The sequence below is a fragment of the Arcobacter sp. CECT 8989 genome, from assembly GCF_004116715.1.
In the GTDB taxonomy this organism is placed as follows: Bacteria; Campylobacterota; Campylobacteria; order Campylobacterales; family Arcobacteraceae; genus Halarcobacter.
In genome coordinates this window covers 57,672-115,342 of the sequence record NZ_PDKE01000003.1, presented here as the reverse complement: position 1 = coordinate 115,342, position 57,671 = coordinate 57,672, and the positions used below count along the sequence as shown (strand labels likewise).

Genomic DNA, 57,671 nt, shown 5'->3' with positions numbered 1-57,671 from the left:
AAGAGCTGGAGTTATTATAGGCTCAGGAAGTACAAGTTTTGAGATAATAAGAAATTTAACTGAAAAACTTCCAATAATGACAACTCCAAAATGGGTAAATACAAAAGCTCAACCTATAGCAGTAGATGATGTCTTAAACTACTTAGAGCAATCTATTTATCTAAAAGAAAAGGAAAACTTAATAGTTGACATAGGAAGTGAGCAACTAACATATAAGCAGATGATGCTAGAAACAGCAAAAGCTTTAGGCTTAAAAAGAGTGTTAATACCTTTACCTTTTCTTTCTATTAATGTTTCATCATATTGGCTAAACCTGTTTACTCCTGTACAATTTAAAGTAGCTAAAGCTTTGATTGAAGGGCTAAAATCAGAAGTTGTTATTCAAAATGACAATGCAAAAAAATACTTTCCTAAAATAGACCCTATTTCATACATAGATGCGGTTAAAAGAGCTGTTAAAGAGATAGAAACTAATCAAGTAATAAGTCGTTGGTCAGATACTGACAACTCTGGTAAAATTTGGGATAGGAACCACGATAAAGAGATTGCTGATGCAATTTTTTTAGATAGAAAAGAGTTACTATTAAAAGACTTATCAAAAGAACAAGTCTTTAAAAGTTTTACGAGTATTGGTGGGAAAGATGGTTGGTTTGCTTTTGATTTTCTTTGGGAAACAAGAGGTTTAATTGATAAAATACTTGGTGGAGTTGGTTTAAAAAGAGGAAGAAAAAATCAATACAATCTTAGTGTAGGAGAGAGTTTAGACTTTTGGAAAGTTGTTGATATAAAAGAGAATGAAAGGCTACTACTTTATGCACAAATGAAAGTTCCAGGAACTGCTTGGCTTGAGTTTAAAATTGAAGATAATAAGCTTATTCAATCAGCTTACTTCTATCCAAAAGGATTATTTGGAAGAATCTATTGGTATAGTTTAATTCCTATTCACTATTTAGTTTTTAATAATATGATTAAATCAATCATAAAAAAAGCAGAAAAGTTTTAACTATTCTGCTTTTCTTAAATAAATAAGTCTATATACCATCGGAACATAGTATAAGTTTAGAACTGTTGCCCATAAAATACCAAACCCTAAAGCAACTGCCATAGGTTGTAAAATTAAAGCTTGTCCAGAAGCAAAAAACATTAAAGTCGCAAGTCCTAAGATTGTTGTAATTGATGTTAATAAAATTGGTCTTAATCTCATAAGTGCATAATCTTGCATCTCGTCTAAATTTTTAGCTTTTTTAATAAAATCCATCATAATAATTCCATCATTAACTATAACTCCAGCTAATCCTACAATACCAATTAAACTTGGCATTGTAATATTTAAATCTAAAACCAAATGACCTAGTAATACTCCAAATACAGATAAAGGAACAGTTGATATTATAATTAAAGGTTTAACTAAAGAATCAAACATCCATATTAAAGCAAGGAAGATTAAAATAATAGCTAATAAAGCAGCTTGTGCCATCTCTTTTTGTACCTTTTCATTCTCTTCTTGTTCCCCTTTAATATCTATATTTACAAACTGTTTTTGTTCTTCAAGAGTGGGGTTTAATTGTTCGAAAACTTCAGATGAAGTAACCTTATTGATACTTGCTGTTACAGAAACTATTCTTTTAGAGTTTTCTTTAAAAATTTGAGACTGAGCATTTTTTCTAACTATAGTAACAACATCTTTTAAAAGTACTTTTTGAGCTGTTCCAGGAATTAGAACTTCAAATCTATCTAAAGAAGATAATTCATCTTTATTTTTACTTTGGAAAACTACTTCAACAATACCTTTATCATCAAACATTTTTGAATAAGCACCTTTAAAATAAAAAGGTCTAACAGCAGAGATAATATAGTTTTCAGTGAAACCTAGTTTTTGTCCATATTCATTTACTTTGAATTTTAACTCTATATTTCCAACTAAAATATCATCAGCTACATTTGAAACACCATTTATCTCATTTAATTTATCTTTTATAACTTTAACTGAGTTATTTACATTTTTAGTATTTGCTCCTGAAATAGCTAACTCTAAATCATTTTTAACAATACCTGCACCTGGTATAGTTATTTTAAACTCTTCATATTTACCACTGTTAATTAAAGGCTGTAAAAGAGCTCTTAGTTCCTCTTCAACCTCTTGGGCTGATTTCTCTCTAATCATGTTTGTATCATCATATTTTGGAGACAAATAAGGGTTTATATATTTATCAAAAATATTTTGAGGTGCTCTTTCATAAAGATTTACAAATATTTGAAAATAGAACTCTTCATTTTGAGGCAAGTTTTTACCATCAAGTTTCATACCAGTAACAGAAGAGATAGAGTCAATATTATTTGCAAAATCATATTCATCAATAATCTTTCTTTCTATTTGCTCAACAAGTTTTTCTGTTTGCTCTATTTTTTTACCAACGCCAACAGAACCGTTTATATATAGTTGTGTAGAATCAAAATCTGGTAAAAACTGGAACCTTGACTGTGATGCTATAAATACAGTTGAGATAAGAATAGAAATAAGCATAACAATAACTGCTAAATATTTTCTTTTTAGTAGAAAACTAAGTATAGTTCTATAGATTTTTTTATTCACTTCCCAAATTCTATCTGATCTTTTCTCTTTTTTATGAACATCAAATATCTGTTTTGCATGTAAAGGAAGGAAAAAGAAAGCTTCAACTAAAGATGATAATAAAAGTATTGTAATCATAATCGGTAATACTTTCATAAACTTCCCTACTTCACCTGTCATAAGTAGAATTGGTAAAAAAGCAAAGATAGTAGTTGCAGTTGCAGTTAAAACAGCTGGATAAACTTCTAAAGCTCCATCTAAAGAAGCTTGGAGTCTATTTTTACCCATTTCCATATGTCTGTAAATATTTTCGCCAACAACAATTGCTTCATCAACAAGCATACCAAGAGCAATTAACGCCCCAAGCAGAGATAGCATATTTAAACTATAACCCATAGCTTCAGCGGATATAAGTCCTATCATAAATGAAGTTGGAATACCAATTGCAATAACAATTGCAATTCTTACATTAATAAAATAGAACAAGGCCATAAATAAAAGACAAAGTCCAAACAAAATATTTGAAACAACAGTATTAAGTCTATTTTTAATCCACACAGAAGTATCGGTATGAGTATCAAAAGATAAAGAAGGATAATCTCTTTTTGCTTCTTTTAAAATCTCTTTTATTTGTTTTACTAACTCAATTGCATCACCAGTATCACTTTTGTTTATACCAATAGAAACATCTCTATTTCCATTGAAATGGGAGATATTATTTACATCAGCAAGTTTAAACTCAACCTTTGCAATATCTTTTAATAAAACCCTTTGATTGTTTATTTTTATTATTGTATTTTTAATCTTGTTAATGTCTTTTTCACCATTAAAAGTACTTAAATAGTAGTGTCTTGTACTATCTTTTATAATACCTGCAGGAAAAATAGAGCTTATATTTTGAACAGAGTTAACTACATCTTGAAGATTTAAGCCATAAGCTAAGATTCTATTTTCATCAAATTTAACCAATAACTCTTTATCTGAATCTCCCCAAATAGAAATAGAACTTAAATCTTTAAGTGCAGAGATTCTTGATTTTACATCATCTGCTACATCAAGAAGTTTCTCTTTAGAATCTTCACCATAGATAACAACAGTAATTAAAGGAATCTCACCTATTACTTCTTTTACTATAGGTTCGTCCATATCACTTGGAAGATTTACTTTTGTTTTTGTAACTATATCTTTTACATCATCAAGTACATCAGTAGCTTCAAAGCCTCTTTTTAACTTTATATTTATAGAAAAAAATCCATTTTTAACTATAGATGTAATATCACTTGCTTCTTCTAAAGATACAAGCTCGTCCTCTAAATCCTCAACTGCCATTTTATCAAGTAAGTCAGAACTTGCTCCTGCGTAAGTTCCAGTAATAGCAACGGCATCAAGTGAAGCAGGAGGAAAAATCTCTTTTGGTATTTTAAAATATGCAAAAACAGAAAGTACTAATAAAAAGAAGAGTAAAAAGTGGTTTAATATAGGTTTTCTAAGTGCGAACTCAATTATTGTTTTTATCATAAGCTTCTTCTATTGAATATATTATTAAAGAGTCTTCAATTTGATTTTTAAACTTCATATCCTCTAATTGTTGAGCCAAAAATTTATTTTCCTCTTTTAAAGAGATATAATGGGCATAAAGTTTATTAATATCTTTACTAACATAATATATATTATTTGCTAAAAAAATCTTTGGAAAAAATAGTATAAGACCTAATGCTAAGGTACCTAATACTATTAAAAGAGAATTTTTAGGGTTAAGTTTAATCAAATTTGAAAATCCTTAATTTTGAACTTCTACTTCGAGGGTTTTGTTTTATTTCCTCTTTTGTAGGAATAACTGGTTTTCTTGTAATTATCTTACCTAAAGAGTGATTATTTCCACAAGTACATCTAAATGCATCATTTGGACAAATACAAGATTTACTCCACTTTTTAAAATAGTTTTTAACAATTCTATCTTCTAAAGAATGAAAAGAGATAATTGCAACAGTACAGTCTTTAAGGTTTGCACTCTCTATTGAATCAAAAAGTCTTTCAAGAACTCCAAGCTCATCATTTACTTCTATTCTAATACCTTGAAAAGGAAGTGTTGCAGGATGAATTTTTCCTTTGTGCATTTTTTTTGATAAAAGAGTTGATAACTCCTTTGCAGATGAAAACGGTCTGTTATTTACAATTAAAGAAGCAACCTTTTTATACTCTCTTACTTCTCCATACTCTTTTAGTACTCTTTCAAGTTCATGTTGAGAATAACTATTTACTACAACAGAGGCATCTAAAGATTGGTTTTGATTCATTCTCATATCTAAAACTGAACTTTCAAAACCAAAACCTCTATCTTCTTTATCTAATTGTAAAGAAGAAACACCAATATCAGCTAAAATACCTTTTATATTCTCATTTTTAAACTTTTCAATAACATGCTCAAAGTTTCCTTTATTAAAAGTAACTCTATCTTCAAACTCTTTTAATCTATTACTTGAAAATGCTAAAGCTTCATCATCTTGGTCATTACATATTAGCTTTATATTTGGATATTGTTTTAACAATCCTTCACTATGGCCACCATAACCAGTAGTACAATCAATAATATATCCATCATTTATATCTTCAAAAGCATCTAAAGTCTCTTGAAAAAGCACTGGAATATGGGGAATTTGCATTAAATTTGTCCTTAGTAGTTTTTATGTATAATAGCGAAAAAATTATTTAAGGTTTTTTAAAATGATAGACCCAAATACAGTTAAACTTTTAAGTGACTTATCTTTAACAATGTTTAGAAAAAATTTCTTTGGTATCTATCATGGTGCAATATCTTCAAAAGTAGACCATAATACATTTATAATTAATACCTCTGATGCAATCTTTGATGAAATGACAGAAAAATCATTATGTAAGCTTAATATGAATAAAAGAGATTATAGATGGAATGTTGCAAGTATTGAATCAGAAATTCATGCAACTATATACAATAATATACATGAAGCAAAATATATTGCATTTGGAATGCCAATTTATACGACTGCATATACCTTTGAACATGATGAGATTATTTTTGATGATTATTTTGGGAAAACAGAGTTTTCTAAAATAAAAGTATATGACCCCGGAGATTTTGATTCATGGTATGATAGAAATGCTTTAGAGATAACAAAATACTTAAAAGAATCACAAGAACATATAATTGTTATTAAGGGTGTTGGTACATACGTGTATGACAGGGATATCAATAATCTTGTAAAAAGAATTGCAATTCTAGAGAATTCTTGTCGACTTTTAAGTATAAAATCAACATATAAATAATAAATAGTTAAATTTTATAGCATTTTAACCCCAACATATCAGCTTTTTAGCTATTTTAAAGGTTAGTTACTATAAAGTTTATTAAATTTTTATCTTACACAAGGAGTTCGTCTATGAACAAAGCTGAATTTATTGATGCAGTTGCTGCAAAAGCTGGTCTTTCTAAGAAAGATGCGAAAGGTGCTGTTGATGCAGTATTAGAAACTGTTACAGAAACTTTAGTAAAAAGAGAATCTGTTAGTTTTATTGGATTTGGAACATTTACAACAGCTGATAGAGCTGAAAGAACTGCAAAAGTTCCTGGAACAGACAAAACTGTTAAAGTTCCTGCAACAACTGTAGCAAAATTCAAAGTTGGTAAAGCTTTAAAAGAAGCTGTAGCTAAGTAATTTTACTTTCTATTCAACTTATAAAGGGTCTATCTTCGGATGGACCCTTTTTTTATGCCTAAATTTTACTCTTACTAAAAAATTATTTTATTTATTCTATTTCTATTTTTTCTATTTTTTAATTTATCATTCCACACTTTTAAAATAACTTCTATTTTCATAAAAAATATCAATTTTTATAGTTGATATATAGTTTTATATAAGTTTAATAATAGTTGATATATAGTTTTATATAAGTTTTAATAAAAAAAGAAGTAAAAATGAATGATAAAGAAAAGATTTTTAATGACTTGATTTCATGTTTAGATACTGAACACACCCTATTTTCAAAAAAAGATAGATTCCTTCAAAACCTTAATTATGTAAAAAAACTATTATTTTCTGGATTATCAACTAAAAAACAAATAGAACTTTATTCAAAAGAGATTGAAGAGATTTCAAGAAGTGCTTATGAAAACTATTGTAAAAAATATCTAAAAGAAGAGTATGAAAAAGGTTTATTGAATACCCTACTTTTTAGAAATATAAAATCTATTGCTCATTATTTAACACAAGAAGAGAAACCAACTTCAACTAAACTTTATAATATATTATTAGAAAGTGGTTCTTTAAAACAAGCTAGAAATAAAAAAGACTCATCAATTGATTACAAAACATTTGAAGTATTATTAAAAGAGTTTTTAAAAAACAAAGGTTATGAAAACATAATAGAGTTTGATAAAGAAGAGAGTCAAATAAATATAGAAATTACAAATGAAAATACACCAGTTCAAAATACACAACAAGAAGAAGAAAAAGAAGTAAAAATTGAACTTGTAGATGGAACTTACAAATATTATGATAAAAATCTTTTAAAGACAGAGTTTATAGAGTTTGAAAATAGTTATATTGATAATAATATTAAAGAAACCAACGTTTACTATATTCAAGCAAGATATATAGATAAAGAGTATAGTTTTGAAAAGTTTAAAGAAGTTATAAAAACTAATAAGCTAATAGAAAACTATTCAATTATAGTACACAATAATTCAAGTGTTGATACAAGATTATATATTTATAGATTTATTGACAATAAACTTATTATGCTAAAAAGCCTTGATGCAGCTTCTTGTGTCTTTGAGCTAGATGAACTAATAAGAAGAGGAAGAACAAACTTTTTTGAAAAATTAGATGAGCATATTGACTACATTACAAGTTAATTTTAGATTAAATTTATAAGTTTATTATATTTTTTACTTATTTTAATGATATTTCTTGTTATTATATTTAACAAGGAGTTTATTATGGCTTATATTACTTCTATTAGAAAAAACACTTTCCTTTTTTTAATTACTATAGGTATTATTAATACTATTTTAGCATTTATTGTATTCATATATATCCAGAAAAAACAAAATGAATTGCTCTATTACTCAAAACTTGATATTGCAAAAACTGAATTTAAAGAAACAAATAAAAAAATAAATACTGAAATCAATCATTACAAGTTAGTATTAAACACTATCAAGGAGAATAAAGATTTAAAGAGATTTTTTGATGGTGAAAAAAATATTATAAAATATTTAAGAGAAGACCTAAGTGATTTTGTTAAAGCAAATGGAAATATCTTTCAATTAAGATTTATCAATAAAGATGGAAATGAAATAATTAGAATTGATAAAGTGAATGGGATTACAAAAATTGTTGAAAAATTACAGAACAAAGCTAAAAGATACTACTTTAAAAAAACTATGAATCTAAAAGAAGGAGAGTTTTATATCTCTAATTTTGATTTAAATATTGAACATGGAAAAATAGAGATTCCTTTTAAACCTACAATTAGAATTTCTACACCAATATATAGAAATAACTCTTTTGAAGGAATTATTATTATAAATTTTTTAGCAAATGATTTAATTGCTAGTATTAAAGATAAAGAATCCTTTGATGTTTACTTCATGGATAATGAAAACAATTTTCTACTGCACCCAGATGAAAACAAAAGTTGGAGTACACAAAGAGGAACAAATCATAAAGTAAAAAATGAAATACCAAATATATACAAACTAATAAAAAATGAAAATACTAAGGTTTCAGATAAAAAACTACTTTATTACATAAACTCTATTGATATAACAGATAATAAGTTTTATATAATTTATTCTATAAAAAAACAATTATATGATGCCTATATGGAAGAAGCTACTAGAAATATAATTCTTTTTTTTGTTGTAATCTTTTTATTTTCTATTCCTTTTGTTTTCATAGGAGCATATTTCCAAGCAATAAGAATGGAAATACTTGATAGACTAATTAATAATATCCCCTTTCCTATATGTTTAAAAGATAAAAATGGAGTATTTCTACTAGTAAATGAGTCATTAACTAAACTATATGGCTGTACTTCCAAAAAACAACTTATTGGAAAAAAATCTTATGAATTCACTCACAGAAATCTTCCTTATACATCAAAAGAGAAAGATAATGATGTTTTAAAAAAACAAAAAATAAAATTTCTAGATACAATAACACTTAAAAACAATAAAAAACTTTACTATGATACAAGAATTATAAAAATCTCTTTTTTTGGACTTTTTAATAAAACATATATTTTAGGTATAGCCATTGATATCACTGCAATGAAAACTCTAAATGAACAATTACAAAAGAAAGTAGATGAGGAATTAGAAAAAAGATTAGAAGCTGAAAGAATATTAGCACAAAAGGCTAAACTTGCAGAAATGGGAAATATGATTGATAATATAATTCATCAGTGGAAACAGCCACTTAGTATTATTAAAGTTACATCACAAGCCCTTGAAATGAACCTAGAGATGAAAAATCTATCAGAAGAACAAAGAGAGTACTATATTAAAACTATTATAGAAAATGTAGACTTCATGAGTGATACAGCGAATGATTTTAGATCTTTTTTATCTCCTGATAAAATTAAAAGTGAATTTACTATAAAAGACTGTACTAATAAGATTTTAAAAATCCTATTCTTACGCTTTAGAAAACAAAAAGTTGAAGTAATAAACAATGTTGAAGAAGATATTAAAATTTATGGATACAAAAGTGAATTATGCCAAGTGCTTTTAAATATTTTCAATAATGCCCTTGATGAATTTAATGGAAAAAATAACATAGAAGATAGTAGTATTACAATAAGTACTTATAAAAAAGAAGCTTCCATAGTTATAGAAATTGAAGATACTGCTGGTGGAATCAAAGAAGAATATATAAATAAAATATTTGAAGATAGATTTACAACAAAGGATAAAGAAGGTACAGGTATTGGATTGACAATATCAAAGAGAATTATTCAAGAAAGTTTCAATGGTTCAATCAAAGTAGAAAATAAAAATAAAGGAGCATGTTTCATCATAAAGCTTCCTCAAGAAGATAACACTCTAGAAAACTAAAGTTTTTTCCATTAAGAATGGATAAGAAATATCAGCTTTACTACTTTTTTTAAAACCAAACTTTTTATAAAAAGATATAAGTTTTTCTAGGTTTAAGCCATTTGAATCTAAAGGTAATGGATTTAAATAAATCTTTTTATATTTACTCTGTTTTGAAATATATTTTAAAATACCTTTTAGGGTTTCAGTTCCATACTTTAGGTTTCTAAAAGCAGGTAGAGTTTTTATTATTTCTAAAGTCAATGTATCATTTTCAATACTAACATTACCAAATGAGATATCATTATTATTAAACAACATTTTATCTTTCTTTTTTAACACTTTCATACTAAGTCCTTCAATTAGTACTGCAATAGTATCATTTCATAATATATTTTAACTAGATGTAGTTTTATTAAAGTTATTTTTTAATTTATATATCAGCTTATTATAAAATTATTTTTAGGAAACTAATTCTTAGGCTTAATTTTACTTTAAACAAAGGAGTAATACAATTTGTTATATACCGTAAGGAGGTAGTTATGCAAATCAATAATGTACAACTTGACCAATCGCCTTATTTAAATTTAAATCAATCACTAAATAAAATCTCTTCAGGAAAAGAGATTAATAGTGCAGCAGATGATGCTTCTTCTTTATCAATATCTGATAAACTAAGAACAGAAGCAAGTGGACTAACTCAATCTATTGATAATGTAAATAGTGGTTTAGCTTCACTTCAAATTGCTGATAAATCTATTAGTGAGCAATCTAATATTTTAGATACAGTAAAAGAGAAGCTATTACAAGCATCTACTGATACTACTTCTCAACAAGGAAGAGATCAAATATTAACAGAAATCAAAGACTTGTTACAAAACTTTGATAATATTGCTTCTAACACTAATTATAACGAGCAAACTTTGTTACAAAATGCTAGTGAAGACAAAGCAGCAAGTCAAAGTCAACAGTTTCAAGTAGGAACATCTTCTGAAGATATAATTGAAACAGACTCTATTCAATCAAATACAGTAGGAGTTGGCTTAGAAAGTTTAGTTAATCAAGAGCCTTCTTCTTTTGATGCAAGTACTGCAAGAGCTTACTTAGGGGATGTAGATGAAGCATTAACTAAATTAAATGATTATAGAGGAGATTTAGGTTCTGTTCAAAATCAGCTTCAAAGTTCAGGAAGAAACTTATTTACACAAGTTACATCTACAAGAGAAGCTGGTTCTACAATTGCTGATTTAGATTATTCTAAAGAGATAAGTGATTTTAACAAACAAAATATTTTAGCTCAGATAGGAGCTTATGGAGCAGCTCAATCAAGCAATATAAATCAAAATATTGTTACAAGACTACTTACTTAAAGCTAGGGATAAATCCTTAGCTTTAAAAACTTATTGAGTGAGTGATTCTAATTCTTTTCTTAGGTCTTTTTGTAACTTTATAATGTTCTACACCATTGTAAACAAAGTAGTTTTTGTATCCAGTTATAACTTTTCTTTCAACATTTTTATAAGTATCATAGCATTCTGTTCTTGTTACATATCTATAATCTGCATTAGATGAAGAGTTATAGTTATTTCTAATCTCATGGGCAACTTTACCACCTAGAAGACCACCAACTATTTGAGCTGCTACTCTACCATTACCTTTTCCAACTTGACTTCCTAAAACTGCCCCAGCTGCTACACCAACTAATGTATCAATTCCAAGACTATCATTTCTTACATGTGAACCCTGATCATAATGTCTAACTCTTTTTCTTACCTTATCACATTGTCTTTGAGGCTCTTGTTCATATACATACTCATAAACTGGTTCAGAATATCTTACTTTTGCAAAATCATGAAATCTATCACCACCTGCAAAAAGTGAACTTACTAAAAGTGTTGTTGCTAATACTAACTTTTTCATAATAAAACCTTTTAAGACCTAAAATAAACTTTAGGTCTCTATTTTAAGCTACTGATATGTTCAGCAACTGCTTTAATATCTGCATCTGAAAGTCTTGTAACTTGACCTTTCATTACACCTTTCATAGGTCCTCCATAAGAACCATCTTTATATCCTTTTAAAGCTGCGACAGTTTTTTCTACATCCCAACCTTTAATAACAGCAGATTTTCCTAAACCTGCTTTTTCAGCATTTGCACCATGACACCCTGCACATGAATTATAAATTTTAGCTCCATCACTTGCAAATAAAGATGTTCCTGCAATTACTGCTAAGCTCATTAAGATTTTTGTAGTTTTCATATCATACTCCTTAATTTTTATAGAAGAAGTATAAAAGTTAATCGTGAAGTGATTGTGAAGATTTTATTTTACTATTTTAGTTTTCCGAACACTTTATATTTATCCCAATAAATATCTAAAGCTTCAGCAAGTTGTTTTTCATCTAATTTTGTAGCTTTTTTTACTCCAAACCTCTTTATAAAGGCTTCTGGCATAATAGTAGTCTCTTTAGTCGGATTATTTAAGTAAGTAGTCATAGCCTCTTTTACACTACGTTCACTACTATATTTTAAAAGATATCTATAAAAGTATTTATCAATTGATACAGGCAAACTTTTATGACAAGATACACAATTGTTTTCGTAAATATCATTTGCATTTAAAAATAAGGCTAAAGAAAAAAGAGTAAAAACTATTTTTGCCATGTTACTTCCATTTTTGTTCCAATTTTTTCTTGAGATTGAACATTTATTTTAAGATTATACTCTTTTGCAATCATAGAAACAATATTTAAGCCTATTCCAAAGCCCCCTACACTCTTATCAAATCGTGTATACCTCTCAAATAGTTGCTCAACTTGAGTTTGGCTCATGCCTTTTCCACTATCTTCAATTATTAAGCTATTCTCTTGTAAAGAGACTTTTATTTGTCCTTTTACTTTATTGTATTTTATTGCATTTGAAAGAAGATTATCTATTAGTTTTGATATTTTTTTATTATCACAAAAAATAAATATATCTTCTTTTATAGAAGTTTTTATCTCTATTTTTTTAACATCAGCAAGGGTTTTAAAGTAATCAACCCTTTGTCTTACTATTTTTGAAAGATTTATATTCTCATCTTGAGAAATGATTTTATTATTTAATGTAAGGTAAGTTAAGTCTTCATAGATATTAGAAATAGTTTTAGCTCCTGTATCTATTCTTTTTATTTTTCTAGCTAACTTTTCATCTAAAGAATCAATATCTATCATCTCTACATTTGTAATTACAGCAGAAACAGGAGTATTAAGTTCATGGGTTGTATCTTTGATAAATCTATCAAGCAAGTGTAATGCATCTCTCATTGGTTTTAAAAATAGCTTTAATAAAAAATACCCAAAAAAGACCATAAAAGCAAAAGCTATTAAAATAAATAGTGCAATCTCTTTTTTTAAGTTCTCAAACCAAAGTAAATCATCTTTGATTTCTAAGACCACATACTTTGCACCTAAATAGTATGATTCAGGTTGCTCAACAAAGTGTATTTTAGAATCAGTTGTATAAACTTCACTATTAAAATCTACATTTTGAGACTCTAAAGTTGAGAAAATAAGTTTTCTATCACTATCATAAATGGCAGAATTGAAGTTTTCATCCCTTGGATAAAACTTATATTTATCAAAGTTGATATGTAAATCTTTTAATCTAAATATCAATTCACTAGAATAATCTTGCATTGAAGCTCTTTTTTGTTGAAGCATCAAATCTTTTTGAAACGAGTAATACAAAAATGAAATAAATAGCAATATAACTATTGTAAAAAAAGAGTATAAAGTTAAGAAGCCTAAAAGTGTCTTCTTCTCACTTTGAGTTAAATCTATATCCAAGCTTTTTAAGACTAACAATTTTATCTTTTCCTACTATTTTTCGTAAGTTTTTAATATATGTTCGAAGTGAGTTATCACTTGGTTCCTCATCATAATCCCAAACATTCTCAAGTATTCGTTCATGAATAAGTAGTTCATCACTATTTTGTAAAAAGAACTTTAATAGCCTAAGCTCTTTAAAGTTTAAAGGAACAATTTCATTATCTTTAATTAGTTCATTTGTTTGAGTATTAAACTTTACATTTTCAGTAATATCAACTAACTCTTGTTTTTGAGAATACTCTCTTTTTATAATTGTTTGAACTCTCAATAGCAATTCTTTTAATTCAAAAGGTTTTCTAATATAGTCATCACAACCACTTTCAAAACCTTCTTCTAAAGAGTCCATAGAGTTTAAAGATGTAATAAATATTGCTGGTGTTTTATTTCCTTCACTTCGAACTTGCTTTAAAAGTTCAAAGCCGTTCATTGAAGGAACATTTACATCAAGTAAGAAAAGATCAAAATTTTGCTCATAAATAAGCTCATTTGCTTCATCACCATCATAAGCAGGAACTACATTAAAACCTTGCTCTTCAAAATAATCAACTATAGTCTCGCTAAGTGTTAAGTCATCTTCAAGAAGTAATAGTCTAGTTTTCATTATCTTTTCATCTTTTTTAAGTTCTTTTGATACATAGTTTTTTCTTTTGGAGTCATAGTTGAAATTCTACTTCTTAATTCATTTTCAAATTTCTTTTTATTTTTATTATCAACATAACCCATAATTGAAATAAGTTCTTGAGTACTCATCTCTGAGAAGTTCTCTGCATGTGCAAATGTAGCGAAAAGTGCAATAATTAAAATACTTAAGTGTTTTCTCATATACTATTCTCTTAAATAATTTTTGATATGATAACATATTAATTGTAGAAAAATCGTAAACGAACTATTATAAAACATAAAAAAGAGAGATATATGAAAAAAACACTACTACTTTCTATTTTTGCATCAGTTATTTTGTCAGGATGCTTTGGTGGACAACAAAAAGAAGAGACATGGACGTCATTGATTTATCCAGATAAAGCAAATGAAAAAAGAAGTAAAAAACATGGAGTTTACAAAACTTTAGAACAATGCCAAGTTGAATCAAAAAAAGAGTTAGACAGACTAGAGTTAAGTACAAGAGGTACTTATCAATGTGGATTAAATTGTGAATACCACGAGGGAATGAAATTAGATATTTGCGAAAAACTTAGCAAATAAACTCTTAAATGCAAGAAATAAATCTAAAATACCTTTTTAAACTACTACTTGAAAACAAGAAAGCACTTATTCTTGGTCAAGTAGTGACAATCATTGCTATTGCTATTAGTGTTCCTATTCCATTAATGCTACCTGCGTTAGTAGATGAAGTACTTTTAAATAAGCCGGACTTTTTTTTAAATACAATCAACTCTAATATTGGAGCTGGAAATGCCTTTTATTATATAGCTATTGTAACTGTAGCCGTTATATTATTAAGGTTTTTACACTTTATTTTTAATGTCATCACAACAAAAATATTTACTAAAATCTCAAAGTATATAACTTTTGAAATAAGAAAAAAAGCAATTAAACATCTTGAAAAAGTATGCATGAATGAGTATGAAGGCTTAGGAAGTGGTTCTATTGCAGCAAACTTAGTAACTGATGTAAATACTTTAGATGACTTTATTATAAAAGGAGCTAGTAAATTTGTAGCTTCAGTTTTAACACTTATTGCTGTATCTATTGTAATGATAGCTATTCATCCGGTATTAGGATTGATGATTTTATTAATTCAACCAATCATAATGCTTATTTCAAAGAAAATAGCAAAAAAAGTTGGAGTTCTAAAAAAAGAAGAGAACCAAGCAATTGAAGAGTTTCAAAATGATATTGGAGAAACTTTAGAACTATTTGGACAAATAAAAGCAAGCAATAAAGAAAACTACTTTTTTGAGAACTCAATAACAAAAGCTAACAATATAAAAAATACTTCAAATGAATACAACTATAAAAGTGTTGCCTATGAAAGATTTTCATTTACTGTTTTTTTAGCCTCTTTTGAAATCCTTAGAGCCTCTGGATTACTTATGGTTGCATATAGTGACCTTAGTATTGGTATGATGTTTGCTATGTTTGGATACATTTGGTTTATTATGACTCCTGTACAAGATATTCTTTCTATGCAATACTCATATACAACTGCTAGTGCTGCTATGAAAAGAATAAATAAAATATTTACCCTAAAAAAAGAGCACACAGGAAAAGAAGTACTAAAAAAAGATACAAACATACATATAAAGATAGAGAATCTAAACTTTTCATATAATAAAGATAAGAAAACTTTACAGGATATCTCTTTTGAAATTAAACCTAAAGAGAAAATAGCCCTTATTGGAGCAAGTGGAAGTGGCAAGACTACACTAAGCCAACTAATTGCAGGGTTCTATGAAAAGAACTCTGGAGATATAAAATATAATGGTATTAGTAGTGATAACATTGACAAGAAATCATTACGAGAGTCTATATTCTTAGTTTTACAAATGCCCATACTATTTAATAACACCCTTAGATTTAATATAACAATGGGAAATGAAAACATTAGTGAAGAGATGATTTTCAAAGCTTTAGAAGTAGCTCAATTAAAACACACTGTTGAAAATATGCAAAATGGTTTAGATACTATTGTTGGAAGACATGGTATTAGACTTAGTGGAGGACAAAGACAAAGGCTATCTATTGCTAGAATGATTATTGCAAATCCTAGCATAGTTATTTTTGACGAATCTACCTCTGCACTTGATGTACATACAGAAGCAAAACTATTTAATGATTTAAAAGAGTTTTTAAAAGATAAAACTGTTATAACAATTGCCCATAGACTAAGTACTGTAAAAAATGCAAATAAAATCTATGTTTTAAATGATGGAGAACTAGTTCAAAGTGGAACCCATGATGAATTAGAAGAGGAAGAAGGTCATTATTTAGATTTTGTAAAAAAACAATTAATATAAAGGATAAGTTATTATTTACTATTTAACTTTAGAAGATTTACAAGATGAAGAAATATTAAATAAGCATATTTATCCTAACATGAAAGAGAACTACTACTGGAGTGATGACTTATCTTGTGAGTTCTATATTGAAGCCGCTAAAAAAGGATTCATTACTACTTCTATGTATCATAAAGAAGAGTTTGTTTTACTCCCTGAAATACAATTTGACTATGCTGTACTACATTTTGATGATATTAAAGTCCCTAGAAAAGTAAAAAAATTGATAAAGGAAAATAACTATATTCTTGATATAAGTCAAAATCTTGAAAAAGTTTTAGACAAAATAAATGCTTACCATCCCAATTCATGGTTAACACAAGAGTATATAAACATATTAAATAACATTAAAATTAATTCTAGCTTATATGAAAATTTTAATTTATTTAGTATAGAATTATACGAAAAAAATGACAAAAAACTCATTTCTGGAGAGATTGGCTACCAAATTGGCTCAATTTATACATCATTATCTGGATTTACTACAAAAAATAAAAAATATAACAATTGGGGAAAATTACAATTGGTTCTATTAAATGATTATTTGAAAAGTAATAATTATAAAATGTGGAATTTAGGGCATCCACAGCTACAATACAAGACTGATTTAGGTGCAAAAATTTATAATAGAAAAGAGTTTCTAGAGCTCTGGAATAAAAACAAATAAGACACTTTCTTATTATATTTGTCACATTTTTAAAAATTTGAAAAGAATTGTCTCACAATTGTCTCAATTTTAAGCTTTCCTATAATTATATGTGTTATAATTAAAATAAAAATATGAGGTGTTATTATGAGCAGCAATATTACAATAGATTTAACAAAAGAAATGGAAAGATTTCTAAAAAGTAAAGCAAGAGAGTTTAACTTACCTCTTGAAGAGACTTTAAAAGAGATTTTAAGCCAACAAGTTGATAGTAGAATTGATCTTGGAAAAGGTTTCTACTATGATAAAGTTCTTAAAAAAGTTTTTGATAGAAAAAATGTTGATGTGGGTCTTACTAAAACACAAATGAACATTTTCCATACTATCTTAAAAAGCCAAGGAACAATTGTTGATGTAGAAACAATTAAAAAGAATGCTTGGAAAGATAAAAATACTTCTATCTTTACATTAAGAAATATGATTAAACAAATAAGAGATAAAACTTATTATGGTTTAATTAAGAGTCATTCAAGTAGAGGTTACTCTGCAGGATTCTAATATTTAGACACTTTTGTGTCTAAATATTTTATTTTACAAAGGGATTCTTATTACCTTGATATTTAGAAATAAGATTATTTCTTTTTCTTTCCCAATTATCTACTGGGTCAAGTTTATCCCAAGCTATAAATAGTTTTTTATCTTTTTTAGAAATTTTCATTCCATACTGCTTTTCAAAATAAAAATATGTTCTAGCAATATTTCCTTTTATATTATCTGCTGGTTCTGCAACTCTTCTTTTAAAATCTACTTCAAAATCAATTGCCTCACCATAAAATCTTTTTTCTCCATCAATAAAGCCATATCTAAAGTTTGATCTATCTGCATTTAATTCCCCAATTACTGGAACTAAATTATGCATATCTGCTTGCATCAATCGATATTCTTTATTTACTTTTGTACAACATCTTCTTCCTTTGTACTCTTTACCACTCTTTTTAACACAAGCTTCATTTCCCTCTCTCCAGCAAGCAAATTGTCTTCCAAAGTTTTCAGCAGGAATTACATGCTCCCACTCTATTCTTCTTGCTCTTTGATTTTTTTTGCCCTTTTTTGTGTACTCATTTCTAGGTTTATATCCACAACTTTCTCTTAATATCATGTTTGATTTATCTTTATAGTTATAGTTACAATTTCCATAAAAGGTAGTTTGATTTGATTTATATACTTTTTTCATAAGCTTTTTTGTTTTTGAAAAAGATTCAATAGTTTCATTTGCATTAAGAGATATACTCACTAATAGATAAGATGTTAATAAAAAAACTTTTTTTGTAAAATTCATATTTTCTCCAAAATAATGTGACGATAATGTGACTGGAATTTTACAAAAGAAAGTTTAATTTAGTTCAACAGCTGTATTTATAGTAGTTTTAGAGATTGATTTTTTTGTTATTTTTGTTTATTTTAAAATTAGTAAGAAAAAAATAAGGCACAACGGTAAGCTGGATTTTGTTTTTGACAATAATTTATCTAGTTGCTAAATTACTTAAGCAATCTTGCGAAGAACATAAGCGTGAAGCTTATTACCAAGCTCTTCTTGCTGCTGGTTGGGTTTACATAGCCACTAAAATTACTTAAAGTGCTGGTAGGCTCTTACCCCACCCTTTCACCCTTACCAATAAAATTGGCGGTTTACTCTCTGTTGCACTGTCCCTTAGGTTACCCTAGCCATTCTTTAAATGGAACCATGCTTCACTGCAGCCCAGACTTTCCTCTTGAAAAGCTTTCAAGCTATTGTCTGTTGTACCTTGGGCGAAATAGTAGCTAAAAAATGTTTATTTTTTTATAATATCATAGTGACTTGGAGGAATAAATCTAAAAAAGTCTTCTGGAATCTCTTGATTTTGAACTACATTTGTAAATTTAATAACAATAGAATTATCTAATTCATCTTTATATGAAACTTGTTTTATTTTATTTTCATCTATTAAAATTTCATATTTTCTATTATAAAAGAAAGATTCATATTTGTTTTCTGATAACTTCTTTGAATCTTGCAGAATACTTAGAATATTCAACTCCTCTTTTAAACGTGTATAGATAACCTGCTCTAACTCAGGTTCATCAATAACAACAATATCATTTAATAAAAATACATTCTTCTCAATTGGAGAAAGATATTTCCATAATACTCTATCATTATTTTTTATAAATACTTTTCCCTCATAAGAGATAGCCTTACTTGATTCATTGGTAACTGTTTGAGTAAAATCTGCTTGAAAAGTTTTAATTTCTTTTAATTCATCTACCGCTAATAAATTTGAAAATGTAATTATCCCAAATAGTAAAAGTTTATAAACCATTTTTTAACCTTGTTTTTTATATAATCTTTCGATTATAACGAATACCAAATTAAACTAAATGTATGGCGAAGGATTTGGTAAAAAGGAATTTATTTTATGATTAATATGTTTTCAAAAATTTTTGGCACATCAAATGACAGAGAAGTAAAAAGATATAGAAAAAGAGCTAATCAAATCACTGCTTTAGAAACAACATATCAAGCTATGAGTGATGAAGAACTACAATCTGCTTTTAATGCTTTAAAACAAAAAGTTCAAAATGAAGAAGTAAAACTAGAAGAAGTTTTAAATGACTCTTTTGCAATTACAAGAGAGGCTAGTAGAAGAACTCTAAATATGAGACACCATGATGTTCAGCTAATTGGTGGAATGGTTCTAAACGATGGTAGAATTGCAGAGATGAAAACAGGTGAAGGTAAAACATTAGTTGCTTCTTTACCAGTTATTTTAAATGCAATGACAGGAAAAGGTGTTCATGTTGTTACAGTAAATGACTACCTAGCAAGTAGAGATGCAAAAGAGTTAGAACCTTTATACAACTTTTTAGGTTTCCAAGTTGGAGCTATTACTGGTGATTTAAAAGATGATGAAGCAAGAAAAGAACAATACAATGCTGATATAACTTATGGTACAAACAATGAGTTTGGTTTTGACTATCTAAGAGATAATATGCATTATGACTTAGAAGAAAAAGTTCAAAGACAACATCACTTTGTAATCGTTGATGAAGTTGACTCTATTTTAATTGATGAAGCAAGAACTCCTTTAATTATTTCTGGACCTACTAATCATAAAAGTGCCGATTATGTAAAATCACAACAAATTGCAATGCAATTAGAAAAAGGTGAATTAATTGAGCCTAAAGACCCAAGTGAAAAGCCATACTCAACTGGTGACTTTACAGTTGATGAAAAAAATAGATCAGTTTTATTAACAGAACAAGGTATTGAAAAAGCTGAAGGATTATATGAAGTAGATAACTTATACTCATTAGAGAATGCAATGTTATCTCACAACCTAGATCAAGCTTTAAAAGCAAACTATATTTTTGAAAAAGATGTTGATTATGTTGTAAAAGACAATGAAGTAATTATTGTTGATGAGTTTACAGGAAGACTTAGTGAAGGAAGAAGATTCTCGGAAGGTTTACACCAAGCTTTAGAAGCTAAAGAAGGTGTTACTATTCAAGAAGAGTCTCAAACTCTTGCAGATATCACATTCCAAAACTACTTTAGAATGTATGACAAGTTAGCAGGTATGACTGGAACTGCTCAAACTGAAGCAACAGAGTTTGCAGAGATTTATAACTTAGATGTTGTATCTATTCCTACAAATGTGGAAATTCAAAGAATTGATAGAAATGACTTAATTTTTAAAAGTGAAGTAGAAAAGTTTGATGCTGTTGCTAAAAAGATTAAAGAGTACCATGAAAAAGGACAACCTGTTCTTGTAGGTACTGCTTCAATTGAAAAATCTGAGCACTTAAATAAACTATTATCAAAATTAAAAATTCCTCATACAGTATTAAATGCTAAGCAACACGAAAAAGAAGGTAAGATTATTGCAGATGCTGGACAAAAAGGTGCAGTAACAATTGCTACTAATATGGCTGGTAGAGGTGTTGATATTAAACTAAATGAAGAGACTTTATCTTTAGGTGGTTTAGCAATTATTGGTACTGAAAGACATGAATCAAGAAGAATTGATAACCAACTAAGAGGAAGATCTGGTAGACAAGGTGACGTTGGTGAGTCTCAATTTTACCTTTCACTAGAAGATAACCTTCTTAGAATCTTTGGAAGTGATAAGATTAAAGGTATCATGGAAAGAATTGGTATTGAAGAAGGTGAACACATCGAATCAAAAATGGTTACAAGAGCCGTTGAAAATGCACAGAAAAAAGTAGAATCTATGCACTTTGAAAGTAGAAAACACCTACTTGAATATGATGATGTAGCAAATGAACAAAGAAAAGTAATCTACGCATTTAGAAATGACTTATTAAACCCTGATTATGATATCAACTCTAAACTTGATGAAAATAGAGCTGAATACATTCAAAACCTTCTTATGAATGCAGAAATTATTGATGGTATGCCATCAGAAGACTTCAATTATGAGTTTATTATTACTAAATTCAAAGAAGAGCTTAACTTATTAGTAGAGAAAGAGGATATTGTAGCTGAAGATTATCCTGCATTAGAAGAAAAACTAATCTCTATTATCAAAGAAGTATATGAGCAAAAGATGAGTGTTGCAGCTCCTGAGCAAAAAAGTGAAATAGAGAGAATTCTTTATTTACAAATTCTTGATAAAGCTTGGAGAGAGCACTTATACTCTATGGATACTCTTAAAACTGGTATTGGACTTAGAGGTTATAACCAAAAAGACCCATTAGTTGAGTATAAAAAAGAGTCTTATAATATGTTTATTGAGCTTATTTCAAATATTAAAAATGAGATTATCAAAGTATTATTTACTGTTCAACTACAAAGCCAAGATGATGCACAAAAAGAGAGAGAAGCTTTAGAAAAGATGAAAGCTGAAATGGAAGAAGCTAATGAAGGTGCAATTACAAACCTTGAAGAACAACAAATTCTTTCAAATGAGAAAAAAATAGCTAGAAATGAACCTTGTCCTTGTGGAAGTGGTAAAAAATATAAACAATGCCATGGAAAAAGTGGACCTAAAAGAGGTTTAGTGGCAGGAAACTAATTTGAATAAAGAATTAGTAAATTTTATTGTCAAAAAGTATCTAAAGTTTGACAAAAAAAATCCTTTTATATCAATAAGTGCCATTTTGGCATTTATTGGTGTTGCAATTGGTGTTATGGTTTTAATCATAACTATGGCAATAATGAATGGAACTGCTAAAGAGTTTGAAAACAAACTTTTTACAATGAACTATCCCCTATCTATCTATCCTAAATTTCAAAACAGTGTTGATAATGACCTTCTTAAATCTTTAGAAAAAGAGTTTCCTAATTTAAAATTTTCTCCATATTTAAGTTCGCAAGTTATACTTCAAAGTGGTGAATCTATGAATGGTGGTATGATTTTTGGAGTTGACCCAAAAAGAGAAGCTCCTATTAACTCTATTTATGAAAAAGCTGTAAAAAATCTAGAACTAGATAAATATGATATCGTAGTTGGTAATGGTATTAAAGAGAACTTGTATTTAGCACAAGGAGAGAAAGTTACTCTTTACTTTACTTCTTTAAGTCCTACTGGTCTTTCAATGATGCCAAAACTAAAAAGATTTACCTATGAAGGTTCATTTAAATCTGGTCTTCATGCCTATGATAAAACTTATGTTTATACATCTATAGAAGCCTTACAAACTCTTCTTAAAAAGCCTAAAACTATTTATGATGGGATTCATGTTTATTCTGATAATGCTATGAAAGATATTAAACCCTTAAAAGAGTTTTTAGCTTTAAATGGTGGAGCTGGAGTTGTTGGATGGTGGCAACAAAATGGAAACTTCTTTGCTGCAATGGAAATGGAGAAAAAAGCTTTATTTATTGTTTTAATGCTAATTATCCTTGTTGCATCACTTAACATCATCTCTTCTTTACTTATGACAGTTATGAGTAGAAGAAAAGAGATTGCCCTACTTTTATCTATGGGTGCAACTTCTAAAGAAATTAAAAAAATATTTTTAAAACTAGGAACTATTATTGGGTTTTCTGGGATTATAATTGGTATAGGTTTAGGTTTCCTAGGTATGTGGATTCTTGATACTTTTGAAATTATTTCCCTACCTGCTGACGTTTATGGAACATCAAAACTACCATTAGACCTTTCTACTTTTGATTTTGTATCAATTGTAATTGGAGCCGCAGTTATTGTTTTAATCTCTTCATACTATCCAGCTAAAAAAGCTACAAACATTGATGTTATCGATGTTTTAAGAAATGAGTAGAATTTTTTCTACTCACTTATTGAATCATATATTTTCTTTGGTGCTTCTATCAATCTTTTAAAGAAGTTTACAGGAGCATTCATCCCATCTTTTGCTAAGTTTGTTTTATATTCTGGGTTCTGTAAAGTTCCATATATCTCTACTTGTGTATCTACTCTTTTTTCATCCCCTAAGAATAAATAGTTAAATACAGGAATCTCCCCAACTATTCTAGAATAATCTTTTAAGAAAATCAGTTTTAATTTAGAGTCAATTTGAGAAGTTTCAAAATTGATACTTGCATCTCCATCAAAATCAATTCCATTTCCTTTTGTAAAGATTTTATACATATTTAAAATCTTTGAATCAAAATCATAAGAGAAATCTACTCTTCCATCTGTTACTCTATAACCATTTATGTTAAAACCACCATTTGTAGCCATTCCCACAACAGATGGAATCGCTAATAAAGGATTAATTAGTCCAGGTGAAGTATTTATAAAGATAAGTAAGTTATTTAATATTGCTAAGTCTTTAATTTTACTATTTTGTATAAAGGCTGTACCATTTACTATTTTATCTTTTCCATAGGCACTTATATTTACATTTCCACCACTTATTAAATCTTTACTTAATAAAGAGTTTAAAAACTCATCACTCATGTTTTTAGCTTCTAGCTTTAAATTACCATTAAAATCTTGATTATAAAGAAAACTTGTATCTTTATACTTTAACTCTACATTTGTTGAATGCTCTGCAAAAGTAAAGTCATAATCTTCAGCTTTTATAACATAGTCTTTATTTACTACTATATTAGAGTTTATACCTTTTATATAATAAGAAGTTTTGTCTTCATTGTCTACTTCATCAGTATTATAAACTAAGTTATAATCTTTTAAGTCAATATAAACCTTACTTTTATCTGTAAGATATTTAATATTTAAATTTTTATCTTTTGATTTTAACTCTAAGATACTATCTTTATAAAGACCGCTTAAAACTAAGTCTTTAACAACTTTGCCCTCTTTTTCAAAAGGCAAACTCAAATCAAGAGCTTTTGCATCAAATTTAACTTGGTTATTATCAAGGTTTATATTTGCCCACTCTACTTTGTAAGTGCTCTTTGTATCAACTTTAATTTTAGAGTTTTTCAACTCAATATTTAAAGAAGGAATTTTACCATTTAAAGAGTTTTCATCTTTATTTAATACAATATCTATTCCATCTAACTTTAAAAGTGCTAATTCATCTTTTTTAAGGATAATATCAATATCTGAATTATCTGTCTTAATTTCAGTAAAAGCATCTGTTATAATTCCAGTTGCTTCTAGTTCAGTTATTTTCTTTCCATTCTTTTCAAAAGGAAAATCTAACTCTTGTAGTTTTGTTTTAAAGGAAATATTATTCTCTTCTTTTATATTAACTTCTAGATTACCTACTTTTGTTCCTAACTCTTTTAAAAGGTCTGAATATGGATATAAAATACCTAAATCATTAACTGTTAACTTAAAAAGTTCATCTTCTATCAAAATATTTGAATTCAAGCTATCTAAAGAGATTTTTGTATTATCTTTAAAGTCTATTTTTAAAGGTATTTTTTGACCTGTTAAATTAATTAAACTTTTTTCATCAGCAAGTATGTTAAATGATGACACATCAACTTCACCCTTTGCAGTTAAGCTTTTTGTATCTATGTCTAAATCTAAAACACCTTCTATTAAATCTTTATGTTTTACTAGTGATTTTTTTACATATACATCATTATCTTTTAAAACAACATCTGCTTTTTTTGTATAAAATTCAAAATCATTTAATTTTAAAGTTGCATCATCTAAAATAAATCTTCCATCAATATCCATCTTTTTAGAGGCTAAATAAGGTATTCTAAGAACTAATGTAGAAGTTGCAGAACCTGAAAACTGTTTAAGTGGTAGTTTTATCTCATATGCTTTTAAAATCTCTAAAATATCATCATTTAACATTGAGTTAGTTTTTAAATCAACTACAACTAAACCTTTTTCTAAACTTGTAAGATTTGGAATATAAACCCTACTTCCATAAATTTCACTATTACCATATTTTGGTTTTTCTAAATCAAAAGAAAGGGTATCGTTTTCATATGTAACTTTTAATTTAGGAGTATCAACTGTTTTAGCATCTTTATGAAACCTAATTTTGGCATCACTAATAATAGCTTCACCTTTTATAGAGTTCAAAATTGCATTTTGCTTTTTTAAATCAACTTGTCCATATAAATAGTTTAAATCAATATCACCTTCGACATTATCATACATCCATGCTTCTGCAACTTCATCAAGTCTAAACATCTCTTTTAAAAAGCCTATTGATTTAATTGAATGAGTTGTATTTACATAAAAATCTAAAATATTTTCTGTTATATTTAGGTTTAATTCTCCATCAATATTGTCTTTATTGAAATAACCAAAGAAATTGATAACTCCTTTTGATGCATCAACTTTAGACTCACCAAATAGTGTTAGATTTAAATCTTTTACATATAAAGAGTATAATTGCATATGTAATTCATCATCTATAAATTTTAAATTTGCAGAGATGTTCATATCTTTATTATCAATATAGAACTCTTCTTTATCTATTAAAATAGTAAGTTCATTATTTTTTATCTTTAATCTTTCAATATCTATTTTTTCAAAATAGTCCAAAATCTTAGGTACTTGAAGAAACCTCTTCTTAAGGTCTTCACTACTTACTTCTTCATCACTTGAAACATAGTCAAAAACTAATTCTTCAAGTTCTAAAATAAGTTTTTTATCATATTTTAAATACAATTTCGAAATTGAAAAATTACCTAACGAAAAAGAATCAATTTTAATCCCAGTAAAAATGAGAGAAATGGAAAATAAAAAAAAGATTAATAGAGTTATTATAAGTAGTTTAATAACTTTTAGCATTATTGAGTTTATCCTTCTTGCAGCAATTGCAGTACTATTTTATATAAATATTCCAGTAAGTTCAACAAAGGTATTACATATTCCTAAAGGTAGTACAAACAGTATTATATCACATTTAAACAAAACAGGATATGAATTAAATAGTGTAGATAAATATATTATTAAATTTTTAGGTTATCCTCAAAGTGGTTGGATTGATCTTAAAACACAATACATGACTAAAGCAGATTTTTTATATAAATTAACAACTTCAAAAGCAGCATTAAAAAATATCACTTTAATTCCAGGTGAAACTTCATATGTATTTTTAAAAGATATTGCAAAAAAATTCAACCTTTCAGAAGAAAAACTAAATAAAATCTATAATGAGCATGCTTATAAAGCAGATGGAAATATCTTAGCAGAAACATACTCTTTACCATATGGAATGAAAGAAGACCACTTACTATTCTATCTTTTCTCAAATACAAATAAACAGTATGAAGAGTTTTCTAAAAAAATCTTTGGATATTATGATAAGAAAAAATGGTACTACTATATTGTTATGGCTTCTATTATTCAAAAAGAAGCTGCAAGTGTAGATGAAATGCCTTTAGTTTCAAGTGTTATTTATAATAGACTTAGACGAGGTATGGCTTTACAAATGGATGGAACTTTAAATTATGGAAAATATTCTCATGTTAAGGTAACAGCACAAAGAATTAGAGAGGATAACTCTTCATATAATACATATAAAAATAGAGGTCTTCCAGAACATCCTATTAGTGCTGTTAGCCTAAATGCTATTAAAGCTGCTATTTTCCCAGTAAAAAGCAACTACTTATACTTTGTAAGAGATAATACTACTGGTTTACACAAATTTACTAGCTCATATAAAGAGCATATTAAAAATATAAATGCAAACAGAGGTGTAGCAAAAACTTATACTAAAGAGAAAAAAGTTGAAAACAAATTTGATAAAGAAGCTAAAAAAATAATGAATACTGATGTAAGTAAACAAAAACCTTCTACAATCAAATCTCTTTGGGATAATGTTAAATAGTATGTGAAATTTTGAAACAAAGATTATTTCCTTAGGTTTTTAAGTAACAATTTCATTTATCATAAATTTATTTAGTGATATGATGTTTCTACTTTAAAATCAAAACTTAGGAATAGACATGTCAAAAATCATATACACAAAAGTTGATGAAGCACCTGCTTTAGCAACGTATTCATTTTTACCTATTATCAAAGCTTTCACAAAAAGCTCTGGTATTGAAATGGTAACAAAAGATATCTCACTTGCAGGAAGAATTATCGCAAACTTCCCAGAGAACTTAACTGAAGAACAAAGAATTGGTGATCACTTAAGCGAACTTGGTGAATTAACTCAAGACCCAAATGCTAATATTGTAAAATTACCAAATATCTCTGCATCTATTCCACAATTAAAAGCAGCGATCGCAGAGCTACAATCAAAAGGTTACAAAGTACCTAACTATGACGAATCTGAAGAGATTACTGCAAGATATGCAAAAATCTTAGGTTCTGCTGTTAACCCAGTACTTAGAGAAGGAAACTCAGATAGAAGAGCTCCAGGAGCTGTTAAGAACTATGCTAAAAATAACCCTCATAGAATGGGTGAATGGGTAAAAGATTCTAAAACTGACGTAGCACATATGGATGCTGATGACTTCTATGGTGCTGAAGTTTCTACTACTATGACTTCTGAAAATGATGTAAAAATCTCTTTTGTTGACGAAAATGGAAATGAAAAAGTATTAAAAGCTTCAACTCCATTAGAAGCTGGTGAAGTTATTGATGCTACAAGAATGAGTGCAAAAGCATTACAAGAGTTCTACCAAAAAGCAATTGATGAAGCTAAAGAAAGAGATGTATTATTATCTTTACACTTAAAAGCTACAATGATGAAAGTTTCTGACCCAATTATGTTTGGATATGCTGTTAAAGTATACTTCAAAGATTTAATTGCTAAACACGGTGAATTATTTGATTCATTAGGTGTTAACTTCAACAATGGTCTTGGTGATTTATACTCTAAGTTAGATGAAGTTGATGCAGACAAAAAAGCTGAAATTTTAGCTGATATTGATGCTGTATATGCAAAACAACCAAGACTTGCTATGGTTAACTCTGCAAAAGGAATTACAAACCTACACGTACCATCAGATGTAATTATTGATGCATCTATGCCTGCTATGATTAGAGGTGGTGGTAAAATGTGGAATACTGAAGATAAAGAAGAAGATACTTTAGCAATGATTCCAGATAGATGTTATGCAAAATCTTTCCAAGCAGTTATTGATGATTGTAAAGAAAATGGTGCATTAGATCCAACTACTATGGGAACTGTTCCAAATGTTGGTTTAATGGCTAAAAAAGCTGAAGAGTATGGTTCTCATGATAAAACTTTCCAAGCTGAAGGTAAAGGAACTATCAAAGTTACTGATAAAGATGGAAATGATGTATTTACATTTGACGTTGAAGAAGGTGATATCTTCAGAATGTGCCAAGCTAAAGATGCTCCAATTAGAGATTGGGTTAAATTAGCAGTAACTAGAGCAAGATTATCTGATACTCCTGCAATTTTCTGGTTAGATGAAAATAGAGCTCACGATGCTGAACTTATCAAAAAAGTAAATGAGTACTTAAAAGATCACGATACTTCTGGTTTAGACATTTCTATTATGGCTCCATTAGAAGCTACTAAAAAATCATTAGAGAGAATGAGAAAAGGTCTTGATACTATTTCTGTAACTGGAAATGTATTAAGAGATTATAACACTGACTTATTCCCAATCTTAGAGCTTGGAACATCTGCAAAAATGTTATCAATCGTTCCATTAATGCAAGGTGGTGGATTATTTGAAACTGGTGCTGGTGGTTCTGCTCCTAAGCACGTTCAACAATTCGTTGAAGAGTCTTACTTAAGATGGGATTCATTAGGTGAATTTATGGCATTAGCTGCTTCATTTGAGCACTTAGCAAATACTCAAGACAATTCAAAAGCAAAAGTATTAGCTGAAACATTAGATAAAGCTACTGGAAGCTTCCTAGAAAATGATAAATCACCTTCAAGAAAATTAGGTGGTATTGATAATAGAGGTTCTCACTTCTATCTTGCAATGTACTGGGCTCAAGAATTAGCTGCACAAAATGATGATGCAGATTTAAAAGCTGAGTTTGAACCAATTGCAAAAGCAATGACTGAAAATGAAGAAAAAATCGTTGCTGAATTAGTTGCAGGTCACGGTAAACCTTCTGATATTGGTGGTTATTACTTACCAAATGATGAAAAAGCATTTGCTGCAATGAGACCATCTGCTACATTAAACTCAATTATTGGTTAATAATTAAGTTCTAAAAATAAAAGGCGAAGCTTTGGCTTTGCCTTTTTTTATGCCCAAAAAGTTATAATTTCAAAAAATAAAAGGAAATATCTTGATTAACAAAAAAGTAAGTATTATTGGAGTTGGTAATGTAGGCTCAACTTTAGCATATGCTTTAGCAAATAAGGGTATTTGCTCTTCTATTGTCCTAAAAGATATACGTGAAAATATAGTTCAAGCTATGGCATTAGATATTTCTCAAAGTGCAAATGCTGCAAAATCTCATACCGTAGTTCAAGCAGCACGTGATGGAAAAGATTTAGAAAATAGTGATGTTATAGTTGTCACAGCTGGAATTCCACGAAAACCTGGAATGAGTAGAGATGATTTACTTCTTACAAATGCAAAAATTATGAAAAGTGTAATAGATGATATTAAAACTTATGCTTCAAAAGCAATTGTTATTATCGTATCAAACCCACTTGATGCTATGGTTTATACTGCACTTAAAACATCTGGTTTTCCTGCAAATCAAATTGTTGGAATGGCAGGTATTCTAGATAGTGCAAGAATGTCTCACTTTATCTTAGAAAAAATAGGCTTTGGAGCAGGACAAATTGAATCATCTGTAATGGGTGGACATGGAGATGACATGGTTCCACTTCCAAACTACTCAACTGTTGCAGGTGTACCTATTCCAGAACTACTTCCAAAAGAAGAGATTGAAGAGATAGTTGAAAAAACAAAAAATGGTGGTCTTCAAATAGTAAAACTACTTGAGACTGGTTCAGCATATTATGCACCTGCTCACGCAACTTCTTTAATGGTAGAAGCTATTTTAAACAACCAAAAGAAAATCTATCCTTGTTCAGTATATTTAAATGGAGAATATGGATATAAAGATGTAGTTGGTGGTGTTCCAGTAATGCTTGGAAGTAATGGAGTAGAAAAGATTTTTGAACTAAAATTAGATGATGAACAAAAAAAGCTTTTTGATAAGTCTATCTCTTCAGTTCAAGAATTAATAGATACTTTAGAAAATAAGTTTTTTAAAGATTAAAGATATTTTTCACACTTCTTAGATAAGATTACAAAAAATTAAAAGGTATAAATATGAAAAAAACATATGAAGTACACAATGTAAAATGTGGTGGTTGTGCTAACACTTTAATAAACTCTTTAAAAGAAACTTTTGGAGAAGTTGAAGTTAACCTAGATGTACAGCCAAGGCAAATTACTCTTGAGATAGAAGATAATAAAGAAGAAGAGTTAAAACTAAGCCTTAGAAAGCTAGGATATCCTCTTACAAGTGATGAACTATCAGGCTTTGATAAAGCAGCTACTACAGCTAAAAGTTTTGTTTCTTGTGCTGTAGGTAAATTTAACGTAGCAACTTCTAAATAAATCACTTTCTAATATTTTAAACAAATAATCTATACAATCATAATAGAACATCTTTAAAGGAGTCTATTATGAGCGTATCTAAACATGGGCTATCAATAGGTCTACAAAGAACAAATACTAAGCTATATCTTTATTTAAAAGCAATAGGTACCCTAACCCACCAAGACTATCAAACAATCACTCCTATGATTGAAAATGCACTAAAAGAGATAAATGAACCAAAAATAAAAGCACTAATAGATTGTAGTGAATTAAAAGGTTGGGAATTTCAAGCTGCTTGGGATGATTTAAAACTTGGATTAAAACATGGCAATGAGTTTGATAAAGTTGCTATTATTACAAATAAAACTTGGATAGAAGTTGGTGTAAAAGTATCATCTTGGTTTATTAGTGGTCAAATAAAGACCTTTGAAAAAGAAGATGATGCAATAGAATGGTTAAGTAAATAAAAGAGGAAATCCTCTTTTATTTTAAATTATATTTATTTAGCTAAGTTTTCTGCTACAAAGTTCCAGTTAACTAAAGCCCAGAAGTTTTCTAAGTATGCTGGTCTTGCATTTCTTACGTCGATATAGTATGCGTGCTCCCACACATCACATGTTAATAATGGAGTTAATCCAGAAGTTACAGGAGTAGCTGCATTTGAAGTAGAAACGATTTCTAACTTACCTTCTGCATTTTTAACAAGCCAAGTCCAACCTGAACCAAAGTTATTAACTGCTGCATTTGTAAACTCTTCTTTAAATCCATCTACAGAACCAAAAGTTTCTGTTAATGCTGCTTCTACATTTGCTGGAATCACAGAACCATTAGGAGTTAATCCATTCCAAAAGAAATCATGATTTAAAACTTGAGCAGCGTTATTAAATACACCACCTTCAGAACTCTTTACAATCTCTTCTAAAGAAAGATTTTCAAATTTAGTTCCTTCAATAAGACCATTTAATTTTGTAACATATGTTTGGTGGTGCTTACCATAATGGAACTCTAAAGTCTCTTTTGACATTTGTGGCTCTAAAGCATCTAGTTCATATGGTAATTTCATTAATTCGTGTTTCATTTATAATCCTTTTAAAATATTTTATCTGTACAAGTATAATACAAAATTAACTTAAAAAGAAATTAATAAAAATTATGTAGATTTTCTAATTAAGACAAAAATTGTCTTAATTAGATTAATGTGAGCTTATATATTATTTAGTGAGTTAAATAGTGGTTGTAGTGCTTTTTTCTTTTCTTCTTCAGACATAGAACCATCTAAAGCACCCTCTTTTACTTGACCTTCATAAAGTTTTGAAATTGCTCCCTCTTTTGAAACAACAAATGCAACAAACTTTGTTTTTGAATTATCAACTACATTTAAAGTATTTACCATATCACCTTCAAAGTCATAAATCATAGGAACATTTGAACCTTCATTTAATTCTTCAAGTTTACCAGGGATAAACATCTTTTTTACAAACCAAGGTGCAGCAGAAATATTTGCAACCATGATATATGGAGTTTTTAATTCAAAGTAGTTTGGTAACTCTTTTACTACTGATAAAGAATCATGATTACCAACAACAACTAAAGTCTTTTCACCTTTTTTAATAAGGTCTTCTTTTTTAACTTTATCTTCTTTTCCTACAATTTCAAAAACCGAAGGTAAAGAATCATACTTTACAATATTAACTACATTTTCATTTGCTACAATCTGTTTTGGTTTCTCTGCTGTAAAGAAAACAAGTAGAGCAAAACCAACTAAACCTAAAAAAATCACTTTTAATAAATTTGCCATTTTAGTCCTTCCTAAAAAAATTCACAAGATAATATCAATATAAAATTAATGATTTATTAAAATAATTTTTTAACCCATCTTTTAAATAATCTATGTGTAGAAATCTCCACATTCAAAAAATTATTTTTTTCTATTTTATCAACTAACTTTTTTGCTAAATAAGGTGATAAAACATATCCTCTTCCACCTACACCATTTAATACATATAAGTTATCAATTGTACTAATCATCTCATCTTTAATATGAGAACCATTTTTTAAATGAGGAAATTCTTCTAATGTTTTTTTAGAGTCAACAAGTTTTCCAACCATTGGAAAATAATCAACACTAGAAGCCCTTGGTCCAATCTTAACATCAACAACTTTTGGGTCATGTATAAGTTTTATATCATTTCCTTTTTCTAGTAGTTCTTCAGTATTACTCTTCACAAGCTCTTTTGTATAAGTATCATGCTCTATATCACTTAACTCTTTTTTCCTTAGACAACAGTTACAAACCCTTAAATCACAATCTATTCTATTGTGTGTAGCACCAATTGATGTTAAGTAAGTATTTTTATCTTCAAGTTTAGTTGAATGTGAAAGTGAACAAGCCTTATGGTAATTTTTAGATATACAAGTTGTAGATTCTATATCTATCTTTTGCCCCCATACTGCTCTTATATTAAAATATTTTTCTTCTATTAATGAAACATCTGCTCCTGTTGTAATAATTAAATTCTCTGCTTTTATTTCATCATTTATAAGCCAGAAATCATTCTCTTTTTTATAACTTTCAACTTCATACTTAAACTTTTTTTCTATATCTTTTGCTAGTATTTTACAGATATTATATGAGTTAACTTGTGAACCAATTTCAAAAAAATAGCCCTTCTCTTCTTGAGAAAATTCAAAATCCATATAGGGTTTATAACTTTGAAATTTTTCTTCATCTTCGTTATTTTTTGGTATCCTAACTACTCCACAATTAGTAATTTCTTTAGGTGTAATTTCTTTATAAAACTCTGTTGAAAACTTTAAAGCTTCAGTAACTAAGTCTTTAAATTTATTTGGTTTTCCTAATAAAGGAGAAAGAAATGCTCCAGCTGCTCCACTTGCTCCTTGTGCTAAATCACAATTTCTATCTATGAGTAAAATCGATTTACTATGTTTAGATAGAAAATAAGCAGTACTACATCCTGCAATTCCTGCTCCAATAATTACATATTTATAGGTTTTATTCATTTTATTAATTCATCTCTTCTAGTAATTGATAGTTTGGTCGCCAATAACCTCTTCCACCTCTTAGACTAACACATTTGTAATCAGGGAATTTATTTCTATAGTAGTTTAGTCTCTCTTTAGTTGTCTTTCCAGTATCACAGTAAAAGACAAATACACTACCTTTTGGATAATCATTCATCTCATAAGGGTTATAAGTTATTGTCTCAATCTTTTCTAAGGGTTTTAAAACTGTATCAATAAGTACAACTTTAATACCTTGTTTATCTAACTCTTTTGTATATTTAAACAGCTCTTGCTGTGTCCATTCATCTTTTTCAAACATAGGTGAATCATTACTAAAATATGATTAAAAACTCTTAAAACTCTATTTTTTATTTAGCACTTATGACTCAAGTTAAACTATTTTGTAAATAAACTTGATTGACTTTGACTCAAGTTTATGCTAAAATATATATTATAATTTATAGATTTTATGTTCTTCTTAAAGGGATATAAGAGCAAATCTTTTGCTCTCTTTAGAGTTTGCTTCTTTAAGTGGAGTTTACCTCCACTACTAAAAGAAGTTAAATATGAATGGTCCTTTTTAATTGGAACAATTAAAAGGTTAAAAAATGGCAAAAAGTTTATACGAAACATTAGAAGTTAGTGAAAATGCTAGCGCTGATGAAATTAAAAAAGCATATAGAAAATTAGCAAGAAAGTATCACCCTGATGTAAACAAAGACGCAGGAGCTGAAGATAAATTCAAAGAAATAAATGCAGCATATGAAGTTTTAAGTGACCAAGAAAAGAAACAACAATATGATCAGTTTGGTGATTCAATGTTTGGTGGTCAAAACTTCCATGACTTTGCAAGAGGTCAAGGGCAAGGTGTTGATTTAGATGAGATTTTAAGACAAATGTTTGGACAACAAGGAGGAGGATTTGGTTCTTCTGGTTTCTCACAAGGTGGTTTTGGAGGTTTTGGTGGATTCAACCAAGGTTTTGATGAACCAGACTTAGATACTCAAGCACAAATTACAGTTGCCTTTGATGTAGCTGTTTTAGGTGGAAAACAACATATATCTTTAAATGGTGACTCTTTTGATGTTAAAATTCCAGAAGGAATTAATGATGGTCAAAAGATACGTGCTAAAGGAAAAGGTAAATCATACCAAGGACAAAGAGGAGACTTAATCATCAAGATAAATGTAGCTTCTAGCCCAGAGTATGAAAGAGATGGTTCAACACTAACTAAAGTGTTTGATATACCACTTAAAACTGCCCTATTTGGTGGAAAAGTAGAGATAAAGACTATTCATAAAACTATTACTTTAAAAGTACCACAAAATACTAAACAAAATCAAAAGTTTAGAGTAAAAGAGCTTGGAGTATTAGATAGAAAAACATCAACAAAAGGAGATCTTCATTTAAAAGCAAATATTGTTTTACCAAAAGTTGAAGATTTAGATGAAGACTTCCAAGAAGTTTTAAAAGAAAAACTACCTGAAAACTAATATTAGGAGAAATATTATGGATACTAATGCATATAATGAACCAGTATACTTGATTTCGGCAGTTGCAGAGATATTAAATATTCATCCTCAAACACTAAGACAATATGAAAGAGAAGGTTTAATTAAGCCTTCTCGAACAAATGGAAAGATAAGACTATATTCTCAAAAAGACATAGACCATATTAAGTACGTGCTTACATTAACAAGAGAATTGGGAATTAACCTTGCAGGTGTTGATTTAATACTACAGTTAAATAAAAAAATAGAAAAGCTTGAGAGTGAAGTTACTTCTTATCAAGCAAAAATGAAAGATATAAATAAATTTGGAATTGTTCCAAACTCTAAAGCATTAGTTATTAAAAAAAGCTCTTATGATGTAGTTATTTTTGAAGAGTAGAAAAATTTCTACTCTCTATTTAAACTATATTGCATTCTATAGTTTCTCATTAAAGGTGGGATATCTAAATAGTTTTCATCATCTGGATTTAACTGTTTAGTTTTATTGTCACTTGATTCTTCTGTCTCTACTATTGGATCATCATTTTTAGACTCAAAACCTGTAGCTACAATTGTGATTTTAACTTCATCTGTTTCTAGTGTGTTATCAGATGTTGTACCAAAGATAATTTCTGCATTTGAATCAATTGTTTCATGAATTTTTGACATAACATCATTAATTGCAAATAATGATACTTGAGGGTGAATATTAAAGTGAATTAAAATACCTTTTGCTCCACCTAATGATACTTTATCAAGTAATGGAGACTCAATAGCATCTTCTAAAGCTCTTTGAGCAGCATCATCACCTTTAGCTTTACCAATACCCATTAAAGCCATACCTTTGTGCTGCATAATTGTTTTTACATCAGCAAAGTCAGTATTAATATCAGAGTTACCAGGAGTAAGAATTACTTCTGTCATACCATTTACTGCTTGATAAAGAATATTATCAATGATTTTAAAGGCATCTTTCATTCCTACATTTTCATCAATAATCTCAAGTAGTCTATCATTTGGAACAACAATAATCGAATCAGATACTTTTTTAATCTCTTCTAATCCAAGATTTGCAAGACCTGCTCTTTTCTTACCTTCCCAAGTAAAAGGTTTAGTTACAACAGAAACTGTTAATGCACCTATCTCTTTTGCAGCTTTAGCAATAATAGCAGCAGCACCTGTTCCAGTTCCACCACCAAGACCAGCAGCAATAAATACAATATCTGCTCCTTTTAAAGCAGTTTTGATATCTTCATAACTTTCAACAGCCGAGTCTCTTCCAATCTCAGGTTTCATACCTGCACCAAGACCTTTTGTTAGTTTTAATCCTAACTGAATCTTTTTAGGTGCTTTAGATATATGTAATACTTGCAAGTCAGTATTAGCTGCAATTAAATCAATCTTATGAGAACCTTCGTTTATCATGTGATTGATCATGTTACAACCACCGCCACCAACACCAATTACTGATATTTTGGCTACATTATCTGAAAGAGTTTTGTTTGGCATTTCCACTTTAATATCATCCACCTTAAATAAGTTATTATCCATTAGAACCACTCCGTGATCATATTCCAGATCTTACCTACACCTTTCTTTTTACTGTTTTCAGGCAACCTAGTAAGTGTAGTTGCACTATCTGGATTAGTTTTAGATGTGCTTGTATCTTGTTCTCTTCTAACTTTTGGCTGCTCTTTTTGAACAACTTTTTCTTTAGCAGTAGATAAAGCAATATCATCTTCCATCTTAGCTGTATTTTCGTTTGTTTTTCTTTTTTTGATTAAGTTTTTATTTGAATCTAACTCAAAACCTCTATTAGGTTCTAAAGAGTAAAGTAAAATACCAACAATAGTTGCCATCTTTGAGTCTTCAAAACTTAAATATCCATTCTCAATATTAACTGGATTTGAAATCTTTGTAGGAAAATTATCAAAAACTAATGTCGTTAACTCTTTAAGACCATTTAGTTTACTCATTCCACCAGTAAGAACAATTCCTGCACCAAGGCTTTCATGAATTCCACTTTTCTTTAAATCTTTTTTAACTAAAGATAGTGTCTCTTCAACTCTTGCATGAACAATTGTTTGAACATATTCTAAAGATACTTCAGAAGAGTTCTTTTCATCTCCAATTCTTGGAGTTCTAATCTTTTTGTTAGTTAATTCTTCACTAGTTTTTAATAAATCACCATACTCAGTCTTAATCTTTTCAGCTGCTAATGGTGGTGTATGTAACATTACAGAAAGGTCATTTGTAATATGATTTGAACCAACAGGAATAAACCCATTATAAATCATAGAATGACCTCTATAACATACAAATTCAGTAGTTGTAGAACCTATATTAATAACAGTTGCACCAAATTTCTTTTGCTGTTCATCTAAAACAGAAATAGCAGCAGCATAACCATCTAATATAAAGTTATTTACAGAAAGACCTGCAATTTTCATTGCAGATTTGATATTTGTTAGAGCTGTTTTCTTTGCAGTTAATACAAAAACAGATGCTTCAAGTCTTGAACCATTCATATTTAGTGGGTTTTCTACATCTGATGAGTCATCAATTTTATATGAGATAGGTATAACATGAACAACTTCATATTCAGGAATTATTGTTGCATTATAAAGTGCCATTTGAAGTACCTGATTAATCTCATTTTCAGTGATTAATCCATTTGGTACGTTTACACTTCCTGCACTTCTAATACCTTTAGTATAAGCCCCAGAAATAGATACAATTGTAGAGTCAAACTCTTCAGTTGTATTTTTTTTAGCAATCAATACAGCATCTTTTATGCTCTTTGAAGCAGCCTCAATGTTTGATATTACACCTTTATTTATCCCACTACTTTTTGATGAGCCAGTTCCCAATATATTTATTTTATAATCTAAGTTATTTCTAGCAATTACTGCTGTTATATTAGACGAACCAATGTCAATTGCTAAAAGAGTTTTATTCAATTACTACTCCTCTAAAGAGATTGAAGATTGAACTTCATACCTATTTTCTAAATTTTTTATTAAGTTATTAATTAACTCTTGATTTAATAATTTATCTACTGTTGACCTAACAGCTTCATTTTTAGATTCATCATATTGTGCTAATCTTGTATCTTCTATCTTATATAATACAATTTTATTTCCTAAATTAACTTTTCCTTGTTTTTCAGTACTAGAGAAAAGTTTGTTTAAGAATGTTAAAGCCTCTTGTGGTTGAAGTTCAGGAATCTTTTCATAAGAGTCTCTTGATACATAACCTAAGCTTTTTCCTGAGAAGTTTTCTAACTCTTCGTTAGATAGTTTTTCTAAAGCTCTATTTAAAGCAACTGCTTCATAGTTTTGAGCCACTTGCTCTTTTGCTTTTTCATAAGATAATGGTTTAGGAAGACCTTTATTTAAAACTTTAACTACTACATAGTTTCCATTGTTGATAAATGGTTTTAAAATATCTCCTGGTACTGCACCATCAATTTTCTCTAAACCTTCTGCAGAGTATGCTAATTTGCTCTCTTCTACTTCAACCTCTTTTGTGAAGTTTTCTTCACCTTTTTTAAGTTTTAAATATTTTTTTAGAGCTTCTTTTTTAGTGGCTTTTTCACTTAATACTTGAATCATGTCTTCTTTTGCTTCATCAAATGATTTAAGTTTTCCATCTTCTTGTCTATAATCAGTTTTAAAGTTATTGTAGTGTTCTTTTAACTCATCTTCTGAAAAAGCTCCTTGCTCAACATTGATTTCTTCAATTGCTAACTTAACAGTTGGTTCAGAAACATAACTATTTTTGTTTTCTTCCCAATATTTTTTTAACTCATCTTCTGTTACATTAACTTTTACATTGTTTGCATTTAGAATTTTGATACTTACTTTATCTTCTGCAAATAGAAGTTTGTTTAAGTTTTCTAACTCTTTAGCATTTGCTTGAATTTGAAATAGTGATTCAATCTTTTGTAAAAGTAAATCTCTTTTAACTGAAGCTTCAAACTCTGTTGGGTTTGATCTATTTTGTTGTAATACTTTGATGTATGTGTCTTTATCAAATTTACCATCTTTTAAAAATGCTGGGATTAAAACTAATTGTTTTGCAATCTCTTCATTAGTAACATCAAGACCTAATTCATCTGCAAATGATAAGATAAGATTTTTTTGAATAATTAACTTATATGCTGCATCTTTTAATTTTAGTTTATCAGCCATCTCTTGATTGAACTGATTACCAAACATTCTTGCATATTGATCGTAAAGACTTGAATACTCTCTTTGGTATTCTTCAACAGTTACTTCTCTATCACCAACAACAGCTACTGCACCGCCTTTAGAACCGTAGTCGTAAGACCCCCATCCTACAAAACCAGCTCCTACGAAAGCTATTGTACTTATCCAAATAGTTATAACAAGCCACTTTTTATGTCTTTGCATCCACGTTATCATAAAATATTATCCTCTAAAAAATTTTAGATATAATACATAAAGATTACTTTTATAAAGGTAAAATTATTTTAAAGTTTTTTTGAAAGAAGGTCATTTATTACAGATTCACGTTTTGTTGTTTCTATTCTTTTACAAGCACTCTTAAAAGCCTCTTCCTCTCCAACAATAAAACACATATCTTTAGCTCTTGTAATTGCTGTATATAAAAGCTTAGTATTATGCATAATATAGTGAGAAAAACTCATTGGAATTAAAGCATTTTCATACTCCATTCCTTGGGTTTTATGAATCGTTAAACAATAAGCAAGTGATAATAATGAGCTTAATTCATCAAACTCATAAAATACGACCATATCATCATTTGGGTATAAAACTATACATTTTTGTTCTTCTGTATCAAGCTTTATTATAAGTCCAAGTTGTCCATTGAAAACTCTTTTTTCCATAAATTCAGTAGAGCCAGTTTTATACATATGCATAGTTTGAGCTTTCATATTCTCATTTTTAATATGAATAACTTTATCACTCATTTTATACTCATAAAGTTTACTTTTATAGCCCTCTTTTTTTGAGTGATTAAATAGTGATTGAAGCTGCATATTAAGATTTTCCACACCTAGAACTCCTGCTTTCATAGGAGTAATCACTTGAAAAAGTGTTAATGCTGAAGAAATCTCTTTTTTCTTTATATATTCATAATATTTTCGTATATAATGACTAGAAATATTTAAAATTGTATTTAAAATCGACTCACCTATTCTTGCTCTTACATCAGAAAACTCATTTTGAGAACTTGAATTTTTTACAGCATAATAATTGTTTATAGAAACATCAATAAACTCAAAATCTTTATAGTCACTTTTGTATTCAGGGACTTGCCCTTGCCTAATATCATTTGCAATTACAGCAATAGCTTGGTCTTCACTTTGTCTATAAATTTTTGTTAGTTTACATATTGGTGCTAAATCAAATTTAATAGCATCTGCTAAAATATTACCTGCTCCAATTGCAGGAAGCTGTCCATCATCACCTACTATTATAAGTATTGTATCATCATGGATTTTTTTAATAAGATTATAGAACATTACAGAGTTAACCATCGAAGCTTCATCAAGTAAAATTACTTTATGGGGGAAAAACTCTTTATCCTCATGTTTTACAAATAAAGATTGTATTGTTGAACTATTATATCCTGTAGTATCAGATATTCGTTGAGAAGCAATACCACTTAAAGCTATAGTTATAATATCATCATAAGCAACTATCTCTTCAAGTAACTCTAAAACTGCCCTACTTGAAGTTGATTTACCAGTTCCTGCGTAACCAATTAAAAATAGTGTTTTATGACCATCATTTATAAGTTCAACTGCTTTTTTCTGCTCTTCACTTAAAGTAAAACCTAAAGTTTTCTCTTTTTTTTCTATATATTCATCAAAAGAAGCAATTATCTTTTTATTTCTTTCGTTTTCTCTTCTTTGAAAAAACTCTAAAATTCTTCTTTCTGCAAAATATAACATTGAAGGAGAGATTCTATGTTCACTAGTTTGAAATACTTCTTCTTCAACAAGCATATCAGAAACTACTTTTTCATATAAAATCTCTTCATTTTTAAAATGTAGATTTTCATCTAAGAGTCTATAAAAATGTGACTTATCAATTGAAGAGTTTCCATTGTTATCACAAAACTCTCTTAAAGTATAGTTTACACAAGCACTAATTCTAAAATCAGACCTTGGGTCAATACCTAAAGCTTTTGCTATTTCATCTGCTCTTTTAAAACCAATACCCTTTATATTTATAAGAATATATGGATTGTTTTTTATTTTTTCAATTAAATTATCTACTTCACTAAAGTGAGAATAGATTTTATTAATTAAATTTGAAGTTACACCAAACTTTGATAGAAATTTCCCTAGCTCTCTTAAGTGTTTAAACTTTTGCCAAGAAGCAACTATCTTTTCTAGTTTTTTCTCTTTTATTCCTTTAAACTGTAAAAGTTCCCCTGGGTTTTCATTTAGTATTTTTACAAGTTCATCTTCTGTGTATTTTTCTAAAAGTTCTTTTGCAAACTTCTTTCCAACACCTTTTACTATTTTAGTTAAGAAAAAAAACATCTCTGCTTCTTTTAACTCTAAAGTCTCAAACTCAAACTGAACTCCATATTTTTTATGCGTTGTCCAGTTTCCCCTTAATAAAACCTCTTCTCCAACTATTTTTTCAATCTCAGTATCATAATAGTTACCACAAATTTTTTGGTTGTTTTCAAGGACTGCAATTACGTAGTTATTTTCTTCATTTTTATATAAAACTTTTTTCAAAACCCCTGAAAGATTAAAGGTTTTGTGTTCTTCATTAATAGATTCTGACAATCTTAATACCCATCATCAAATTTTGATTTTTTGTGTTTATCTTTTTTGTAAGTACTTCTTTTTTTCTCTTTTTGAATATGATTAGCCTCTTTTAGTAAAGATGCTCTTTCTTCTTCAAACTCTTCACTAGAAGTTTCAGCATATTGAAGTGTTTTATTGATAAATGCGATTAACTGAGTAAGATAAGGAGAGTTAAGGTCAACAGCCTTTACTCTTTTTATATCTTCATAATTTTTTTTAGTTCTCTCTTTGAAAAGCTCTTTATCAAAATTTTCTAATCTTAGTAGAGAAACAGTTCTAGTAAAGAACTTCTCTAATACTCTTATATATCTAACTCTTAGTTGTTTTTCGTGCATAAATATTCGAATCTTTTTTTAAAATTTTGGCAGTATGTCATTTAGACTATCTAAACCTAGTTCATGTAAATCTAAATGTATTTGTCCCATTTTCATTGATTTATTGTTCATTATTAATGGGGCAAAAATATTCATTGAAGAATCAGAAGTTTGAGCTTGTAATACAAATATATAAAAAATAGAAATATCAGAAATATTCTCTATTTCTAGCTTTGCTATAAAATCTTCAGGAAGTTCAAACTCCAAAGACTTTAGGGCTCCAAAACTCATAAGTCTAATAGTTTCGCCAGTTTCAACACCTTTTATCATAAAAAAGAAGTCATCTAATTTAGATAATTCAAACTCTTTTTCTCTTTCAAAGCCATCAATAGGAGTAACTACTTCAAATTTCATCTTCAACCTTTATTAATCAATTTGATTGTACAAAAATAAAAATTTGATGTCAATATATATAATATTTTATGATATACTTAAAATTATGATAGTTTCTAGTAATAATCTACTTAAAATTCTTTTGCCAAATGATAATAAAGTTTTAAAAGATGCTTTAAAACAAGCTGATATAAAAACCTTAGCAAATATAAAAAGTGGTGATATTAGTGTAGATGATATATTAAAAGACCTTTTTACTCAGGCTAAAACAGGAACTAAAACAAATGCTTCAATTGAGAACTTACTAAAAAACTCTGCTGTGTTTAAGGATTTAGGGAATTTTAGTAAAAACATAGAAACACTTTTAAAACAAACTTCCCAAAATGAGACCCTTCAGAAGTTTAAACCCCAACTGGAAGCTTTATTAAAAAACCTTGGAAATATTGATGAAAAAGTATTAAAAAACTCCCTTGAAAAATCAGGAGTATTTTTAGAAGCAAAGATGCTTTCTCAAACACAAAGTAAAACTTCTTTACCAAAAGAGTTGGAAAATATTTTAAATCAAATAAAGAGTATTTTAAAGCAGATTGATTTACCACAAGCAAAAAACATTTCTCAAACTATAGATAAACTGTTAAATCAAAATTTAAAAGGACTAGAAAGTAATCCTAGCGAAACTATAAAAGATTTAAAAACTTTAACTTCACAGTTAGAAACTCTTGGTAAATCATTACAAAATAAACAAACTGCAAACTTAGAGCAACTAACAAATAGTTTAAAAAATATATCAAACCGAGTACAATTAACTCAATCAAAAATAGATAATGGTTCAACTCAAGTAGAAAAGCTTATGCATAATAAAAGTGAAGCCTTTACAAATACAAGAGATGTATTGTTAAACCTAAAAAATGAGATTTTACAAAATAATAATCTACCAAATAAGGAAAATCTACTTAAACAAATAAATAATTTACTTCAAAGTAAAGAACTTAATACAAATATAAATACTTCTACTTTAAAAGCTGTTCCAAACCAAGCAAGTGAAACCTTAGCTACATTAAAAGAAGTAATTGTCTCTTTACAGAACAAACAAGTAGTTAATCCTGATAAGATTGTAAATAGTTTACAAAACTTAGCAACTCAACTTCAAACAAATCAAGTAAAAAATGAAGCATTAACTCAAGTAAAAGAGATCTTACAAAATTTAAAAAATGAGCTTATTTTAGATAAAAACATTCCCAATAAACAAGTTTTATTAAATCAAATAGATAATCTACTTCAAAACAAAAATATGGATTCTTTAAATTTAAAGCCTACTATTAACAATTTAACATCAAATATTGAAACTTTATTAAAGGATTTAAAAACAACTGTTGCACAACTAAACCAAGGGAATACAAACCAAGCAAGCTTTGAAAAAATAGATAAAGCCTTAGTAAAACTTGAACAAACAGCACAAAACTTTATACAAACTCTAAATAGAGGTGAAAATCCCAAAGGTGCAAATGCAAACTTACAAAATGATATGAAAGCTATTTTGTTAAAGGTGCAAGAAGAACTATCAACAAATACAACTGACCCAAAAGCAAGTGATACAGCAAAGCAAGTTGATAAAGTACTAACTCAAATAGAGTATCACCAACTTTTATCGCTAGTTTCAAATAGCAATAGTGTATATATACCTTTTATTTGGGATATGTTAGAAGATGGTTCTATTTCCATGAAAGAAGGAAAAGATGAAAAGTTTTATTGTGAGATAAATCTAAACCTAAAAGAGTTTGGAGAAACAAAGCTTTTACTTGGACTTTATGATAAAAATAAACTTGACTTAACAATCTATGCAACAAAAGATCATTTTAAAGAAGATATCAAAGAGAATATTTTCAAATTAAAAAGAGCTATGAACTCTGTTGAATTAATTCCTGTGAATATTCATATTTTAGATTTTGATAAAGATAAAAAAGAAGAAGTAAAAAAAACTGATGTTTATAATCAAAATATAAATCTTGGATTTGGGGTAGATATAAAGGCATAAAATGAATGAAAGAGAGATAAAAAAAGCTGTTGCCTTAGAGTATGATATTGAAGTAGATAATGCTCCTAAAATAGTTGCTAAAGGTAAAGGAGAAATTGCTAATAATATTATTAAAATTGCCCAAGATAATGATATACCAATAAAAAAAGATGAAGACCTTATTGAGCTTCTATCTGCTATTGATATAGAAAAAGAGATTCCTCCTAGTATGTATAAAGCAGTATCTGAGATTTTTGCTTTTATTTATGACTTAACAGCTCTTGAAAGAAAAAAAAGAGACTCTGAAAAAACAAATGATACAATTTGATATTTATGTAAGTATAGTTTTAATATAATCCCTTAAAAACGAAGAACTATATTACTAATGAAAATCAACAACCTAGACAATCCTTTTTATATATTTTTATTTTGTATTTTTGCATTGATTGTTAATACAGTTTCATCTATATACTTTTTTCCAATAATGTTACTGGGTATAGTATTTATTGCCTTTTATGTTTGTATGGAAAAAAACTACAACTACACCCTATTTTTCCTTGGAATCACAACCGTTATAATTGAGATAAACAATGGATTTAAGCCCTTTTCTGTAATTCTACTTTGCTTTTTTATTTATGCCTTTGTTATTCCCTATGTATCAAGAGTATTGTCAGTTGATGGAACTAACCTTTATGTTTATTTAGTAGTTTTTTATTGTGGTTTAGTGTTTTTATGGACATTAAATAATGAAATGAGCATTCAACTAAACTTTATTTTGCTTTTAAATTTAGTTGTTGACTTAATAATCTTTGGAGTGTTCATTTGATTAGATTAAAATTGATATTTATTTTTATTCTTGTTGTATTACTGACTTTACTTGCAAGGGTATATTTTCTAAGTATCAAATCAAATACTTATTATGAAGAACTATCAAAAAGAAACTATATTAAAAAAGTATATGAAGTTCCAAATAGAGGGATTATAAAAGATAGAAATGGAAAAGCCTTAGCTATGAATAAGCTTGGTTTCTCAATTAATTTAAAACCTCACTTAAGGTCATATAAAAATAAAGAAAGATTAGAAAAACTAATTACTCTAATAAATAAACACTTCCCAGAATATGAAAAAGAAAAGCTGTATAAAGAGTATAAAAAAACAGATTCACCATATAAACATGACTTTGTAAAGGTTGTAAAATATATTCCTTATGATAAATTCTTTAAAAAATATACTCTGTTTAACTCCCTTGATGATATACAAATTAAATCTGAGGTAAAAAGAGTTTATCCTTATAAACAAAATGCTTCACATATTATTGGATATGTAGGTAAAGCTTCAAGATTAGATATTGAAAGAAATCCTTTCTCAAAACATAGTGGTATTATTGGGAAAATTGGTCTTGAAAAATATTATAATGATAAACTTCAAGGGGAACTTGGGTTTAAAAATCTAAAAGTAAATGCACTAAATAAAGAGCTTGAAGTATTAGAAGAAGAAAAACCATCAAGTGATAATGACCTTACTATCTCAATTGATATTGAACTTCAAAAATATATCCAAGAAAACTTCCCAGGAAAAGGTGGAGCAGTTGTAGTAATGGATGCTCAAACAGGAGAACTTCTTACTGCTGGGTCTTTCCCTGAGTTTGATAATAATATCTTTGTTGATGGTATTTCAGTAAAAGAGTGGAATAAAATGAGAAATGACTTTAACCACCCTTTCACAAATAAACTGATTAATGGTAAATATCCTCCTGGTTCTGTTATAAAAATGGGTGTTGCCTTATCTTTCTTAGAAAATGGAATTAAACCAAGTTATACTGTTTTTGATACAGGAGCTATTACTTTAGGAAAAAGAAACTTTAGATGTTGGAAACAAAGAGGACATGGAAAAGTTGGTTTCTCTAAAGCAATTAGAGAGAGTTGTGATGACTTTTTCTATAAAGGAAGCCTAAAAATAGGAATAAATAATATTTCTGAAACACTTGCTAAATATGGTATTGGACAAAAGACTGGTATTGATTTAGATAATGAACACTATGGAACAAATCCAAATAAAGAGTGGAAACAACAAAGACATAATCTTCCTTGGTATGTAGGAGAGACGGTAATTACTTCAATTGGTCAAGGAGAAATGCTTACAACACCAATGCAAATTGCTAGATATACAGCATTTTTAGCAACAGGAAAACTTCCTAAACCGCACTTCTCAAAAGATAGTTATGAAGAACCTTTAGAGATTCCTCACGATGAAAAACATCTTGAACTTATTAGAAAAGGAATGTATGAAGTAAATAACCATAAAAAAGGAACTTTATACAGATATTCAAGAAATAGTATTATTACTATGGCTGGAAAAACAGGAACTGCACAAGTTGTAACTATCCCTCAATCTGAGAAAAAAAGAATGAAAGAGAGTGAACTAGAATACTACCATAGATCTCATGCTTGGATTACAGGTTATGGACCATTTAAAGGTGACAAAAAATATGTTGTTACAGTAATTGTTGAACATGGTGGGCATGGTGGAAGTGCAGCTGGTTTTTTAGTTAAAAATATTTATAAAAAGCTATATGAGTTTGGTTATATAAAAGACCCAAAATAAGCATATCTTGGAGATTTAATAACTTTTTCGATATAGTAATTTCTTATTTTATTTGAGGACGATATTTGAAACTAATATTTAGTTTATTAATTTTTTCTATTTCATTACTTTTTGCACAAGAAGAAGCTGCACCACCTGTTATTAATCTTTCTATTGCAGCACTAGAAGAACCAGCACAATTTGTTAAAACAATCAACATTGCTATTATCTTAACTCTTTTAGTTTTAGCCCCTACTTTACTTTTAATGGTTACAAGCTTTACAAGACTGATTATTGTTTTTTCATTACTTAGACAAGCATTAGGACTACAGCAAACACCTCCTAATCAAATTATCATTTCATTATCTTTAATTTTAACAATTTTTATTATGGAGCCATATTTTAAAAAATCTTGGGATGATGCTATTGTTCCATATATGGATGAAAAAATAGGTTATGAAGTAGCTTTTGAAAATGGAGTTAAACCTTTCAAAGAGTTTATGATTAAAAATACTAGAGAGAAAGATTTAGCACTATTTTATAGAATAAAAAAAGAAGAAAACCCTAAAAATATTGACGATGTGCCATTAACTCTTTTAATGCCTGCATTTATTGTAAGTGAGCTTAAGACAGCATTTGAAATAGGTTTCTTAATCTTCTTACCTTTCTTAGTAATTGATATTATTGTAGCATCTATTTTAATGTCCTTGGGTATGATGATGCTTCCACCTGTTATGATTTCTCTGCCCATAAAGATAATTTTCTTTATTGTAATTGATGGATGGGCATTGATTATTGGAAATCTCGCCCAGTCCTTTAAGTGACTTATTCAACAAAGGTGTAAGGTATTTCTATAGAGAACTTTGCACCATTTTTTGTATTCTCTACATAAAGTTTTCCCTTTAAACTCTCAGTAACAATTTTATAACTCATATGTAATCCTAAACCTGTACCTTGTGATTTATGTTTTGTTGTAAAATATGGATCAAAAATTTTATCAATTATCTTTTCAGGAATTCCCTTTGCATTATCTTCAATAGTTAGTAAAAAGCATTTCTCTTTTTTCTCTAAGTTTAACTCTATCCATGGCTCTTTTATATCATTTTCTTTAATTGCATCCTTCGCATTATTTATTATATTTATAAGCACTTGATCTAACTCTCCTACTATTGTAGTAAAGATAAATTTTTCATTATCTATATTATTTTTTAATTGAATATATCTACTCTTTAATGAATCACTTACAATACTAATTACTAAGTTTAATCTATCTTGTAAAACAACCTCTTTTTTCTCTTTTTCCTCTTTTAAAAAGTTTCTAAAAGTTTCAATTGTATTTGATAAATATTTTGTAGTACTAAGGATACGATTCATATCCTCTGATATTACATTATATTCAGGTTTATTTCCTAAATCTATATTCAAACTAAGACCTGAAGAGATAGTAGAAATTGTACTTAAAGGCTGTCTCCATTGATGAGCTATATTTTCTATCATTTCTCCCATTTGTGCTTGTTTTGTTTGAGATTCTAATTGTTTAACATGTGTTATATCAATTACACTTATTATTCTAATATTCTTATCTTTTAATTTTGAGTTTCTAAATAAAGCATGAAACTTACTTCCATCTTTTCTTTGTGCTAATAGCTCAATATTATCTTCTAAATTATCTCTTTCTTTATATACTAACTTTTTTGATTCTCTTGAAATAAAATTATCAAAAACCATACCTTTCATATCTTTCTTATCAAGATAAGCAAAGATATTTACCGCACTTTGATTTGAATCTACTAACATATCTTCTTTAAAAATTAATATTGCTTCCATCGTAGAATCAATTAATTGAGAAAACTCATTAATAGATTTTTTCATTAGGTACTGTTTGTAAATAAAAAATAAAAGAATCACAGAAAAAAATAAAAGGATTTCCCATATCAAGCTGTAATCAATAGTTTTCTCATATTTTATAATAATCCAATTATTAAGTATTTTCTGTTTTTGCTCTACACTAACACTATTTATTAGTTTTTCTATAATATCAACTAAAATAGGCTCATCTTTTCTTACACCAGAACTTAATTCCCAATATATATCAGCTTCACCAGCTATTTTTAGCTTAGTTTTTTGTTTTGATTGAAGAGCATAACTGATAGTTGCAAAAGAGTCTACATATCCAAAAACTTCTCCTTTTGATACTAACTCTAAACCTTTTGAAATGTTATCAACATATTCTAAATTTAGCTTAGGATATTTTTTTAATAAACTCTTTGCTATTCCATAACCTTTTACAATTGCTACTTTTCTGTTTTCTAACATTTCAAAGTTATTAATAAATGAAATATCTAATTTTGTTGCAATTACAATTGGTATTTTTAAATATGAAGATGTAAAATTGAAAAATTTTTCTCTCTCTTTTGTATGAGTTATAAAAGAAACCATATCACACTTTTTATTCTTCATATATTCTAAAGATTGACTCCAAGAGTCTGTTTTTATAGTGTTAAACTTTAATCCAGATTTTTGTGAAAAAAGTTTAAAATAATCAGCACTAAGACCAATATGATTACCCCTTTTATCAAAACTTTCATAAGGTAACCAATCTGGGTCAATACATAGATTTATACTCTTTTTCCTATCTAAGTACTCTTGTTCTTTTTCATTAAAAATAACATTTGAAGCAAGCATTTCACCAAACCATTTCTTATTTAATGCTTCAATTTTTTCAATTGAAGTATTGTCATAAGCTTTATTTATTATTGAAATTAAAATAGAATTATCTTTAAGTGCAGCATAATGATTATCATTAAGCCTTGAACCATATAGATTTTTAACTGGATCTGAAGTTTTTAAATTAGTGTATCCATACTTCTTTATATAATAATTAATAACTTTATTACTATCTATTATTGCATCAATTTCTCCAATACTTAAGGCATTTAGCTTTTCTTCAATATTTTTGTAAAATACCATTTTAATTTGAGGAAATTTTTTAAAAAACTCTACTTCAACCCAACCTTTTGAAACACCTACTTTTTTACCAAAAAGGTTGTTTATATTATCAATATCTTTTTCATCTTTTCTAATTATATAACTTTGAATAACCTTAGAATAACCTGTAGAAAAAGACATTGTTTTTTCTCTTTCTTTAGTTTTATAAATAGTATGAATAATATCTAGCTTTCCACTGTATAAATCTTCTAACAATTGAGTCCAAGGCTTTGTTGAATATTTAATTTTAAGCCCTGTGTTTTTTAATATAAGTTCCAATAGGTCAATTGAGTATCCTGATGGTTTGCCATTTCGATTAAAATCATAAGGTTCATAATCAAACTCATTAGAAACAGTTATATATTTCTTATTATCTATATATTTTAGTTCTTTATCATTGAAGATAGTTTTAGAAAACAAAATAGTAGAAAGAAAAAGTAAAATAGAAAGTAACTTAACCATAATATAATCTTTTATAATAATGTTATATTATGGTATATACTTCTTCCTTATAAATAAGTAATAAAAAAAAAGTTATTTTATATGAAAGTTATTTCATCTTCTTTAGTAGTAATCATACATAAAAATTCATAATCACTTCCATAACAGGCTTCATAGTAATGTTCAACTCCTGCTGGAATATAAATAAAGTCACCCTTCTTTGCTTTATACTCTTCAGTTCCTACAACTACTTTTGCCTCACCACTTAAAACAAACTGTTGATGTTGTATTATATTTGTATGATTTGGCATTGAGCCACCACTTTTTAAAACTATTTTTCTAACAATAAAGTCTTTATCTTCATTTGGTGTTAAAACTGCGATACTAGCTTTGTCCGTTTTAGGAATATGGTTTTGTTCAAAACTATTTGAATCTTTTAAATACATACTTATCCTTTTAAATTTATGAAAAATATTATACTATAAATAAAAGGATTTAATTAAATGGAAAACTTACAGAATGAAATTATAAGCTTTATAGTTATTGCTATTGTTGTGTTACTTTTAGCACTCTTGACTAAAAAAACTGAAGATAAATATAGATAAATTTTTCTTATAGTTGTTTTATTAAATTTTTTAATGTATAATCCCATTAAATAAACTCCAGGAGCATATATGCATAAGTTGATATTATATATATTATTACTATCAACATTTGGTTTTTCTCAAACAATTAGCTTTGAAAAAGCATTAAGTTCTACTATTGAATATAGTAAGAAAATCAAACAGCAAGAAATAGAAATAAAACAAAAAAATGAAGAGTTAAAAAAAGTAAAATCTTTCTCTTATGGAAATATTGACTTAATACATGAAGCAAGTAAAACAAACCATGCTGGTCATGTGTTTAACTCTAAACTTTCATCAAGAGAAGCTACCTTTGAGGACTTTGGATTTTCGCAATTTGGACAAGCAATCACAACTGAACCTGAAGACTTAAACTATCCAGATAGTAGAAAAAACTTTAATACAAAACTTACCTACTCTATTCCTTTATTTACAGGTTTTAAACTATCAAGTCAAGAGGACATTTTATCTTTACAAAAAAAAGCAGAGCAAATAAAACTAAATATAGATATAAACTATTTATCACTAGAGGTTTTAAAAGCTTATAATAATGCAGTTGTTGCAAAAGAGTTTTTAGAAGCTTCTAAAAATGCCTTGATTGCAGTAAAAAAATATGAAGATACTGCAAGTGAGTTTTATAAAGAGGGACTTGTAACAAAGATTGACAAAAAACAAGCCCAAGTTAAAAGACTAAATACACAAAGTAGTTTTATTCAAGCAAAAAACAATTTTGAATTATCATTAGCTTATCTTAGTTTTTTAAGCGGAATTGAAAATATAACAGATGTAAAAAAACTTAAAAAATATGAGATAAATAAAAATATAGATACTTCTTCTGCTTTAGAAAAAAGAGATGAAATAAAAATACTAAAAACTACAAATAACCTTTATAAAAAGAATATTGAATTAAATAAAGCCTCATATTATCCATCTGTTTATTCATATGTCGAATATGGATTTAATGACAATAAAATCACTTCAAAGGATGAGAAAGATTACTACATGGCTCTTGTTGGAGTTAAATTTACAATTTTTGATGAAACAAGAGAACATGACTTACAAAAAAGTAAACTAGAATATAAAAAATCACTTCTTCAAAAAAAAGAGTTAGAAGATAGTATTAAATTAGAAGTAAAAAAAGCAAAACTAAATCTAAATGCAAAAAGTAAAGTACTAGAAGAGAAGCTAAAAGCAAAAGAGTTAGCATATGAAGTTTTAGAACAATCAAAACTAATGTACAAGAATAAACTAATCTCTATGTCTGAACTACTTAAACAAGAAGCTATTTATAGACAAAATGAAGCTGAATTAATTTTATCAAAATATGAAAACTCACTTGCTATGGCACAATTTAATCTAGCTTTAGGAAATGACTTATTTAAAGGGAACAAATGAAAAAGATACTAATATTAACTATTTTACTGATTATAAATCTACAAGCACTTGAAATAAGTGGTACAGTCATTTCAGACAATGAAAAAGTGATTACAAGTAAGTTTATGGGTTTAATTAAAAAAGTAAATGTAAAAGAAGGAGACTTCGTAAAAAAAGGACAAACTCTTTATGAAATAGACTCTTCAAATATTGATAGTCTAAAAAAAGAAGCTCTATTTAATAAACAAATCTTAGAAAATAGTCTTGAAAATATAAAACTAAACTATGAAAGATATGAAAGATTATATAAAAAAGATTTAGTATCAAAATATGATTTAGAGCAATTAGAACTTAAATTTAAAAATACAAAAAGTCAATTGAGTATTGCAAAAGCGAAGGTAAAAGAAGTTCTAAAACAGTATGATTATTTAAAGATAAAAGCTCCAAATAATGGTTTAATCATTAAAAAAAGTATTAAACAAGGAGAGATAGCAGTACCCTCTATGCCTGCTTTTATTCTTACAGATTTAGACTCTTTAAAAATAAAATCTTCAATCGCAGAATCAGCTTTACAAGTAGTTAAAATAGGAACTAAGGCAAAGATTAATATAGAATCAATCAACCTTCAAACAACAGGTGTTGTAACTTCTATAATTCCAGATACAAACAGTATGACTCACTCTTTTATCATAAAACTTTCATTTGATAAAAAAGATAAACAAATCTATCCAGGAATGTATACAAAGGTATATTTGGAGCTAAATAATGAATGATAATTTAAATATTGCAGGGAAACTAGCAAAAACTTTTATAGAACATCCTCTTACACTTATTTTATCAATCTTTATACTTATACTAGGATTTATCTCTTTAGAGTTTATGCCAAGAGAAGAGAACCCTCAAATAAAAGTTAGTGGAGGAGCAGTTATAGTTGCACTTCCAGGAGCAAAACCTAATGAAATACAAAAGGTAATAATAGAACCACTGGAAAAGAAAATTAGAGAAATCAAAGGGGTTGAATATATTTATTCATATGCAAAAGACTCAGTAGGAATAGTACAAGTTCAATACTATATTGGAGAAGATAAAGAAGAATCAAACCTAAAGCTATATGACCAAATCATGAAAAACATAGATATGCTACCTACGGGGGCTTTACCTCCGATAGTTAAAACAATGGATATTGATACAGATATTCCTATTGCAACCCTTGCTTTTTATACAAATGATAAGATTTTAAGTCAAGCAGAACTTTACAATGAAGTAAGTAAATTAGGCCATGAGATAAACAAGATTGAAAATGTAGCCTTAGTTGATTTAAAAGGAGAGAAAAAAGATCAATACAATGTACAAATTGATGCAAATAAACTTTCACAATATAACCTAACTATAGGACAAATTGTAAATAGAATAAAAGCCTTAGCTCATACAATGCCAAGCATAAAAAGTGACAACTTGCAAAATGATTTAACAATTTTAAATATCAAAAATGCAATAGAGTCAAAAGAGGATTTAGAAAACATAATTATCTCATATAACTATGGTGTGGCTGTCTATTTAAAAGATGTTGCAAATATTGAAAAATCATATGATATACAAAATAAAAAAGAAGCAATACTTTATACAAAAGAGTTAAAAGATGGTATTTTTCAAACAACTCTTACAGTTTCAAAACTAAAAGGTTCAAACTCCGTTACTATAAATGAAAAGATATTCTCTTACATGGAAACTAAAAAAGATGAGTTAGCAAAAAAAGGTATAAAATATGTCATAACAAGAGATGATGGATATACAGCAAACAATGCTGTAAACTCTTTAGTTCAGAACTTACTTATCTCTATTTTAATTATTGCTATTTTACTTATCTTTACACTTGGAGTAAAAGAAGCAATGATAGTTTCATTACTTGTGCCAATGATTTTATCTCTAACTTTATTTGTAGGCTTTTTATTAGATGAAACCATAAATAGAATCACACTGTTTGCTCTAATTGTAAGTCTTGGTATGCTTGTAGATGCTGCTATTATTGTAATAGAAAACATAGTTAGACACAAAAAAGAAGATAAAGAAAAGCTTGATATAAAAGCCTTATCAATAAATGCTACAAATGAGATTGGAAATGCAACAAATGTTGCAACGGTAGCTATTATCATGACTTTTATTCCTATGTTTTTTGTGGGAGGAATGATGGGACAGTTTATGCACCCTCTTCCTGTTTTTGTTCCTATTGCACTTGTAGTATCATTGATTGTTGCATATGTGTTTACACCATATTTAGTTAAAAAGTTTCTGTAAGGATTTAGATGATGAAATTAGAAAAATTTATTTATAATATACTTGAAAATCCTTCTAAATCTATTGTTGTTTATGCAATAACCTTAGGACTTTTTATTTTAAGTATTTTAACCTTTCCTACAGAAATCACAAAAGCTAAAATGCTTCCAAGTAAAGACTCAGATACTTTTTCGGTATATGTTGATTTAAAAGATGGCTCTTCAACAAAACAAACAAAAGAAGTTACATCTTGTATTTCTAAGATACTTATAAATAAAGAGCTTGTAACAAATGTCTCTGTTTTTATAGGAGAAGGTCAACCTTTAGATTTTGCAGCTCTTGTTAAACAAAGTGCTTTAAAAGACAAGCAATCTCAAGCAGAGATAATGGTAAATATAAAAAAAGCCTCAAATAGAAATATACAAAGCTACAATTTTGTAAGTGATATTAGGAAAGAACTTCAAAATCAGTGTTCAAAATATGACGCAAATATCAAACTTATAGAACTACCTGCTGGACCACCAGTTTTAGCCTCTATTGTTGCTGAAATCTATGGAGGAAACTCTTTTGAAAATAGACGGGAGTTTGCACAAAAAGTTGCTAAAGTTTTAGAAAATCAAGAGACTTTAGTGGATGTTGATGTCATGGCTGATGATTTATATAATAAGTTTGAAGTAAGCCTAGATAATAATAAGATAATTCAAAGTGCCCTTTCTTTAGAACAAGTAAAAAACACTCTATATTTAAGCTTTGAAGGTTTAGAAGTTGCTGTTGTAAATGAAGAAGATAAACAAAGTCAGATACCTATATTTTTAAGACTTGATAATAATAGAGTTTTTAATGAAAATAGCAAAGAAGCTATCTTAGAGCAGTTTTCAAAATTAAAACTTATAAATAAACATGGCTTTAAAGTACCACTTAGTGAACTAGTAAGTATTAAAGAAGTAGAAAAAGAAGCAACACTAACTTCTAAGAACCTTGCTAAAATGATTAATGTAATTGCTGAAACAAATAAAGATAGCCAAATATACCCTCTTTTAGATGCTAGAACACAGTTTTTAAAAGACTTTGATGACAACTATGAAGTTACAAAAGCAGATATACTAAACCTAGAATTTACTCACAAATTAACAAAAGAAAAATTCAAGCTTGTCTGGGATGGAGAGTTAAAAGTAACTATAGATACTTTTATTGATTTAGGTGGAGCATTTATTATAGCTTTAGTATTAATCTTCTTTTTAATGGTTGTTTACTACAAAAGCTTTGCCCTTTCTGGTGGAATTGTACTAGCCTCTTTTGTCTCTATTATTGGAGTTATCTTTGCTCATATTATAATGGATGTTATAACAACAGATACTTTCTATTTAACTGCAACTTCTTTGATTGGATTTATTGGTCTTATAGGAATTAACTCAAGAAATTCAACACTTATAATTGATTTTTCTAAACAGTTAGTAGAAGAAAAAGGTCTTAGTATAAATGAAGCAATAGCACGGGCTACTGCGACAAGATCAAAACCTATTATTCTAACTGTTTTAACAATGGTATTTGCCTCAACTTTACTTGCAACAGATGCAGTATTTGGAGGCTTAGGGGTTGCACTTATTGGAGGAACATTGATGTCTTATGTTGTATCAATGTTTTTTGTTCCAGTAATTATCAAAAAGCATGTAAAAAAGATTATTGTTTAAACTGGCTTATCATCTGCAAAATTTCAGACTCTTTAGCACTATCTTCTCTTATATCTTTAGAAAGTGCTAAAGTATCAATTGTTTTCATTGCTTTTTGTATTCTTTGAAGAAAGTTTTTTGAGTCTTCATCTAAAGAGTTTTCTTCACTGCTTAAACTATTTTCATTGTTTTTTATAACAACTTCACCGCTAACTCTTTTTTGCAGTTTTGCAATCTCTTTTTCTGCATTACTTAACATCTCTTCTACTTCACTCTTAGAGTAATTACCCTCTTTGATTTTTTCTTTTAACTCTATTAAAAGTTTTTCAATTACTTCAAGTTCAGAAGTAGTAAAGCCTGTTTTTAAAAGAGATAAGATATCTTCATATAATGCTTTTGTTTCTTCAATATTCTCTTCTTCTTTTTTTGATGTTTTTTCTTTGCTTGAACTAGTATCATCTTCTACACTATTACCTTTGAAAAAAGATAATACATCTGAAAGAAGATTAATCATAGCACTTGTGTCTCCTCCAAACTTTTGTGCATTTTGTTCCAAGGTATCTATTTCATC

The 57,671-nt window shown here is 28.1% G+C and carries 53 protein-coding genes and 1 other RNA gene (2 of these 54 cut by a window edge); 27 read left to right on the top strand and 27 right to left on the bottom strand.

The window, feature by feature from the left end; genetic code table 11:
• On the top strand, positions 1 to 1,003 hold the 3' portion of the coding sequence (locus CRV02_RS04085; RefSeq protein WP_129089270.1) for an SDR family oxidoreductase. 425 nt of this gene lie to the left of the window's left edge; only the last 1,003 of its 1,428 coding nucleotides appear in the window; the start codon falls outside the window, past its left edge; its stop codon occupies positions 1,001 to 1,003.
• Here CRV02_RS04085 and CRV02_RS04080 read toward each other — a convergent pair whose 3' ends face one another.
• From CRV02_RS04080 to rsmH, 3 genes are read right to left on the bottom strand one after another with little or no spacing between them, the layout of a single operon-like run.
• Entirely contained in the window at positions 1,004 to 4,090 is a 3,087-nt protein-coding gene (locus CRV02_RS04080) for an efflux RND transporter permease subunit (RefSeq protein WP_129089269.1), read from the bottom strand. It lies immediately after the preceding gene.
• Positions 4,071 to 4,340 carry a hypothetical protein gene (locus tag CRV02_RS04075; protein WP_129083425.1) on the bottom strand — a complete coding sequence of 90 codons (270 nt, stop codon included), beginning with the start codon at positions 4,338 to 4,340 and terminating at the stop codon, positions 4,071 to 4,073. The genes CRV02_RS04080 and CRV02_RS04075 overlap by 20 nt, the downstream gene beginning before the upstream one ends.
• Positions 4,333 to 5,235: a 16S rRNA (cytosine(1402)-N(4))-methyltransferase RsmH gene (gene rsmH, locus CRV02_RS04070; protein ID WP_129089268.1), complete on the bottom strand. Its 903-nt coding sequence runs from the start codon at positions 5,233 to 5,235 to the stop codon at positions 4,333 to 4,335. Before rsmH ends, CRV02_RS04075 begins: the two co-directional genes overlap by 8 nt.
• 61 nt (positions 5,236 to 5,296) lie before the next feature.
• Between rsmH and CRV02_RS04065 the strand changes: the two genes are divergently transcribed.
• The 4 genes from CRV02_RS04065 (at position 5,297) to CRV02_RS04050 (ending at position 9,668) form a co-directional block, all read left to right on the top strand.
• Positions 5,297 to 5,875, top strand: a complete 579-nt coding sequence (locus CRV02_RS04065; protein WP_129083423.1) for a class II aldolase and adducin N-terminal domain-containing protein — start codon at positions 5,297 to 5,299, stop codon at positions 5,873 to 5,875.
• A 113-nt stretch (positions 5,876 to 5,988) separates the two neighbouring features.
• Entirely contained in the window at positions 5,989 to 6,264 is a 276-nt protein-coding gene (locus CRV02_RS04060) for an HU family DNA-binding protein (protein ID WP_129008301.1), read from the top strand.
• A gap of 260 nt (positions 6,265 to 6,524) precedes the next feature.
• The gene (locus tag CRV02_RS04055) at positions 6,525 to 7,463 is read left to right on the top strand and encodes a hypothetical protein (protein WP_129089267.1); all 939 of its coding nucleotides are present in this window, start codon (positions 6,525 to 6,527) and stop codon (positions 7,461 to 7,463) included.
• Positions 7,464 to 7,547: 84 nt separating this feature from the next.
• Positions 7,548 to 9,668, top strand: coding sequence for an ATP-binding protein (locus tag CRV02_RS04050; RefSeq protein WP_164968959.1), 2,121 nt, complete (start codon positions 7,548 to 7,550; stop codon positions 9,666 to 9,668).
• Here CRV02_RS04050 and CRV02_RS04045 read toward each other — a convergent pair.
• Positions 9,657 to 9,995, bottom strand: coding sequence for a hypothetical protein (locus CRV02_RS04045; RefSeq protein ID WP_129083420.1), 339 nt, complete (start codon positions 9,993 to 9,995; stop codon positions 9,657 to 9,659). The genes CRV02_RS04050 and CRV02_RS04045 overlap by 12 nt on opposite strands.
• Before the next feature lie 194 nt (positions 9,996 to 10,189).
• On the opposite strand from CRV02_RS04045, the gene CRV02_RS04040 reads away from it, so the two are divergent.
• Positions 10,190 to 11,017, top strand: coding sequence for a flagellin (locus CRV02_RS04040; protein WP_129089265.1), 828 nt, complete (start codon positions 10,190 to 10,192; stop codon positions 11,015 to 11,017).
• Positions 11,018 to 11,039: 22 nt separating this feature from the next.
• Here CRV02_RS04040 and CRV02_RS04035 read toward each other — a convergent pair whose 3' ends face one another.
• The 6 genes from CRV02_RS04035 to CRV02_RS04010 form a co-directional block, all read right to left on the bottom strand.
• Positions 11,040 to 11,567, bottom strand: coding sequence for a glycine zipper 2TM domain-containing protein (locus CRV02_RS04035; RefSeq protein ID WP_129083418.1), 528 nt, complete (start codon positions 11,565 to 11,567; stop codon positions 11,040 to 11,042).
• Positions 11,568 to 11,605: 38 nt separating this feature from the next.
• Positions 11,606 to 11,908, bottom strand: a complete 303-nt coding sequence (locus CRV02_RS04030) for a c-type cytochrome (protein ID WP_129089264.1) — start codon at positions 11,906 to 11,908, stop codon at positions 11,606 to 11,608.
• Positions 11,909 to 11,979: 71 nt separating this feature from the next.
• The gene (locus CRV02_RS04025) at positions 11,980 to 12,312 is read right to left on the bottom strand and encodes a hypothetical protein (RefSeq protein ID WP_129089263.1); all 333 of its coding nucleotides are present in this window, start codon (positions 12,310 to 12,312) and stop codon (positions 11,980 to 11,982) included.
• The gene (locus tag CRV02_RS04020; RefSeq protein ID WP_129089262.1) at positions 12,300 to 13,493 is read right to left on the bottom strand and encodes a HAMP domain-containing sensor histidine kinase; all 1,194 of its coding nucleotides are present in this window, start codon (positions 13,491 to 13,493) and stop codon (positions 12,300 to 12,302) included. Before CRV02_RS04020 ends, CRV02_RS04025 begins: the two co-directional genes overlap by 13 nt.
• Positions 13,450 to 14,118 (bottom strand): response regulator transcription factor, encoded by a 669-nt coding sequence (locus tag CRV02_RS04015; protein ID WP_129089261.1) that lies wholly within the window; start codon positions 14,116 to 14,118, stop codon positions 13,450 to 13,452. Before CRV02_RS04015 ends, CRV02_RS04020 begins: the two co-directional genes overlap by 44 nt.
• Positions 14,118 to 14,339, bottom strand: coding sequence for a DUF1104 domain-containing protein (locus tag CRV02_RS04010; protein ID WP_129083413.1), 222 nt, complete (start codon positions 14,337 to 14,339; stop codon positions 14,118 to 14,120). The genes CRV02_RS04015 and CRV02_RS04010 overlap by 1 nt, the downstream gene beginning before the upstream one ends.
• Before the next feature lie 93 nt (positions 14,340 to 14,432).
• Here CRV02_RS04010 and CRV02_RS04005 point away from each other — a divergent pair, with 93 nt between their 5' ends.
• From CRV02_RS04005 to CRV02_RS03990, 4 genes are all read left to right on the top strand, one after another.
• Complete coding sequence (locus CRV02_RS04005) at positions 14,433 to 14,720, top strand: hypothetical protein (RefSeq protein WP_129083412.1); 288 nt, start codon at positions 14,433 to 14,435, stop codon at positions 14,718 to 14,720.
• Positions 14,721 to 14,728: 8 nt separating this feature from the next.
• Positions 14,729 to 16,495: an ABC transporter ATP-binding protein gene (locus CRV02_RS04000; protein ID WP_129089260.1), complete on the top strand. Its 1,767-nt coding sequence runs from the start codon at positions 14,729 to 14,731 to the stop codon at positions 16,493 to 16,495.
• Between the two features lie 79 nt (positions 16,496 to 16,574).
• Positions 16,575 to 17,201 (top strand): hypothetical protein, encoded by a 627-nt coding sequence (locus tag CRV02_RS03995; RefSeq protein ID WP_129089259.1) that lies wholly within the window; start codon positions 16,575 to 16,577, stop codon positions 17,199 to 17,201.
• A 126-nt stretch (positions 17,202 to 17,327) separates the two neighbouring features.
• Complete coding sequence (locus CRV02_RS03990) at positions 17,328 to 17,738, top strand: hypothetical protein (protein ID WP_129083409.1); 411 nt, start codon at positions 17,328 to 17,330, stop codon at positions 17,736 to 17,738.
• A 28-nt stretch (positions 17,739 to 17,766) separates the two neighbouring features.
• Here CRV02_RS03990 and CRV02_RS03985 read toward each other — a convergent pair whose 3' ends face one another.
• From CRV02_RS03985 to lolA, 3 genes are all read right to left on the bottom strand, one after another.
• Positions 17,767 to 18,519 carry an endonuclease gene (locus tag CRV02_RS03985; protein WP_129089258.1) on the bottom strand — a complete coding sequence of 251 codons (753 nt, stop codon included), beginning with the start codon at positions 18,517 to 18,519 and terminating at the stop codon, positions 17,767 to 17,769.
• Between the two features lie 140 nt (positions 18,520 to 18,659).
• Positions 18,660 to 18,987, bottom strand: an RNA gene (rnpB, locus tag CRV02_RS03980) — RNase P RNA component class A.
• 25 nt (positions 18,988 to 19,012) lie between these two features.
• Positions 19,013 to 19,540, bottom strand: a complete 528-nt coding sequence (gene lolA, locus CRV02_RS03975; protein ID WP_129089257.1) for a LolA-like outer membrane lipoprotein chaperone — start codon at positions 19,538 to 19,540, stop codon at positions 19,013 to 19,015.
• Positions 19,541 to 19,636: 96 nt separating this feature from the next.
• Between lolA and secA the strand changes: the two genes are divergently transcribed.
• Both secA and CRV02_RS03965 read left to right on the top strand, forming a co-directional pair.
• Positions 19,637 to 22,255, top strand: a complete 2,619-nt coding sequence (secA, locus tag CRV02_RS03970) for a preprotein translocase subunit SecA (protein ID WP_129089256.1) — start codon at positions 19,637 to 19,639, stop codon at positions 22,253 to 22,255.
• Between the two features lies 1 nt (position 22,256).
• Positions 22,257 to 23,465: an ABC transporter permease gene (locus tag CRV02_RS03965; RefSeq protein ID WP_129083396.1), complete on the top strand. Its 1,209-nt coding sequence runs from the start codon at positions 22,257 to 22,259 to the stop codon at positions 23,463 to 23,465.
• An 8-nt stretch (positions 23,466 to 23,473) separates the two neighbouring features.
• Here CRV02_RS03965 and CRV02_RS03960 read toward each other — a convergent pair whose 3' ends face one another.
• The gene (locus tag CRV02_RS03960) at positions 23,474 to 26,254 is read right to left on the bottom strand and encodes an AsmA-like C-terminal domain-containing protein (RefSeq protein WP_164968958.1); all 2,781 of its coding nucleotides are present in this window, start codon (positions 26,252 to 26,254) and stop codon (positions 23,474 to 23,476) included.
• Between the two features lie 64 nt (positions 26,255 to 26,318).
• Here CRV02_RS03960 and mltG point away from each other — a divergent pair, with 64 nt between their 5' ends.
• The 5 genes from mltG (at position 26,319) to CRV02_RS03935 (ending at position 31,562) form a co-directional block, all read left to right on the top strand.
• Positions 26,319 to 27,419: an endolytic transglycosylase MltG gene (gene mltG, locus CRV02_RS03955; RefSeq protein WP_258238975.1), complete on the top strand. Its 1,101-nt coding sequence runs from the start codon at positions 26,319 to 26,321 to the stop codon at positions 27,417 to 27,419.
• A 118-nt stretch (positions 27,420 to 27,537) separates the two neighbouring features.
• On the top strand, positions 27,538 to 29,730 hold the full coding sequence (locus tag CRV02_RS03950) for an NADP-dependent isocitrate dehydrogenase (RefSeq protein WP_129089254.1): 2,193 nt from the start codon (positions 27,538 to 27,540) through the stop codon (positions 29,728 to 29,730).
• 91 nt (positions 29,731 to 29,821) lie between these two features.
• On the top strand, positions 29,822 to 30,769 hold the full coding sequence (gene mdh / locus CRV02_RS03945; protein WP_129083392.1) for a malate dehydrogenase: 948 nt from the start codon (positions 29,822 to 29,824) through the stop codon (positions 30,767 to 30,769).
• A 53-nt stretch (positions 30,770 to 30,822) separates the two neighbouring features.
• A complete protein-coding gene (locus CRV02_RS03940; RefSeq protein ID WP_129083391.1) occupies positions 30,823 to 31,113 on the top strand; it encodes a heavy-metal-associated domain-containing protein in 291 nt (96 codons plus the stop codon).
• A 68-nt stretch (positions 31,114 to 31,181) separates the two neighbouring features.
• A complete protein-coding gene (locus tag CRV02_RS03935) occupies positions 31,182 to 31,562 on the top strand; it encodes an STAS/SEC14 domain-containing protein (protein ID WP_129089253.1) in 381 nt (126 codons plus the stop codon).
• 32 nt (positions 31,563 to 31,594) lie between these two features.
• Here the strand turns inward: CRV02_RS03935 and CRV02_RS03930 are convergent, their stop codons facing one another.
• From CRV02_RS03930 to CRV02_RS03915, 4 genes are all read right to left on the bottom strand, one after another.
• Positions 31,595 to 32,173: a superoxide dismutase gene (locus tag CRV02_RS03930; protein WP_129089252.1), complete on the bottom strand. Its 579-nt coding sequence runs from the start codon at positions 32,171 to 32,173 to the stop codon at positions 31,595 to 31,597.
• A gap of 126 nt (positions 32,174 to 32,299) precedes the next feature.
• Positions 32,300 to 32,893, bottom strand: a complete 594-nt coding sequence (locus tag CRV02_RS03925; protein ID WP_129089251.1) for a hypothetical protein — start codon at positions 32,891 to 32,893, stop codon at positions 32,300 to 32,302.
• 56 nt (positions 32,894 to 32,949) lie between these two features.
• Positions 32,950 to 34,116 carry an FAD-dependent oxidoreductase gene (locus tag CRV02_RS03920; protein WP_129089250.1) on the bottom strand — a complete coding sequence of 389 codons (1,167 nt, stop codon included), beginning with the start codon at positions 34,114 to 34,116 and terminating at the stop codon, positions 32,950 to 32,952.
• 4 nt (positions 34,117 to 34,120) lie between these two features.
• On the bottom strand, positions 34,121 to 34,438 hold the full coding sequence (locus tag CRV02_RS03915; protein ID WP_129089249.1) for a hypothetical protein: 318 nt from the start codon (positions 34,436 to 34,438) through the stop codon (positions 34,121 to 34,123).
• A 289-nt stretch (positions 34,439 to 34,727) separates the two neighbouring features.
• Between CRV02_RS03915 and CRV02_RS03910 the strand changes: the two genes are divergently transcribed.
• Positions 34,728 to 35,612, top strand: a complete 885-nt coding sequence (locus CRV02_RS03910; protein WP_129083385.1) for a DnaJ C-terminal domain-containing protein — start codon at positions 34,728 to 34,730, stop codon at positions 35,610 to 35,612.
• A gap of 16 nt (positions 35,613 to 35,628) precedes the next feature.
• Positions 35,629 to 36,009: a heat shock protein transcriptional repressor HspR gene (locus tag CRV02_RS03905; RefSeq protein ID WP_129089248.1), complete on the top strand. Its 381-nt coding sequence runs from the start codon at positions 35,629 to 35,631 to the stop codon at positions 36,007 to 36,009.
• Between the two features lie 8 nt (positions 36,010 to 36,017).
• Here CRV02_RS03905 and ftsZ read toward each other — a convergent pair whose 3' ends face one another.
• The 6 genes from ftsZ to fliW form a co-directional block, all read right to left on the bottom strand.
• Positions 36,018 to 37,160 carry a cell division protein FtsZ gene (gene ftsZ, locus CRV02_RS03900; protein ID WP_258238974.1) on the bottom strand — a complete coding sequence of 381 codons (1,143 nt, stop codon included), beginning with the start codon at positions 37,158 to 37,160 and terminating at the stop codon, positions 36,018 to 36,020.
• Entirely contained in the window at positions 37,160 to 38,569 is a 1,410-nt protein-coding gene (gene ftsA / locus CRV02_RS03895) for a cell division protein FtsA (RefSeq protein ID WP_129089247.1), read from the bottom strand. Before ftsA ends, ftsZ begins: the two co-directional genes overlap by 1 nt.
• Before the next feature lie 3 nt (positions 38,570 to 38,572).
• Positions 38,573 to 40,036, bottom strand: a complete 1,464-nt coding sequence (locus CRV02_RS03890; protein ID WP_129089246.1) for a peptidylprolyl isomerase — start codon at positions 40,034 to 40,036, stop codon at positions 38,573 to 38,575.
• Between the two features lie 68 nt (positions 40,037 to 40,104).
• Positions 40,105 to 42,405 (bottom strand): AAA family ATPase, encoded by a 2,301-nt coding sequence (locus CRV02_RS03885; RefSeq protein WP_258239222.1) that lies wholly within the window; start codon positions 42,403 to 42,405, stop codon positions 40,105 to 40,107.
• Between the two features lie 2 nt (positions 42,406 to 42,407).
• Complete coding sequence (locus tag CRV02_RS03880) at positions 42,408 to 42,761, bottom strand: hypothetical protein (RefSeq protein WP_258239221.1); 354 nt, start codon at positions 42,759 to 42,761, stop codon at positions 42,408 to 42,410.
• Between the two features lie 18 nt (positions 42,762 to 42,779).
• Positions 42,780 to 43,154: a flagellar assembly protein FliW gene (gene fliW / locus CRV02_RS03875; RefSeq protein ID WP_129089244.1), complete on the bottom strand. Its 375-nt coding sequence runs from the start codon at positions 43,152 to 43,154 to the stop codon at positions 42,780 to 42,782.
• Positions 43,155 to 43,239: 85 nt separating this feature from the next.
• On the opposite strand from fliW, the gene CRV02_RS03870 reads away from it, so the two are divergent.
• The 4 genes from CRV02_RS03870 (at position 43,240) to fliP (ending at position 48,554) form a co-directional block, all read left to right on the top strand.
• On the top strand, positions 43,240 to 45,168 hold the full coding sequence (locus tag CRV02_RS03870; RefSeq protein ID WP_129089243.1) for a flagellar hook-length control protein FliK: 1,929 nt from the start codon (positions 43,240 to 43,242) through the stop codon (positions 45,166 to 45,168).
• A 1-nt stretch (position 45,169) separates the two neighbouring features.
• The gene (locus tag CRV02_RS03865; RefSeq protein WP_129089242.1) at positions 45,170 to 45,475 is read left to right on the top strand and encodes an EscU/YscU/HrcU family type III secretion system export apparatus switch protein; all 306 of its coding nucleotides are present in this window, start codon (positions 45,170 to 45,172) and stop codon (positions 45,473 to 45,475) included.
• A 494-nt stretch (positions 45,476 to 45,969) separates the two neighbouring features.
• Positions 45,970 to 47,751: a penicillin-binding protein 2 gene (mrdA, locus tag CRV02_RS03860; protein ID WP_258239220.1), complete on the top strand. Its 1,782-nt coding sequence runs from the start codon at positions 45,970 to 45,972 to the stop codon at positions 47,749 to 47,751.
• Between the two features lie 65 nt (positions 47,752 to 47,816).
• Complete coding sequence (gene fliP / locus CRV02_RS03855; protein ID WP_129083376.1) at positions 47,817 to 48,554, top strand: flagellar type III secretion system pore protein FliP; 738 nt, start codon at positions 47,817 to 47,819, stop codon at positions 48,552 to 48,554.
• 1 nt (position 48,555) lies between these two features.
• On the opposite strand, the gene CRV02_RS03850 is transcribed toward fliP, so the two are convergent.
• Together CRV02_RS03850 and CRV02_RS03845 are read right to left on the bottom strand one after the other, a co-directional pair.
• Positions 48,556 to 51,180 (bottom strand): transporter substrate-binding domain-containing protein, encoded by a 2,625-nt coding sequence (locus CRV02_RS03850; protein ID WP_129089241.1) that lies wholly within the window; start codon positions 51,178 to 51,180, stop codon positions 48,556 to 48,558.
• Positions 51,181 to 51,257: 77 nt separating this feature from the next.
• Entirely contained in the window at positions 51,258 to 51,605 is a 348-nt protein-coding gene (locus CRV02_RS03845) for a cupin domain-containing protein (RefSeq protein ID WP_129089240.1), read from the bottom strand.
• Between the two features lie 228 nt (positions 51,606 to 51,833).
• On the opposite strand from CRV02_RS03845, the gene CRV02_RS03840 reads away from it, so the two are divergent.
• The 4 genes from CRV02_RS03840 to CRV02_RS03825 are packed head-to-tail and all read left to right on the top strand — an operon-like array spanning position 51,834 to position 57,121.
• Positions 51,834 to 53,177 (top strand): TolC family protein, encoded by a 1,344-nt coding sequence (locus tag CRV02_RS03840; protein ID WP_129089239.1) that lies wholly within the window; start codon positions 51,834 to 51,836, stop codon positions 53,175 to 53,177.
• Positions 53,174 to 53,929 (top strand): efflux RND transporter periplasmic adaptor subunit, encoded by a 756-nt coding sequence (locus CRV02_RS03835; RefSeq protein ID WP_129089238.1) that lies wholly within the window; start codon positions 53,174 to 53,176, stop codon positions 53,927 to 53,929. Before CRV02_RS03840 ends, CRV02_RS03835 begins: the two co-directional genes overlap by 4 nt.
• Positions 53,922 to 55,451, top strand: a complete 1,530-nt coding sequence (locus tag CRV02_RS03830; RefSeq protein ID WP_129089237.1) for an efflux RND transporter permease subunit — start codon at positions 53,922 to 53,924, stop codon at positions 55,449 to 55,451. The genes CRV02_RS03835 and CRV02_RS03830 overlap by 8 nt, the downstream gene beginning before the upstream one ends.
• A gap of 8 nt (positions 55,452 to 55,459) precedes the next feature.
• Entirely contained in the window at positions 55,460 to 57,121 is a 1,662-nt protein-coding gene (locus tag CRV02_RS03825; RefSeq protein WP_258239219.1) for an efflux RND transporter permease subunit, read from the top strand.
• Here CRV02_RS03825 and CRV02_RS03820 read toward each other — a convergent pair.
• On the bottom strand, positions 57,111 to 57,671 hold the 3' portion of the coding sequence (locus CRV02_RS03820; RefSeq protein WP_129089236.1) for a hypothetical protein. It continues 438 nt past the right edge of the window; only the last 561 of its 999 coding nucleotides appear in the window; its start codon lies beyond the right edge, outside the window; it ends in the stop codon at positions 57,111 to 57,113. The two genes, CRV02_RS03825 and CRV02_RS03820, sit on opposite strands and share 11 nt — an antisense overlap.

Coding starts and splice junctions, on each gene's coding strand:
- CRV02_RS03925 (WP_129089251.1), bottom strand. CDS start 32,893: ATGGCAAATTTATTAAAAGTGATTTTTTTAGGTTTAGTTGGTTTTGCT.
- fliW (WP_129089244.1), bottom strand. CDS start 43,154: ATGAAATTTGAAGTAGTTACTCCTATTGATGGCTTTGAAAGAGAAAAA.
- CRV02_RS03940 (WP_129083391.1), top strand. CDS start 30,823: ATGAAAAAAACATATGAAGTACACAATGTAAAATGTGGTGGTTGTGCT.
- CRV02_RS04050 (WP_164968959.1), top strand. CDS start 7,548: ATGGCTTATATTACTTCTATTAGAAAAAACACTTTCCTTTTTTTAATT.
- CRV02_RS03880 (WP_258239221.1), bottom strand. CDS start 42,761: ATGCACGAAAAACAACTAAGAGTTAGATATATAAGAGTATTAGAGAAG.
- ftsZ (WP_258238974.1), bottom strand. CDS start 37,160: ATGGATAATAACTTATTTAAGGTGGATGATATTAAAGTGGAAATGCCA.
- CRV02_RS03840 (WP_129089239.1), top strand. CDS start 51,834: ATGCATAAGTTGATATTATATATATTATTACTATCAACATTTGGTTTT.
- CRV02_RS03950 (WP_129089254.1), top strand. CDS start 27,538: ATGTCAAAAATCATATACACAAAAGTTGATGAAGCACCTGCTTTAGCA.
- CRV02_RS03825 (WP_258239219.1), top strand. CDS start 55,460: ATGATGAAATTAGAAAAATTTATTTATAATATACTTGAAAATCCTTCT.
- CRV02_RS04065 (WP_129083423.1), top strand. CDS start 5,297: ATGATAGACCCAAATACAGTTAAACTTTTAAGTGACTTATCTTTAACA.
- CRV02_RS04035 (WP_129083418.1), bottom strand. CDS start 11,567: ATGAAAAAGTTAGTATTAGCAACAACACTTTTAGTAAGTTCACTTTTT.
- CRV02_RS03985 (WP_129089258.1), bottom strand. CDS start 18,519: ATGAATTTTACAAAAAAAGTTTTTTTATTAACATCTTATCTATTAGTG.
- CRV02_RS04060 (WP_129008301.1), top strand. CDS start 5,989: ATGAACAAAGCTGAATTTATTGATGCAGTTGCTGCAAAAGCTGGTCTT.
- CRV02_RS03845 (WP_129089240.1), bottom strand. CDS start 51,605: ATGTATTTAAAAGATTCAAATAGTTTTGAACAAAACCATATTCCTAAA.
- CRV02_RS03870 (WP_129089243.1), top strand. CDS start 43,240: ATGATAGTTTCTAGTAATAATCTACTTAAAATTCTTTTGCCAAATGAT.
- CRV02_RS03890 (WP_129089246.1), bottom strand. CDS start 40,036: ATGATAACGTGGATGCAAAGACATAAAAAGTGGCTTGTTATAACTATT.
- CRV02_RS03990 (WP_129083409.1), top strand. CDS start 17,328: ATGAGCAGCAATATTACAATAGATTTAACAAAAGAAATGGAAAGATTT.
- CRV02_RS04010 (WP_129083413.1), bottom strand. CDS start 14,339: ATGAGAAAACACTTAAGTATTTTAATTATTGCACTTTTCGCTACATTT.
- CRV02_RS03915 (WP_129089249.1), bottom strand. CDS start 34,438: ATGTTTGAAAAAGATGAATGGACACAGCAAGAGCTGTTTAAATATACA.
- CRV02_RS04055 (WP_129089267.1), top strand. CDS start 6,525: ATGAATGATAAAGAAAAGATTTTTAATGACTTGATTTCATGTTTAGAT.
- CRV02_RS03920 (WP_129089250.1), bottom strand. CDS start 34,116: ATGAATAAAACCTATAAATATGTAATTATTGGAGCAGGAATTGCAGGA.
- rsmH (WP_129089268.1), bottom strand. CDS start 5,235: ATGCAAATTCCCCATATTCCAGTGCTTTTTCAAGAGACTTTAGATGCT.
- lolA (WP_129089257.1), bottom strand. CDS start 19,540: ATGGTTTATAAACTTTTACTATTTGGGATAATTACATTTTCAAATTTA.
- CRV02_RS04080 (WP_129089269.1), bottom strand. CDS start 4,090: ATGATAAAAACAATAATTGAGTTCGCACTTAGAAAACCTATATTAAAC.
- mltG (WP_258238975.1), top strand. CDS start 26,319: ATGGAAAATAAAAAAAAGATTAATAGAGTTATTATAAGTAGTTTAATA.
- CRV02_RS04015 (WP_129089261.1), bottom strand. CDS start 14,118: ATGAAAACTAGACTATTACTTCTTGAAGATGACTTAACACTTAGCGAG.
- CRV02_RS03930 (WP_129089252.1), bottom strand. CDS start 32,173: ATGAAACACGAATTAATGAAATTACCATATGAACTAGATGCTTTAGAG.
- CRV02_RS04005 (WP_129083412.1), top strand. CDS start 14,433: ATGAAAAAAACACTACTACTTTCTATTTTTGCATCAGTTATTTTGTCA.
- secA (WP_129089256.1), top strand. CDS start 19,637: ATGATTAATATGTTTTCAAAAATTTTTGGCACATCAAATGACAGAGAA.
- CRV02_RS04025 (WP_129089263.1), bottom strand. CDS start 12,312: ATGGCAAAAATAGTTTTTACTCTTTTTTCTTTAGCCTTATTTTTAAAT.
- CRV02_RS04000 (WP_129089260.1), top strand. CDS start 14,729: ATGCAAGAAATAAATCTAAAATACCTTTTTAAACTACTACTTGAAAAC.
- CRV02_RS03910 (WP_129083385.1), top strand. CDS start 34,728: ATGGCAAAAAGTTTATACGAAACATTAGAAGTTAGTGAAAATGCTAGC.
- CRV02_RS03865 (WP_129089242.1), top strand. CDS start 45,170: ATGAATGAAAGAGAGATAAAAAAAGCTGTTGCCTTAGAGTATGATATT.
- CRV02_RS04045 (WP_129083420.1), bottom strand. CDS start 9,995: ATGAAAGTGTTAAAAAAGAAAGATAAAATGTTGTTTAATAATAATGAT.
- CRV02_RS03850 (WP_129089241.1), bottom strand. CDS start 51,180: ATGGTTAAGTTACTTTCTATTTTACTTTTTCTTTCTACTATTTTGTTT.
- CRV02_RS03935 (WP_129089253.1), top strand. CDS start 31,182: ATGAGCGTATCTAAACATGGGCTATCAATAGGTCTACAAAGAACAAAT.
- CRV02_RS03905 (WP_129089248.1), top strand. CDS start 35,629: ATGGATACTAATGCATATAATGAACCAGTATACTTGATTTCGGCAGTT.
- CRV02_RS04030 (WP_129089264.1), bottom strand. CDS start 11,908: ATGAAAACTACAAAAATCTTAATGAGCTTAGCAGTAATTGCAGGAACA.
- CRV02_RS03835 (WP_129089238.1), top strand. CDS start 53,174: ATGAAAAAGATACTAATATTAACTATTTTACTGATTATAAATCTACAA.
- CRV02_RS04040 (WP_129089265.1), top strand. CDS start 10,190: ATGCAAATCAATAATGTACAACTTGACCAATCGCCTTATTTAAATTTA.
- CRV02_RS03995 (WP_129089259.1), top strand. CDS start 16,575: ATGAAAGAGAACTACTACTGGAGTGATGACTTATCTTGTGAGTTCTAT.
- CRV02_RS03830 (WP_129089237.1), top strand. CDS start 53,922: ATGAATGATAATTTAAATATTGCAGGGAAACTAGCAAAAACTTTTATA.